This is a genomic window from Paenarthrobacter aromaticivorans, from assembly GCF_019038615.1.
Classification (GTDB): Bacteria; Actinomycetota; Actinomycetes; order Actinomycetales; family Micrococcaceae; genus Arthrobacter; species Arthrobacter aromaticivorans.
This window is the reverse complement of record NZ_JAHOPC010000014.1, coordinates 1-57,671: the sequence shown is the minus strand read 5'-3', so window position 1 is coordinate 57,671 and position 57,671 is coordinate 1. Positions and strand designations below refer to the sequence as shown.

Genomic DNA, 57,671 nt, shown 5'->3' with positions numbered 1-57,671 from the left:
ATTTTCGGCGCCCCTACCTACATGGGCACGGCGCCATCGGCCTTTCATGCGTTCGCCGAGAAGACCGCAGGCCGATGGGCCGTGCAGAAGTGGCACAACAAGCTGGGGGCAGGCTTTACCAATGCCGCTTGCAAGGCCGGTGACAAGAACTCCACGCTGGACTATTTCTCCACTTTCGCAGCCCAGCACGGCATGAACTGGATCAACCTGGGCCTGCTTCCGGGATGGAAGAGCACCAAGGGCAGCGAAAACGATCTCAACCGCTTCGGTTACTTCAATGGCGCCGCGGCCCAAACCTTCTCGGACGTCGGCGTGGAAGGCGTCCACCCCGCAGACATTGCCACCGCCCAGCACCTGGGCAGGCGGGTTGCTGAGATCACCGCCATTTTCACCACGGGCAAGATCGCGATGGACAGGGAACTCGTCAGCGCGGGCGCCTGAAAAACGGATCCACGCTCCGTAAAAGGCCTGACGACACCCAAATTTGGGTGTCGTCAGGCTTTTTCCATGGCAACGGCAGGGCTTGGCTTTCAGACACTGGCCTTGAGGGACAGCGTCCTTCGCACGATTTCCCTTACGTCAGGGTTGCTGAGGTGGAACAGGTGGCCGCCCGTGCCAATATCAAGGAGCCGGGCCTCCTGTGCACACCACTCTACCCAGCGACGGGACTCCGACGCGGGAACAACGGGATCGTCCGAGCTGAAGAGAACCGTGGCCGGTACCGTGAGCTGCATGTTTGCAGGCCGGCCAGGGTACTGTCCCAGCAACGCAAGGTCCTCCAACAAGACCTCGCGGGCCCGCTCGGACAGGGCTTGCCCGCTGACAGCGGCCGCCGCGACAGCACCGACGTCGTGCCTTCCCGACGGCGGTCGCGCGGCGGCGAGGAAAACATGCGCAAGGCGTCCGGTGTCCTGAAGCAGCAGCGCAATCTCGAAAGCAAGAACAGCACCCATGCTGTGCCCGTAAAGAGCGAGCTGCGGAGACGGTGACGTGTCTATCCGTTCGGCGAGTGACTCGGCAGCGGCAGCAATAGACGGAAAATTCCTGCCCCTGTAGCTGAATTTGGTGACCTGGACGTCAGCGAAACGCCAGCCCGCGAAACTCGCCGTGGTTCCGCCCGCATGATGCAGGCAAAACAAATGCACAGTATTAGTTGAAAGTGAGCCGGTGGCGGTCGTGCTCCATGCGGGAGGCCGCGACGTCATCCATGTGTTCCTCGGCCCATTCCTTCATCTCGAAGATGATCCGAAGCAGGGAACGGCCGCGTGGAGTCAGTTCGTAGTCCGTCCGCACGGGTACGGAAACAGTCACATGCCGCAACACCAGGCCGTCACGTTCCAGTGAGCGCAGCGTGGAGGTCAGCATTTTCTGGCTCGCTCCGGGTATCCGCTTGCGGAGATCGCTATGGCGTTGCTGCCCGTCTTCCAGAGCCAGCATCACCAGTGTGACCCACTTGCTGCTGATGGCCTCCAACAGTTGCCGAGCAGGGCAAAGGTCCAGGGAAGCGTTGTAGTGCTTCCGGGCCGTCTGGCGTTTCTGTTCAGCCGTGAGAGTCATATCCCCAATACTTTCCCCATCAAATGGACTGTTGTCCTCAGCATACTTGGGGGCAATGACAGTGACGTAAACGCTGAAACCTAACCGGCAACCACGGCAGGCTGAGGCATCGTGGTAACCAGCAGCGACTGGCCAGCCAAAGCCATGAACTGCAGATCCGAGCTATGGTCGCCATACGCGAAGCTCGCGCTGAGGTCCACGGAATGTTCAGCGGCATGGGCGAGGACCGCCTGGGCTTTGGCTTCGCCCACCAGGGCTCCCTCAATTTCCCCTGTGTAGCTATCTCCGGCAAGGAGTGGCCGTGTACACAGCAACTCAAGGTTCGGCCACCGCCGTCGAACATGTAGCAAAGCAGGTTCGAACGACGCCGTGACCGCCACGAGTCGCCGGCCCGCCGCGGTGTGTTTGTCCAGGAGGGAAGTCACGGGTTCCAGGAAGGACCAGTCGTCGGGTGACCCGGCCTGGACATCGGCCCAGCGCTCGCCGAGTTCCTGGACGTCGCCCACGCGGCGGCCGCGCCACCAGCTGAAGTACCGGGCGTTCGTCACGGATCTTGGTTCGCCGTTCCTGGCTGCCGCCCGCAGGCCCTCAAGGAACTCCTCCGCTTCGGCTTTGCGGGAGTTGCCGGCATCGAAGCGGAGGAACTCGAAGATGGTGTTGTAAGCGGTGACGGTGCCGTCGATGTCGGTGTACACGGCCTGGGACGTGCCGCTGCTGTGGCCCGCTATGGGGCTTTCGGATTCTTCCACAGGAAGAATCCTAGGGACTCCACCAACATTTGGAAGCCTTCCCGGGGAGGGCACTTTGAGGTGCCCTAGGCACAAAAAAGTGCGTTCTTACGCTCTGATGCGATGTCCGTGAGGATCGAATACGGGGCACAAAGCGTCCCCGAAGCAAAGCCTCGAAAGGAAGCCAATGCCTACCATCCTCCACATCAACGCCTCCCCGCGATACGCCAACAGCGACTCCCTGCGGTTGGCCCGGCACTTCATCGATTCCGTCCAGGCTGCCGGTCCGGAGAGCTTTGAACTGGAGACCCTGAACTTGTTCGACGACGGTGCGTTGCCTGTTTTCGGTCGGATCGCGGCTGCTGCAAAGATGGCCGTTTTCACCGGCCAGGACCAGACTCCCGAGCAGGTTGCTGCTTGGGAATCCGCCCGCGCTGTGTTCGACCAGTTCGCTGCAGCCGATGCCTACGTCTTCAACATCCCCATGTGGAACTCGGGCGTCCCCTACGTGCTGAAGCAGTGGATCGACATCATCACCCAGCCCGGTTGGAGCTTCGGCTTTGACCCGGAGCAGGGTTACCGCGGCCTCATGGAAGGCAAGCAGGCCCTCGCGATCCACACCAGCGGTGTCTACGCCCCGGGTGTTCCGGCCGCTTTCGGCTCCGACTTCAGCAGCACCTTCTTCGCTGACTGGCTTAACTTTGTGGGCATCGAGGATGCAACCCACGTCCGCTTCGCTCCCACCGTCCTCAATGGCGACGTCGATGGCACCCGCCAGGTTGCAGAAGCGGACCTGAGTGACGCTGCAATCGAGTTCGCTGGCAAGCTCAGCGCCGCAGGTACTCTCCAGCTCGTCAACGACTAGGAGCTCCCTGTGCGCATCGGCATTTCGGGTACCTATTCCTCGGGCAAGACGTTTACGTCCATGGCCTTGTCCCACTACACGGGGTTGCCCCGCACCAAGGCAAGGACCATGCGCGAAATCCTGCCTGAGGCCGCACCTGGCAAGACCCTCGAGGAATGCACTGCGGCGGAGCTCATCCAGATGATTGTGACCCGTCATGTGGAGCGTGCCGTGTACGAGGACAAGCTCTCGTCCGGTTTCATCTCCGACGGTTCATCGCTGCAGGAATGGATCTACGGGTCCGTGCGGGTTTCCCTCGGACTGAACCCCAGTGCCTCAGCACACCTGGCGGCGGGGGAGAGCGTGGAGAAGACTCCGGAACTCGCATTCTTCGAAGACGTAATGACCAGCCTGGGCAACAGCTTCAAGAGGCACGTCAAGAACTCCTTCGATGTGTTCGTGCACCTGAAGAACGAGCTTCCGCTCTCTGCTGATGGACACCGCCCGGTCAACGATCAATTCCGGAACATGTCGGATGAGATCCTGCAGCGCACCATGGACGAGTTGGGCATCCCCTTCCACGTTGTGTCAGGTTCCGTGGAGGAACGCCTCGAGAAGATTGCTTCCCTGTTCAACCTGGAGCCGCGAATGAGCCCGGAGGACGCCACACGTCTGGCAGCCGAGGAATACGCACAGTTGGACGTGCGCTCCGAACGGGAGCGGGTCCTGCAGTAACCGGCCCCTGCAGCAACAAGGAAACATCCGTTTGGATCCTGCTCACCGGTTCGTCCGGCCGACCCCGCTTCACCGCGAAGGTTGGCCGGACGCTCGTCTTTTACTGGAGACCTCATTGCCTACCGACCAGCCTCTTTCCCATCAACCCCGCTCCAACCACGCCCGCCTTGGCGAGTTCTTCCGCACCCGCCGCGAGCAGACCCGTCCCCAGGATGTCGGGTTACCAGTCAGCCCACGACGCCGGACTCCCGGACTCAGGCGCGAAGAGGTGGCCGTCCTGGCCAATGTTGGCGTCTCCTGGTACACGTGGCTGGAGCAGGGGCGGGCTATTGGCGCCTCGGAGGAAATCCTCGATGCCATTTCGAACGCACTGCGGCTTAGCCCTGAGGATCGGACGTATGTCCGGCGGCTCGCGTCCGGGCGTCGTTCGGGCCTGTCCGGCAACAAGGACAGCGCGGCTAGCGGTCCGGCTTTGGGACAGGCCGCCGGTCACACCTTCGACGTAGGCGATGCCCAACTCGCTCTGCTGCAGCAACTGGTGGATGCCATGGCGAATCCCAGCTACGTCGCTGACCCTTTTTGGACGGTTGTGGCCATGAATTCCACGGCCGCGGAAACCTTTGATACCCGGGTGGGTGAAAGCTGCCTCCAACGATTCTTCACGGATCCGGAGCTCGCCCGGCCCCACGTGCACAAGGAGATGATGGCCCGCTCCATGGTGGCGCAGTTCCGTGCGCAATCAGCCAAGTTCCCAGACGATCACCGCTTCGATGCCATGGCACGGCACCTTTGCGAGGTATCGGAGGCTTTCAAAGAGTTGTGGCAACGCCAAGTGGTAAGCGATTCGTACCATGTGGATGTCGTATACGACCACCCAGCTGTGGGCCGCCTCAGTTTCGCTCCCATGGTTTTGGGCGTCCCGCAGTTCCCCGCGCTTCGCCTTTTCACGTACCTGCCCAAGAGCGGAACCGGGACCCAGGCAGCCCTGCTGGGTCTGGGTAGGAAAGCAGTCGTATGACCCCTAGTTGCCCACAGCAACCAGACGTAAACTGGCCTTCGGTTCACTACCTTGGTTCGGAGTCCCCATGCTTTGGAAGGTTCTCGTTCGGTTCCTGAAGCCGCACCAGCGGTTGCTCGTTGCCGTCGTCGTTTTTCAGTTGGCGCAGTCCATAGCATCGCTGTACCTCCCTACGCTCAACGCGGACATCATCGATAACGGCGTTGCCACGGGCGATACAGATTACATTCTGCGCATGGGTGGCCTCATGCTGCTGATCACGCTGCTGCAGATCGCCTGTGCCGTGGTGGCCGTGTATTTCGGTGCGAAGGCAGCCATGGGAATGGGTCGCGACCTGCGGGATGCCATCTTTGCCAGGGTGGGCGAGTTCTCCGAGCAGGAAGTCACCAAATTCGGGGCGCCGTCCTTGATCACACGGTCCACCAACGACGTCCAGCAGGTGCAGCAACTGGTCCTCATGTCCTGCACGCTCATGGTTGCGGCGCCCATGTTGAGCATCGGCGGCGTCATCATGGCAGTGCGACAGGACGCCCAACTGTCCTGGCTGATCGCGGTCTGCGTTCCGGTATTGCTGGTGGCCGTCGGGTTGATCGTGACCCGGATGGTGCCGCTGTTCCGCAAAATGCAGGTCCGGATCGACGCCGTCAACCGTGTCCTGCGGGAGCAACTCACCGGCATCCGCGTGGTCCGGGCATTCGTGCGTGAGGACATGGAGACTTCCCGGTTCGGCAGGGCGAACGACGACGTCACTGACGTAGCGCTGCGGGCCGGCCGTTTAATGGCGCTCATGTTCCCCGTGGTCATGTTGGTGATGAACATTTCCAGTGTGGCGGTGATCTGGTTCGGCTCCTTCCGGATCGAGGACGGTTCCATGCAGGTGGGCACGCTGATCGCCTTCCTCAGCTACCTCATGCAGATCCTCATGTCCGTCATGATGGCCACGTTCATGGCCGTGATGATCCCGCGCGCGTCCGTTTCTGCCGACAGGATCGGGGAGGTGCTGGAAACCGCCTCAAGTGTCCAGCCGCCGTCGAATCCTGTTACCGGTGGCATCCGCCGTGGCGAACTCGAAATGCGCGACGTCGAATTCGCCTACCCTGGTGCCGAGCAGCCGGTGCTCAGCGGCGTCACCTTCACCGCCCTGGCCGGCCAGACCACGGCAATCATTGGCAGCACGGGTGCCGGGAAGACAACCTTGGTGAACCTCATGCCGCGCCTGTTCGACGCCACTGCAGGAGCGGTCCGGATGGACGGCGTGGACATCCGCGACCTGCATCCGGACCTGCTGTGGGGCCACATCGGCTTGGTGCCGCAGCGGCCATATCTGTTCTCAGGCACAGTCCGCAGCAACCTTCAGTATGGCAAACCCGACGCCAGCGACGACGAACTGTGGCAGGCCCTTTCAGTGGCCCAGGCGCGGGACTTTGTTGAAGAGATGGAAGGCGGATTGGATGCACCCATCTCCCAGGGCGGCACCAACGTTTCCGGTGGGCAACGGCAACGCCTGGCCATTGCGCGGGCACTGGTGAAACAGCCGGAGCTCTACATTTTCGACGATTCATTCTCGTCGCTGGACACCGCTACCGACGCCCGCCTGCGGCAAGCCCTCAAACACCACACCAACGGTGCCACGCTGGTGATCATCGCCCAGCGCGTCTCCAGCATCGCGGACGCGGACCAGATATTAGTGCTCGACGACGGCAGGATCGTTGGGCAGGGAACGCATGACGAGCTGTTGGAGATTTCCGAAACGTACAGGGAAATCGTGTCCTCCCAGCTAGCGGCGGAGGAGGCGGCATGAGCGCCATGACAGCTGGTCAACGCGGGCCGCAGCGCCCACCGATGGGGCCTGGACGTGGTGGTCCTTTCGCTGGAATGAGCATTCCGGCGGAGAAGGCCTCCAACTTTGGTGCCTCGGCCCGGCGGCTCCTGGGCACGTTGCGGCCTGAGCGGTTCTGGCTGACGCTGGTCCTGGTTTTCGCGGTGTTCAGTGTGACCTTGTCCGTCATCGGGCCCAGGCTGCTCGGCGAAGGAACCAACCTCATCTTTGCCGGCGTCGTGTCCAAACAACTGCCCTCAGGGGTTTCCAAAGCCCAAGTGATTGCTGGCCTGCGCGCCGCCGGCGAGAACAACAAAGCCGACATGCTGAGCGCCATGAACCTGACACCCGGCGTCGGCATCGACTTCGGTGCCCTTTCCTCCGTGCTGCTCTGGGTGCTGGCGCTGTATGTCCTGGCCTCAGCGTTCGGTTGGATGCAGGCGTACGTGCTCAACGGCGTCGTCCAGCGGACCGTGTATCGCCTCCGCGAGCGGATCGAAGCGAAAATCCATCGGCTTCCCTTGCGGTATTTCGATTCCATCCAGCGTGGTGAGCTGCTCAGCCGGGTGACGAACGACGTCGACAATATCTCCCAAAGCCTGCAGCAATCCATCAGCCAGGTGGTGTCCTCGCTGCTGACCGTGCTGGGCGTGCTCGTGATGATGTTCCTGCTCTCGCCCCTGCTGGCCATCATCGCGTTGGTCACCATACCGCTCACCTTGGGAACCACCCTGGTGATTGCCAAGCGCTCGCAGAAACTGTTCGTCGCGCAATGGAAAAACACCGGGGAGCTCAACGGGCAGATTGAGGAAACGTACACCGGCCACGCACTCGTGAAGGTCTTCGGGCGGCAAAACGAAGTCCAAGCGAAGTTCCGCGCCAAGAACAGTGAGCTGTACCAGGCAAGCTTCGGGGCACAGTTCGTGAGTGGGCTGATCATGCCGGCCATGACGTTCATCGGAAACCTGGTGTACGTGGGCATCGCTGTGGTGGGCGGTCTGCAAGTGGCGTCTGGAGCGATGCAATTGGGTGACGTGCAGGCCTTCATCCAATACTCACGGCAATTCACCATGCCCTTGGCGCAACTGGGATCCATGGCCAACATGCTCCAATCCGGCGTTGCCTCGGCCGAACGCGTGTTCGACCTCCTGGATGAGGAAGAAGAATCCCCGGAACCCATTTCCGGCGAGGCCAGGGGCGCAGCACGTGGGCGGCTCGTGTTCGAGAATGTGTCCTTCCGGTACCTGCCCGACAAACCACTCATCACGGACCTCAGCCTGGTGGCCGAGCCCGGTCAAAGCATTGCAATCGTTGGGCCAACAGGTGCCGGCAAGACCACCCTGGTGAACCTCATGATGCGCTTCTACGAGCTGGACGCAGGGCGCATAACCCTCGACGGCGTGGACATCGCAACCATGTCACGGCAGGAACTGCGCTCGCGGATGGGCATGGTCCTGCAGGATACGTGGCTGTTCGGCGGGACCATCCGCGACAACATCGCCTATGGTCGGCCCACCGCTTCCGAACCCGAGATCCTTGAAGCTGCCCAGGCCACCTATGTGGACCGGTTCGTCCGGTCCCTTCCCGAGGGCTACGACACCGTGCTCGACGACGAAGGCGGCAACGTCTCTGCCGGTGAGAAGCAGCTGCTCACCATCGCCCGCGCCTTCTTGTCCCGCCCGTCTGTGCTGATCCTCGATGAAGCTACCAGCTCGGTGGATACCCGTACCGAGGTTCTGGTGCAGAAAGCCATGAACGCACTGCGCTCGGACCGCACCAGCTTCGTCATCGCGCACCGGCTGTCCACTATCCGCGACGCCGATCTCATCCTGGTCATGGAATCCGGGCAGATAGTGGAACAGGGGACACACGCTGAGCTGCTAGCTACTGGCGGGGCGTATTCGAGGCTGTATGAGGCGCAGTTTGCGGCGCCGGCGGCCGAAGAGGTGTGAGCCTTTGGTTTTGGGCTGTTGCTTCCTGACCTTGTTTGGCGTGCCGGCGGGCGTTTTTCAACCTGACGGGGTTGTATTTGGGCTTCCTGCCTTCCAAAGAGGGTCGGGAAGTCACGCTTAAGGTAGCCGCGATGGCCGCAGCACCGTTGCCTCGCCCGCCCGGGAAGGGTCCAGCGGCACGGGACTCACCAAGACAGCCGGCCCCCGGTTCAGCAATCCTCCGGAGATCACCTGGCAACGCACCCCACCTCTGCCTCGCATTGCTTTGTGTGCACCCGGTGCCAGCATCTGGTCCATCCAGGCGCAGGGGTGGGCGGGCCTCCCTGCTTTCAGGCGCACGGAGTCGCCGCTGGACTCCAGAGTGAACTCATGCCCCAGCAAAGGAGCCAGCTCGGCCCCACGGAGCACCACATTTCGCCGGGTTAGCAACGGATCGAACGGCCCCGCATCCAGCTCGGAGGCAATCGATTCCAGCGCCTCCACCGCGAACACAGTCACTGCGGCGTCCATGTGCGCGGCTTTGCCGAAGAACCTGTCGCCAACAATGCCCTTGCCGGCTACAAGCTCGGCCTGTTCAGCATCGGTGGTTGGAACGTCCGCGGCGCCTTCCCGGGCACGGCCAAAATAGGCGTGCGCCGGCGAAACCAAGAGATGCAGCACCTCGACGTCGTACCTGTACTCAGGGGTCATTATTCAACGCTAATGCCTCTACGCTTCGAACGGCAGCTCCTTATGCCGTAGGCCACAGCGCTAACGCCGCCCCGAAGATACAGTGGCACGGTGAACTTTGCCGTGGCCCCTGATGGCGCTGAACTCGCCTGGTCATCCGAAGGCGACGGCGAACCAATGCTGTTGATTGCCGGCCAAGCGACCGCCATGGACGGTTGGGGCCCGACGGCGAAGCTTCTGTCCCGCTCCTACCGCGTCATCCGCTTCGATCACCGGGGCATTGGCCGCAGCAGCAAGGGTGACGCCGCGCGTTACACCACCAGGCTGATGGCGGGGGATGCTGTCGAGGTTCTCAAGGCAGCGGGCGTTGATTTAGCACACGTGTACGGCCACTCCATGGGCGGACGTGTGGCGCAGTGGTTGGCCATTGATTACCCGGAGAAAGTACGGACGCTGGTGTTGGCCGCCACTAGTGGAGGCAAGTGGCCAGGTGAGGGTACGGAGGCCGACAAGGTTGCCATGCAGGCCCTCGTCAGCGGAGATAGGGACCGCTTGGTACCGCTCTTCTTTGATGAGGACTGGGCTCACAACAATCCAGAGGCCACGCACACGTTCTTCACTTCCCACGCTTCCGCTTGGGCCAAGGCGCGGCATTTCAAGGCCAGTCGTGAGCACGATGCATGGAGCCGGCTCGGCGATATCAATGCCCCAACTCTGATAATTCATGGCACCGAGGATGCCCTCACGCCGTTACCCAACGCTGCCCTGCTCCGTGAGCACATCCGCCGTTCGGTGCTTGTAAAGGTTCCCGGCGCGGGACATGGCCTGCACCTGGACCACCCGGAGACCATTGACTGGATTCGGCAGTTCGTTACCAAAAAGGGCGCCTAATTCCCACCCGGCCGGAGGTTCTAAAGGTCTTTCCCGCTTAGGTGCCGGACCAAAGCGTCCACAATGGGCAGTTGTCCTTTGACGAGCTTGGTCCGGGCTGTGGCTTCTTCAAACCAACGGGCATCGTCTATCTCCGGAAATTCTTTGATGGCGCCCGAACCCTTGGGCCATTCCATGGGAAAGGTGTTGCTGACAATCTCATCGGGCTGGAAGGAATCCGCTTCTGCAGCGAAGGCAGTGATGAGTTTGCCGGAGGGCTGTTTGAAAATCCCCAGGAGCTCGTAGGTGCCAGGCGGCGGTGGAGTCCCGATTTCCTCGGTGAATTCGCGGCGGGCAGCAATCAGTGGGTCTTCGTCCTCAAGGAATTCACCCTTGGGAATTGACCATGCGTGCTCGTCCTTATGCGCCCAAAAAGGTCCACCCATATGGGCAATCCAAAGTTCCAACTCTCCAGTGGAACCTTGCCGGTAAAGCAGGATTCCAGCGCTGCGAATCATGATGTGACCTCCCCACGTCATAATTTGAACGCGAAATGAACGGACAAAGCCAAGATTACTCCCGGGCAGGCCACCGTTATCCAATTGATGGCATATCGCCCATTTTGGTTCTTCAATTCCCTTCCTAAGGACCCACGTCTACTTGATAATCGAGGAACTGCACGTTCCTCGTGGGGGTGGAACGTCTTTGCGGTCGCCGGTTTTTGCCGGCGACGAGTCTGGGCGCATCAATGGAGGCACGGCTATGGCATGGTCAAGAGGGCTCATTCCGCATGGGCGAATTAAGGCAGCAGGTTTGGCCGTCGTGTTGGCGGTGGGTTTCTCAATGCTCACTGGAGCAGGCTCATCACAGGCGGCCGATACAACTCCCATGGCCGAGGATCCTGGCCCTGTGGGCAGCTTCGCCTGGAAGGGTTTCAACTGGCAGAAGCGCTTCTGGGGTGGGGCCCCGATGTACAACGCGAGCTGGGACGCCAACAACGTGAGCAACCCGGACGCCAACGGGTACGTCAAACTGTCCATCACCAACCCAACCGGCTCGGCTCCCAAGGGTGCAGAGTTCCAGTCCACGCGTGAGGGATTCGGCTACGGAACGTACAGCACCACTGTGGAAAAGGACGTGAGCGCGCTACAGAAGGAAGTAGTCTGGGGTTGCCTCTTCACCTATGACCCGGCGGCCGAACCTGGTTACACGGAGATCGACCTCTGCGAGGCTTCCGCTTGGGGAGGCGGAGCTGCCTATGGCCAGAGCTGGCCTGTCACCCAAGGCCATGGCTATTGGTTTGACGCCACACTGCCTCCTGGGCAGGGCAACAACACTGTCACGTTCGGTGTCACCAACGCCCCGATCCTCACACACCGGATGGTCTGGGAACCGGGCAAGCTCACCTTCGAGACGTTTGCCGGCGAAGGCTATGGAGGAACGTTACTGAAGCGGACGGTCCTGCAGGGCTCAACAGTTCCACTTCCGGCCAAGGAACAGATCCACTTCAACCTCTGGGTTACCGAAGGTGGTGGCGGTGATGCTGCCCATGTGGCACCTGAATCCGTCACCATCCGTGATTTCTCATTTGTCCCGGGCATCCCGTTGACGGCCCCAACACCCACTATCACCGGAACGGCGGCAGTTGGATCAACACTGACTGCCAATCCAGGCGCCTGGACCACCGGAACTGCATTGACTTATCAGTGGTTCAAGAACGGCACGGCAATCGCTGGCGCAACGGCCGCCACGCGGGTACTTGCAGCGGCGGATCAAGGTGCCAAGTTGACCGTCAGGGTTACCGGCACCAAAGCCGGCTACGCAACTACCACCAAGGAATCGGTGCCCACAGCTGCCGTGGTGGCCGGTACGCTGCTTGCACCTACTCCCACGATCACGGGCACTCTCACTGTTGGTTCCACGCTGACGGTCAATCCGGGCACGTGGACCTCAGGAACAACCCTGACGTACCAGTGGTACCGCTCCGGTGTGGCGATCACGGGCGCAACAGCCAAGACCTACGTTCTTGTGGGCGCCGATCAAGGCGACACCATGCGGGTGCGGGTTACAGGAACGAAGGCCGGATACACCTCGGTATCCAAGTATTCCGCCAACACGGCACTCGTAAGTTAAGGGAACGGTGGGTTAAGACAACAAACCCGCGGTTGTGTCGCGCTGGGGGCGTGATCCGACACAACTGCGGGTTTGCTGGTTTCTCTTACGCGCTAGTTACCCTGCGCGCGGACCGGGACGATCCTCTTGATGGCCAGGCCTAGGGCCAGCATCGCGAAAGCGGCCAGTGCGAACCAGAAGAGGTCCCCGGCACCGGTCATGGCAAGAGTGCCGGAGCCGGCCCCTCCTACGATTGCTGCGCCTACGGATCCTGCCGGGTTGTTGTACATGAGTCGTTTACCAAACTTTCTTTCTGTTGAGTGCGGCGTCCAGGTAGGCCTTGGCATGGACTGCCTGGAGGAAAACGTCGATGACGGTTTCGTACATGGTTGCGGCAAGCAACATGTACCTCCAGCCCCGGAAACGCAGGGTTACTATGCGTTCCAGGACGAAGATGCAGGTGACGGCAAGCCAGAATGGGTGGAGATTCAGCCCCATTCCGGTGGTCAGGGCAAAGACGATGGATCCGAGATAGGCCAGGGTCACCAGGACGCCGAGCATGGAGAGGAACTGACGTCCCCAGTAAGCCCTGGTTACTTTGGTCCACCCGTACTGCACGCAGTTCTCCACGGCTCCGCGCTTCCAGCGGAGCCGCTGGGACCATAGTTCCCGCCACGTGGGCATGACTTCGGTGACCAGCGTGCAGTTTGATGGAGAAGCTATGCGGTATCCGAGGGTGAGGAGTGCGAAGGACAATTCGTTGTCTTCGGTCAGCACCGAGGTATCGTAAACGCCGCCCTCGCCGTTTCCGGGAGGAAGCGTACCCTTCAATCGTGCTGCGACGACGTCCCCAAGGGTTTTAACGCGGAATAGCGCGGCAGTCCCTGTGACTACAAGGCACCTGCCGTGGAGGCGCTTTATATCCCGCGCGTAGCGGGCGTACTCATTTCGCTGGAGGTGACCTACGAATCCGCCTCCGGGTCCACCGCTGAACACTCCGCCCACGGCGCCCAGCAGTTCGTCCTTGAGGAGGTTGTTGGTGGCATTTTCGATGAAGTCCGGGGCCAGCTGCGAATCGGCGTCCTGCACCAGAACCAGGTCTTCGGGATCCGCTCCGGGAAGAAGCTGCCCCAGGGCGAAGTTCAGGGCACCGGCCTTCTTATCCTTGTTGCCAACTGTGCGGAAGACTTCGACGCCCTGGGCCAAGGCGAGTTGTTCAGTATCGTCAGTGCAGTTATCGGCCACCACGATCACACGATCCGGACGTTTGGTCTGGATGTTCAGCGAGATAAGGGTTTGGGTAATGCCAGCGGATTCGTTGTGTGCCGGGACCAGAACCGTGACCACACCACCGGGGGCGCGGTGGGATCCTCGTGGTGGAGCAGTTGTCTCTGAATTGACGCCCCTTTGCATGCTGGGATCCCTCCGTTCGAACCTTGAAGTGGTGTTTCACTTAGAGTTCCAACGCAAACGCAAGAAACCTGCGCGCAAAGCATCAAGGAAGTCTCAAGGTTTGATCAGGAGTTCCCTGACGGCGTCACGACGCAGAAAACGCAAGAGGACAACGCCGGGAGGTCCCGGCGTCGTCCTCTTGCGTTGAGTTTGAGCTGCTTAGCGGCTCAGGCTAACGGTGAAGGTTTTCGGTCCGCTGAGCGTTACTGCGATGCCGCAGTTTTCTGCAGCGGCGCGGGGGGAAAGATCCCGGATGGCGGCGTCGATGGTGTGGTCGATTGCCGACTTGTCCCAGATTTTCAGCGTGATGGAGTCAGTATGTGTCGTCATTGTCAGTACTTTCACTCAGGCCGTTAACAGCCCCAAGCTTCTTCGCAGGGGCCGCATCCTCGTCGGTGAGGATTGCTGATTCAGCTTGTATGGGAACGAATTCCCTCATTCATGGTTCATGCTGCCTACCGCGATTGACAAGCTAATCCGGCCAAGTGTGACCGATTACACGTTGGACGTTACTCCGTGTAACCCGTGCTGACGCTCTGCTCGCGCCAATGATCCACCTCGGCCCGCTGGGCTTCCTCCACCGCACCGTAAGCGTAGGCGGCATCTGCACCCAGCAGCAGGAAGGCGGGCGTCTCGGCTGCTTCGACGGCGGCGATGATCACCTCTGCTGCTTTGCCCGGGTCGCCGGGCTGAGTGCCGTGCATGGTGTCATTTTCCTTGCGGCGCTTGCCGGCCGTCTCGGCGTAGTCCTCAATTGCCTGCGCCGACTGGGTGAGGGAACGCCCCGCAAAGTCGGTCCGGAAAGCGCCGGGCTCCACTACTGTCACGGAGATCCCCAGGGGCTTCAGTTCCTTCTGCAACGAGCCGGACAGGCCCTCCAGTGCAGCCTTCGACGCTGAGTAATACCCGGAACCGGGCGGGCAGATCCGGGCGCCGATGGAGGAAATATTCACGATCGCACCGGACCGGCGGGAGCGCATGCCTGGCAGGACGGCCTTGATCATGGCGACCGGACCAAAAACGTTGGTGTCGAACAACGCCCGGACGTCGCCGTCGTCGCCTTCTTCAATGGCTGCGCGGTAACCATAACCGGCATTGTTGACCAGGACGTCCACCGCGCCAAACCGGTCCTCGGCCTGCTGCACGGCGGTGTCTACCTGCGTCTGTTCGGTGACATCCAGGGCCAAGGCAAGGGCCGTCGTCGGAAATTCAGTGGTTAGGTCCTGCAGCTTCGAGACGTCGCGCGCGGTGACGACGGCGTTATCGCCCTGCGCGAGCACGGCTTGGGCCAGCGCGCGGCCGAGTCCGGTGGAGCAGCCAGTGATGAGCCAGGTAGTCATGATGTTCCTTTCGAGGGTGGACCACTCCATTGGAACGCTACTCCTTGCTGCTGTGGGAGTGCCGCTGTTTCGGGGTACCCGCAGTGCCTCCCACATCGTCATGCATACGAAGGGCGTATGGCCGTGACCATCTTCGAAGCTCGATGGCCGCAAAAACAACTCCAATACGTTGGATTCGGTGCCTGTGAGCGGCGAAGAAGGTCAGGAACCAACGGGACGCTGGACAATTCAACTTCTGTCAAACTCTTGACTGATCTGTTTTGCCACTGGTAAACCTTTAGGCGGAAAGCGTTTTCTCACCCCACTTCAATTAGGAAGACAGGCGCTTTGCCAGTGAGTGAAACGTTCCAAAAATCTAGGGCGGCAGATCCACTGACGCCCAGCATCAAAGGAGATGTCCTTGGTTTACCCCATGAAGTGTTCCTTTCGCAGTGCCAGTGCCCGTCGGGCCGTCCCATTGGCGGCCTCGGCTTCCCTGCTCGCTGCAGCCATCGCCTTGACCGGAGTCCCGTTGGCGCAAGCAGCTCCCGCCCAAGCAACCCCTGCCCAAGCCGACGTGTCGACGCAAGCCGGCCTCCCCGGCGTCGTGCCTGCCGAAAAGGCTACCCAGACGCTTAAGCGGCAGGTCGAAAAGCTGGACCGCGCACCTGTTGCGGTCTTGACCGACCAAGGCGTAACCGTGAGCTGGCGCATGCTAGGCCTGGACGAGGACAGCATCGGTTTTCAGGTGCTGCGTGACGGCGTTAATATCACCGAGGAGCCCATCCGGAACGCCACCATGTTTGTGGATCCGGACGGAACGGCGGCGTCCAGCTACGTCATCAAGACGGTAGGAAATGGCCAAGGTCAGGACAAGTTGACTGAAGCGGTCACGCCGCTGGCGCAGAACTACCTGGCCATCAAGCTCGATAAGCCCGCCGACGGCGTGACTCCGGACGGCAAGGCCTACACATACTCGGCCAACGATGCAACGGTGGCCGACCTTGACGGCGACGGCAAGTATGAGGTCATCCAGACGTGGGCGCCGTCCAACGCCAAGGACAACTCGCAGTCAGGCTACACGGGCAACGTTTACGTCGACGCCTACAAGCTGGACGGAACCAAGCTGTGGCGCATCGACCTCGGACGCAACATCCGCGCCGGCGCCCACTACACACAGGTGCTGGCCTACGATTTCGATGGCGACGGCAAGGCCGAGGTCTCGTTCAAAACAGCAGACGGCACCCGCGACGCGGCCGGCACCGTGATCGGAAACGCCGACGCCGACTTCCGCAACAGCGCTGGATATGTTCTGTCCGGTCCGGAATTCCTGACGGTCTTCAGGGGTGAGACGGGAACCATCATGGATACGGTCGCTTACGAGCCTGAGCGCGGCACTGTTTCCAGCTGGGGCGACAACTACGGCAACCGCGTGGACCGGTTCCTTGCTGGCGTGGCGTATCTCGACGGCGAACACCCCTCCATGATGTTTAGCCGCGGCTACTACACCCGCACTGTCCTGGTGACGTACGACCTTGTGGCTGGGAAGCTTGTGAAACGGTGGACCTTCGATTCCAACCTGGCCGGTGACGAGTACAAGGGGCAGGGCAACCACAACCTCTCCGTGGCTGACGTGGACCAGGATGGCAAGGATGAGTTCGTCTTTGGCTCCATGACCATCGATGACAACGGTCAGCCGCTCTACAACACCAAACTGGGTCACGGCGATGCGATCCATACCGGCGACCTTGATCCCTCGCGCCCCGGACTGGAGACATTCGCAGTTCACGAGAGCATGAGCCAGAGCGGAAACCGGGGTGCCACTTTCCGTGACGCTGCCACGGGTGAAGTCCTCTGGAGCATCCCGGCCATCAAGGACACTGGACGGGGTGCGGCTGGAGACATCGATCCCCGCTACGCCGGTGCCGAGGGCTGGGCGATCGGCGGCACTGCTGCGTGGGATTCACCCGTGGGCCAGCTGATGTCCGCCAAGGGACAGCTGATCGCGGAGAAAATTCCTGCCGCGAACTTCCTGGCCTGGTGGGACGGCGATCTCCTCAGGGAGATTGTGGACCACGACTACGACGCAACTGTATCCCGTGGCGTTCCCACCATCTCTAAATGGAATTGGGAAACCGAGCAGAGCGACCGGCTGCTGACGGCCGACGGCGCCCGCAGCAACAACACCACCAAGGGAAACCCGTCCATCCAGGCGGACATCCTGGGAGACTGGCGTGAAGAGATCGCCTGGCCGTCTACGGACAGCACCGAACTGCGCATCTACACCACCACGGCTCCAACCGAGGTCCGCTTGCGGACGCTGATGCACGACACCATGTACCGCACTGCCGTTGCCCGGGAAAACGTGGCGTACAACCAGCCGCCGCACCCGAGCTTCTACATCGGCGAGGGTATGCAGACTCCGGCGTTGCCCGCCGTCGTCTATTCCGGCCAGAAGTAGCGGCGCGAATTCAGAGGAGCGTCGCCTTAACAGGAGTGCCGCCCGGATCGTGGTGATCCGGGCGGCACTGGTTGTTTGTTTCGTGTGAGTGGCTACTACCGCTGGCCGGGCAGTCCTCCCATCGGGGGGATGTAGCCCGGGCCGAAGCCCTTATCGTCCTTCCGTTCCTCGGCACTGTGCGTATCGCTGTCCGCGGTCTCGTCGGAATCGCCGTCCAGATCTGCCAGGCCATTGGTCTGATCGAAGGGGTGCGTAATGGGGTCTACGATCGGGACGTCGCCGGGCTTATCAGTGCTAGCCGCGGATGGTGTACCGCTTGTGGTCGTGGTCGCCGTGGTGCTCGTTGTCGCCGTCGTGCCCATGGCAGCATCCCGTTCGGGCGCCTTGTGCTCGATGTATTCCTTGAACTTCTTCAAGTCTGACTCCGCCTGCCTTTCAACCACATGCAATTTGTCGCCGAGGAATTCAAGGACGCCGTGCGGTTCGTATTCCAGGGACAGATGCAAGGAGGTCTGGCTTGGTCCGGCTTCCTTGAAGTCCACCCAGCCGGCATTCTTGGCACCTTCCACAGCGGCCCATGCCACAGCCCGATCCATGTCCTGCTGAACGATCTTCGCTTCCCAGCGGCGATGGACGCCAGCGATTTCGGCTACCCATTCCAGGCGATCATCGCTCAGGCGCGTCACGCGTTCCACCCCACCCATGAAACGGGGGAACTCCTCGAACTGCGTCCACTGTCTGTAGGCCATACTCACCGGAACGTTGACCATGATGGTTTTGTCGACTTTCGTGGTCATGATGTCCTCCTCTGACTCGCTACCGTATTTGTCAGCATACTTACAGTATCGAGCTTTGAGCGTGGTCACCAGAGGTTCCCGATAGCTTGTTGATGTGGTGGCTTCCTGACCCTCTTTGGGCAGCTAGGAGAGCGGAATCAACCCCTTTGGGTTGTTTTCCGCTGGCCGCGGCGGCAAAGAAGGTCAGGAGCCAACAGGACTTACGACGCCGGGCCCCCTCGCCGGGCAACCCTCCGCCTAAGGCCGTGGCTTCCTGACCCTCTTTGGGTCGCTAGGGGAGAGAAATCAACCCCTTTGGGTTACTTTCCGCTAGCCGCGGCGGCAAAGAAGGTCAGGACCCAACAGGACTTACGACGCCGGGACCTCCTCACCGGGTAGCGCGCCTCCGATGAGAGCGAGGTTTTGGATGAGGGCCAGTCCGAACTGGGCGGTGTCGTTGGTGGAAACAGTGGGGGCCTCGTCCACTGGTTGAAGGACGTAGGGCGGGAGGATCTTCTTCAAGGTGAAGGCCTCGGCATGGTTCAGGTTCTCCCCGCCCTCGGCAAAGCCTGCCCAAGCCAACTCCGCCAGGTCCGGCGACTCGAGTCGGGCTGCCGCGTAGGCCGTGAGCCGGCTGTGTGCCTGCGTCAGGTAGATGCCCGCCAAGGGCTGTCCCACTTCCGCTGCCTGCTGCTCAGGCGAAGCCAGGAACAGCCGGCAATACTGCAGCCACGCGTTCTCAAAGGATTCATCGGGCACCAAGCTGATGAGTTCGCTGCAGATTTCGACCAAACCGAACACGGCACTCAGGTGCGAGACGCTGATGGCTTCCCTGCCGGCGTCGAACCTTCCCTTGTCCAGGTCGTAGAGCGCCTCGCCCGTGAGGAAGCCGTATTTCAGGGCGCCGATATCGGCCATAGTGCCCAAGAGCCGGTCGCGTGAGCGGGGGTTTCCGGTGCGTTCCCAGTCGGTGAGCCAGGTGGCTGCGAGCGAGCCCCAGTCCGTACCGAGCCCGACGCCCAAGGCGCCGCGGTCCGGGCGGTAGGTATCGGCGTCGGGCCTGACTTTGCGGACGGGGTCCAACCCGAGGAAGTTCTGGTCGCTGTCCACGAGTTCGGTGAGGAGGTCGCCGGTTCGTTCGTCGGCGGTCAGGTAGTAGTAGAAGCGACGGTAGGCCGGGGTGCTGATGCGCAGTTGCTTGGCGCTGCATCCCCAGTGCTGCACATTGTGCCGCGAGCCCAGACCGCGCCATGGGCCTAGGTGGTACACATCCACTTCGCCGGTATGGCGGGTCATGGCCTCGGCGAAGCGGAAGACGTCGGCGCGGCCCGAGCGGAGGTACATGTACCAAAGCCAGAGGTCCGGCGAGAGTTCCGAGTTGTCCCAGGCGTAACCGCCGACGTCGTACCGCCAGACATGCCGGTCGGAGTCGTAGGTGTGCATGACGTCTCCGTAGTTCCAGAACCCGTACCAGCGGCGTTGCTCGGTTTGGCCCTGGTAGAAGTCGAACAGGAAATCCAGTTTGTCTTCCAACTCTGCCCGGGTCGGGGTACTGCGGTCCACGGGTGACCAGTCACCGAAGACTCCGGCGGCGTGCAGGTACTCGGGCGATGGCTGCAGAAGCGCGGGAGTGGACGCCGAGAGGGCATCGGCCGCGAGGCTTTCCGTGGAGGGTGTGGCGTCATAGGCGAACAGGGTCAGCTCATGGGTACGTCCGATGCCGGTGGGATTGCCGAAGCCGGGCTCGTAATCCTCGTACGTGATCTCCAGGCCCTCGAGTTGTTCCTCAAAGGTGTCCTGCCCCAAGCCGTCATGGTAGAAGCGGAGGTCCATGGGCTGCGCTTCGGGGGAGAAGAGCCACGCCGTCATTGTGGCTTCTGCAGTTGCGGCGCCGCGGATGTCCAGTTGGCCCGGGTGCGACTGCCAGAAATCTCGCACGCCAACCCCGAATCCGCCCCGGAGGTCACTCAGCGAGCAGAAGCCTGAGGACCGCGTTCCGCCGGAAATGCCCACCCAACCGTGGCCCGGAGCGGTACGTTTCCGCAGCTCAAAACCGTCTGCGCTCAGCTGCGTGAGCGTGTAGTCATTCCACGAGGGGATGAGGTGCAACCGCTGGGAAACCAGCGGGCTCCATTCGGTGGGCGGGGGAGTGGGTTCGCCGGCAATTTGGGCTTGGCGTACGGCCTCTCCCGGATCCCTCCGCAGGCCCGTCAACCCGCGGACCGCTTCCACGAGAAAGCCTCCGTCCGCGCCGGCGATCCGGACGTGGCGATCGTGCAATTCGCTCTCCAGCGGGACGCTGAACTGGACTCCCAGCCCGGCGAGGAAGTCCGTATCCGCCTCGCCATCCCAAATGAAGGAATGCATCATCCGGATGCTCCGCGCGCCGGCGTAAAGGTAGAAGCGGATGGTGAACGGAAGCCATTCCCTTTCGCCCAGGTCCGCCCGGTGACGGCCCTCCAACCGCACGACCGCCCGAACAGGGCCGTGCTGCTCCACCGTTACGGACATGACGTGGCCGGTGAAACCTTGGCGGGTTGTGCTGCCGGCTCCCTCACTTAGCCCGGTCTGGAGAAGACTCACGAGTCTGCCATCCTTCGCTACCACCGAACCGTCGCGGGTCAGCGGACTGAAGCGGGTCAACGTACTGAACAGCGTGGGGCCTGATCGGGGGAGCACCATCTCCAAGGTGCCGGTAGAGACCGTTACAGACTCTTCCGTTTCGGTGACCGTCACCTCAGGTGAGCGTTCGACGGCGGCTGCCGGGCCGCCGTCGTGCTCTGACGGTGGGTGCGCGGTGCCTTTGTTGGTGGTGACGCTGTATGCCGCCGATGGCTGATCCGTGGCGCCGACCGCTAGGCCCGCCCACTTGAGGGAGCCGTCGGGCCAGGTAGCGAGCGGCCAGGTTTGGGCGTTGATGGCCTCGCCGCTGGCATCGAGGACGGACAACTCTTCCGCGCCCCGTACGGTACCCCGTGGAAAGGGCATCCCCCACGTCGTGCCGCCGCTAAGCCTGGCGGGCGGTTCGTCGTCGAGCCACGTGATTGGGGCGTGCTGAGTCATGTTCGATTCCACCTAAAGTTCCGGAAAGCGCTTTCTTTGGTACGTTTCAAAAACCTACCTCCGGGCGTTGCGGGCCGCAAGAGGTGACCGCGGAATGATCCCAAAAACCGTCCCTGGCGACTAAGGAGAAGCGTGGGGGAGCAGATCGTGCGGGGGAATCGCGATGGACTGCGAACGCCTGATGCCATTAACGGCCGGCAGAAAAACCGGCGACGGCGGGAGTGTCGCGCCGTCGTCGGCGTATCGTTTAAGTCCCGGCCGCCTCTTGAAACGGACTTGTGTCATGGCGCGATTGATCATCATGGGCCCTCCAGGTTCCGGCAAAGGCACGCAAGCGGAAGTGATCGCCCGGCATTTCTCGATCCCCGCGATCTCTACGGGAGACCTCTTCCGTGCACATGTTCGGGACAAGACGGAACTCGGCGCAGAGGCCGGCGAGTACATGGACCGGGGTGAGTTTGTTCCTGACCATGTCACCACGGCTATGCTCCGCCAACGCCTGGAAGACGCCGATACAGGGAACGGGTTCCTCCTGGACGGCTACCCGCGCAATGTCATCCAAATTGGCGCCCTTGATGAGATTCTGGCCGCAAAACAACAGGCACTTGAAGTGGTTCTCGTGCTGACAGTGGAAGATGCCGAGCTCGTTGCCCGCATGCTTCAACGGGCTCAGGAACAGGGCCGCAGCGACGATACTGAACCTGTGATTCAGCGCCGGCTGGAGCTGTACCGGGACGAGACGCAACCTGTGGTGACTGCGTACAGCCAACGCGGAATCCTGTTGATGGTGGACGGCTCCGGCGATCGCGAATCGATCACGGCTGCTGCGATCGCTGCGGTGGAGAAGGCCTTGGCGGCTTAGCGCGCCACGGACGAAAGGCCGGAGCCAAGGGCCCGGAGATAGGCCGCGAATCCTTCGGGTGCCCGGGCCTGCAGCCGCCCGGAGGTTATCACCTTGGTGGTGTCAGTGGCGATGACCGCCAGCCCGAGCCGCCGAAGGCGTTCAACCAGGACCCGGTCCTCGTGGGACCTTAGCCTCGGAAAGCCGCCCGCGGCCAGATACGCAGAAGCACGGACGCCAAGGTTTGCCCCGTAAATATGGGGATGGTCCTCCCGGGAGGGGTGCAGTTCCCGCCAGCGTTCCAGGACTGCCTCGTCCATGTCCCGGGAATCCGGCTCCACGGATCCCAAGATGGCGTCGGCACCGGCGTTGGCAAGTTCCACCTGTCGCACCAGCCAGTGCCCCGGGACGGTGGAGTCGGCGTCGGTGGTAGCCAACCACGTACCTGCGCCTGCGCCTGCGGCGAAGGGCAGGCGTTCCAAGGCTGCACGGATGCCGGCGTCGCGGCTGGCGCCCGTGCTGCGAAATCCGACCTCCACCGGGAGGAAACGGAGATCAGCCAAAGTGTACGCAGCCGTGATGCTGGAGGATCGGTCCGTGCAGGCGTCCAGGACCACAGCGATTGAAACCCCGATTCCGGCGTGCTCGCGCTGAAGGGCATCCGCCGCGGTCTGCAACGCCGCCAATGCTGAGCCGATGTGCCTTTCCTCGTTGTGGGCCGGCATGACCACCGCGACGCTCCGGATTTTTTGCCTCTCCGCGGCGGTCACAGCGTTTCACTCGGGGCAACAAGGATCTCCAGCATGAAGTCCCTTTCCCGGTAGATTCCATGCGCGGGCCACGCAAGATGGCTGCGGGCCATTGCGTGCACCGCTTCCGCGTCCAGTTGCCAGCCCGAGATCGGGTGCCGCCAATGGCAAAGAAGCAGGGTGCCGCCGGGCCGGGTGGAAGCTCGAATCCGGTCCAGCAGTTCGCTCAGTTCTTCCGGCGAAAGGTAATAGCCCGTCTCGGACAACACCACCAGGTCGAAGGTCCCTTCTGGCCACTCGTCCGGCACAGTGAGGTGGCGGGCTTCGGCCGATGGGTATCCGGAGAGCCGCTGTCTTGCCTGGAGCAATGCCGTGCTGCTGGCGTCCACTCCAAGGAACTGCCGGCAGCGCCTTGCGAGTTCCTCGCTGAGGGTGCCGATGGAACAGCCCAGTTCCAAGCCGGAATCATACGACTCCTTGGGCAAGGCCCCCAACGTCAGGGCCCGCTTGCGGCGTTCGTACCAACTGGAGGAGTAGTCCCACGGATCCTCTTCACGGGAGTGAACCTCGTCGAAGATCCGCTCTGCGTCTGCTGCTGTGTTGCTCCCCGCTGTGAATGGGTGCCAGGCGAAGGTCTCGAAGTGACGGGAAAAGTGCTCCAGGAAAGTCCCGGACAGCAGCGTCTCATCACCCGGCTGCTCGGACAATGGTTCCACTTGCGAGGCATGGGCGCCCATTGCCTTGTTCTTGGCTTCCCGCTCCGCCGCGGTTAACGGGACCCGTACCCATGACTGCCACGCGGCATCGCCGGGTCCTGCCCAGAGCCAATACCAAATGGGGTACTCCAGCAGGCCATGGCCTCCGGCGCCGGCAACCCTGGCTGCGATCGAGCCCAAGGTGTCGTGGTCTGTGTGCCCGTCCGAGCGGTAGGGCGCCACGATCACCACGTTGTCCGCCGGATGGCCTGACGTTGCTTCGCGAACCGCGTCTTCGATTCGATCTTCATGGGCGGCCAGCCGCCCGTCCGGCAGCTCCAGGAATTGCCACGCCGCGCTGGGAGCCAGCCCGGACACAGCCGTGTCGAACTCATTGAGCCTGACGGCGGCAAGCTGTTCCGGCGTCGTGGTTTGCGACTCCGGGTGCGAGGCTTCGCCGGCTGTGCAGAGCAGGAGCTTCACGCTTGCCCCGCCGTGGTGGAGCTTGGCAAGGAGGCCGCCGGCGCCGAGTGTTTCGTCGTCCGGATGCGCGGCGAGCACCACAAAGGCCATGCTTGTGAGCCTGCTTGCGTCGAGCGGCAATTCCGGCAAGGCAGCGACGCCGCTGGCCGCCCATTCCGCCTCGGTTGTTCCCGTGTCTGCGTGCGAGAAGCTCACCATCCGGCGTCCCCATCCAGAGTCAAGGCGCCCAACTGCGCGTCGTCGCGCAGGGCGTGGTGCTGGCGAATGTATAAGGACAGGTCCGCTATTCGTTTTCCGTACGCCTCGTTGAAAGCCAGCGGGCCCGGTCCGAGGTTCTGGCTCACAACCGTTAGGACACGTTCGACGGCGGCGGCAACAGTCCCGCGGACGCGCAAGGCTTCGCTCCAGGCGCTGGAGCCGTCCGCACCTGAATCGGCCAGGCCGCCGGCGTCGATCCGTTCGGCTGTTTCGGCCAGGTATCCGCCGACGGAGGTGAGGATCCGGTCCACCTCGCCCAGGGAAGCGAGGGCGATCTGGTCCGGGTTCCGGCCGTTTCCTACGCCCGCGGCCAGGGCTGCCCTGAAGTCACGGGCCATTGCCACGGCTCCGCCGAACCAGCACGAGGCCACTCCCATGCCACCCCAGGCGAAGCCGGGACGTTTGAAATACCAGCCCTCGTCGCCCACCGGTGCTGCCTTCACATGCTCGAACTGGACGGTGCCGCTGGGGATTTCCTGCAGGCCGCGGCTGGTCCACTTCGGGGTTTCGCACGATACTCCAGGGTCCTTCAGGCTGACGGCGAAGGCCGTCCTGCCGTTGCCTTCCGTGTGGGCTGTGATGATGGCATTGTCCAGTTGGGCGGCCAGCGAGCACCAGGGTTTGGCGCCGTTGAGTACGTAGTTTCCGGCAGGGCCGGTCTTGGCCTCGAGTTTCATGCCGGGGCCTTCGGCCGCGAAGACCCCCCACGTGCCTGTCTCGATTGCTTCGGAACCGGACTGGGCCAGGATTGCGAGGGCGTCCAGATGGGGTTCAAGGACGCGTCCGGCGGCCACGTCCACAGCCGTTACGGACGCCAGGAGTTCCCAGAGCTTGGCTGTGTTGCCCTCGCCAGGTTTCGGGGCAGTGTGTCCTATCTCCCCGGCAATAGCCAACAGTTCAGGGATGTTACCCACGGCCGACCGGATCTCTTCGAGTACGGGTTCCAGGGCTTGAAGTTGAACGGACTCGGAACTGATGCGTACGGGATGGGCTTCGGGGTCGCTCATGGAGTCAAGCCTAAACTAAGGAGCCTTAGGTTATGGGCTGGGAGAAGCAAGAACGACGGCGGGAGGGGCCGATGCTTGGCATCGCGCCGAGGTGCGACGGAGGTGAGCAGTGCGCTGGGTTTCCAACGAGTTCCGCCAGCTGAAAAGTTCCCATTGGTCTCCACATGACGCAGGCTATTCACAAGTTTTGTCACATGAATCACATCATCTTGTCATTTCACGTGACAAGATTCCTACGCTGGAAAGGTCAATGTTCCCGAGCCTTAGGAATTCCAGTGCCACAACCAAACGACTCCGCTTCCATCTCCACCGACTCCCACAGTCCGCCCGGAAAGAACCCGCCTGGCAAGAACCCGCCCGGCAACCCCTGCAAAGCCGGAAGTTTCCTCAGCAACCTTGGAGCGGACCTCCCCGCATCCCTCGTAGTCTTCCTCGTTGCACTTCCACTCTCACTCGGCATCGCCGCCGCCTCCGGAGCGCCCGTCATGGCCGGGCTCATCGCAGCCGCCATCGGAGGAATCGTCGCCGGCAGCCTAGGCGGCTCCCCACTTCAGGTGAGTGGTCCCGCCGCCGGGCTGACCGTCGTCGTCGCCGGTCTGGTTGATGAGTTCGGTTGGCAGGTGACGTGCGCTATTACTGCGGGCGCCGGCGTCGTGCAGTTACTGCTGGGCATTAGCCGCGTAGGCAGGGCGGCACTCGCCGTTTCGCCGGTGGTGGTCAAAGCGATGCTGGCCGGCATCGGCATCACGATCATCCTGCAGCAGTTGCATGTGCTTCTCGGTGGCCAGGCGGCTGGGTCCGCCGTCGAAAACCTGACCGCACTTCCGGTGGCCATCACCAATGTCGAGCTGCACTCCGCCCTTCTGGGCCTGGCAGTCGTGGCCATCCTCCTCGCCTGGAAATACCTGCCCACCGCAGTGCGGAAGATTCCCGGCCCGCTGGCGGCGGTCGTCGCTGTCACCGCTTTGTCTGCAGCAGTTGCGCCCAGCGTCGAGCGCATCAGCTTCAGCGGTTCGCTGTTCGACGCCGTTGCCCTGCCAAGCTTGCCCGACGGCAACTGGCGTGCCGCGGTCATGGCAGTCATCACGGTAGCCCTGATCGCAAGCATCGAGTCGCTGCTGTCCGCGGTCGCGGTGGACAAGATGCACGCGGGCACCCGGACCAATCTCAACCGGGAGCTCGTCGGCCAAGGCTCCGCCAACGTGGTCTCCGGAATGCTCGGCGGCCTCCCCGTGACGGGCGTGATCGTCCGCAGCGCCACCAACGTTGAGGCAGGCGCCGCGAGCCGTACATCCGCCATCCTGCACGGCGTGTGGGTCCTGGTGTTCTCGGCACTGTTCGCCGGTCTCATCCAGCTGATCCCGTTGTCCGTGCTCGCAGGCCTGTTGCTCGTCATCGGCGCCAAGCTCATCAAGGTCGCCGACATCAAGACCAGCCTCCGAACCGGCGACCTCCTGGTCTACGTGGTCACGCTGGCATGCGTTGTTGTACTGAACCTGCTCGAAGGCGTCATTATCGGCCTCGCGCTCGCGGCCCTCTGCGTGTTGTGGCGGGTGCTCCGTGCTCAGATCCACGCCCAGGCTCCCGCGGGTGAACAGCTACCGTGGCGTGTGACGATCGCCGGGTCCTGCAGCTTTTTCGCCCTCCCTCGACTAAACCGCGTGCTGCACTCCGTGCCCGAAGGGCAGGACGCAGTGGTTGAACTCAACGCCGATTACCTCGATCACGCCTTCCGGGAGGCTCTGGTCGCCTGGCAGACGCAACACCGCTCGAGCGGCGCCTCGGTGGTGTTGGAGGAACACGGAACCACCGCTTTCACCGACGCCGCGGACAACACTCCCCAGCGCCAGGATCCACGCGAATTCCCGCTGCCGCCCAGGACTTCCTGGCAGTCGTCGCCTCTGGATGGTGCCCACCAGGAAGCGCACGACGACGGCGGGCAGCTTCCGCTGCGGTCGATCCTCCTTGGCATCGACAAATACCATCGACGCTACGCAGACAAGGTTCGTCCGCTGGTGCAGGATCTGACCGAGGGGCAGAACCCGGACACATTGTTTGTGGCCTGCGTCGACTCCCGGGTCAATCCGAACCTCATCACCAGCAGCGGCCCGGGCGACCTTCTGACACTGCGGAATATTGGCAACGTCGTGTGCCCTGACGGCAGGGATGCCTCGATCGACTCCGCACTGGCATTCGCGGTCAAGGGCTTGTCCGTGGACTCGATCGTGATCTGCGGCCACTCCAACTGTGGCGCGATGAAGGCTGTAATAGCCGACGCCGAGGGTGCGGCCGCGGCCTTGGGCCGGGGATTCGATGCCTGGTTGGAGCACGCCCGGCCGAGCTACCGCTCGCTGTTGGACGGTCATCCTGTCGCCCTTGCTGCCGAAGCTGAAGGCTACAGCCGGCTGGACCAGCTAAGCATGGTGAACGTCGCTGTCCAGCTCCAGAAACTCGAAGAGCACCCGGTTACCGGGCCCGCTTTAACAACTGGGCAAGTGCAGGCCACGGGCTTGTTCTACGACATCTGCACCGCCCGGGTGGTCCTGGTCACGCCGCAGGGCATCGAGCAACTGGATCCGAGCATGGCCGTTCACTAGCCTGCCAGCTGGCGTGCGTTGCTTGCTTGCGTTGGCCTCCGTTGCTTCGTGACCTGCTTTGAGCCGACACTGGCCCCGACACGCCGATACCTGCGGCGTGTCGGTGCCGTCCGGCTGCCAAAGGGGGTCGTGAAGCAACAGGGCTCCTTCCTGTGGGGATCTTTGGCTCGAGAGTAGCCCTCGGCCCTCCCCGAGGCCCAGCAAAGTGCGGAATACTGGAGCCGGAACCACGATTTGCGTCAGGAGCGGACTGCCGTGCGAGGAGGTGGCGAAAACGTGAACGCGGAGAACAACGCCTTCAGGCGGAAGCTCGAGCGGGGCGCGGAATTGCGGGCCGTCCGCTCGTGGGGCGGCAATGCCGAGGAAGACGCAGAGCTAGAGGCGGCCGACGCAGAAGACCGGGAGAAACGCCGGAAGGTGGACGATGCCGCGCGGGTCGAATATTTGATCCGGGATGCCATGAACCAGGGCAAGTTCGACAACCTCAAGTACGCCGGCAAACCGATCCCGGGCTTGGGCGAGCACTATGACCCGGACTGGTGGGTCAAGGGCCTCATTCAGCGTGAACAACTCAGCGGGATCGGGCCGCCAGCCATCCTGCTACGAATCGAGGACGCTGAACTCGACGCAAAGCTGGATCAGCAGTACACGGAAAAGCAGGTCCGCGACATCCTGGAGGACTTCAACAAGCGGGTCGTCGAGGCCCGTCGCCAGCTTCAGGGCGGCCCGCCTGTGATCACCAAGCTGCGGGATGTTGACGCCGAGCTGGAACGTTGGCGCGAGCGTCGGACTGCGGCGTCTCCACCTGAGCCGGAGCCGGAGGAACCAGTCAAGCGAACGTGGTGGCAGCGGCTCTGGAACGGCTCCGGCTGAGCTGTACTTCTGCTGGATCATCCAGCAAAGATTCGCCCCCACCAAGCAGCGGACGACGACGGCACTCAAGTGCCGCCGTCGTACGCCTGTTGCGTCCGTCGAATCCGTTAGGCGAAGCTGTCTTCCTTTGCCTGTTCCGACTCTTTTCGTCCACCCTTGATCAGCGACGACAGGTGCGCCTGCTGTTGGCGGAAATGCCCATGTGCCGTGAGGCCGAACTCGTAGGCCGATTCTGCGTGCTGGGTGAGGTCCACTCCGGTGATTTCGTGTTCGTGGGCCACACGGAATCCGATGGTCTTGTGAATAGCGCGGCCGATCACAAGGGTGCCCAGGCCCGAGATGGCGATGGTGAGCAGCACGGCTACTGTCTGCGCCACGAGTTGCTGCACGCCGCCGCCGTAAAGGAGGCCACCGGCCACGCCTTCCTGGGGGAAGGCAACGAAGCCAAGTGAAAGCGTGCCGATCACACCGGCGCCGAAGTGCACGCCCACGACGTCAAGGGAGTCGTCGAAACCGAACTTGTACTTCAGGTCCACAAACACGGCACAGGCGGCGCCGGCAACGAGTCCCAGGCCAAGGGCTGCGAGCGGGGTGATGTTGGCGCAGGAAGGGGTGATGGCCACCAGGCCGGCGACAACGCCGGAGGCTGCGCCCAACGATGTCGGGTGTCCGTGGCGGATCTTTTCCGTGACCAACCAGCTCAGCATCGCAGCGGCAGGAGCCACCAGGGTGTTGACCCAGATCAGGCCTGCCTGTTCAACAGTGGTTGCAGCACCGCCGTTGAAGCCAAACCACCCGAACCAGAGGATTGCTGCGCCGATCATGATGAACGGAACGTTGTGGGGGCGGTGGTTGGGGTCCTTGGCGAATCCGTGACGCTTTCCCACGATCAATGCGAGGACGAAAGCGGCGGTACCTGAACTGACCTCAACCACGGCACCGCCGGCGAAGTCGATCACCTGGCCGAAGATCTGCGTGACGGCTCCACCCGCGCTCATCAGGCCACCGCCCCAGATCATGTAAGCCAGCGGGCAGTAAACCACGGTGACCCAGATGGGTACGAAGAGCGCCCAAGCGCCGAACTTGGCGCGGTCGGCGATGGCACCGCTGATGAGTGCCACGGTGATGATGGCGAAGGTGGCTGCGAAGACTACCTTGAGGAGATCGGGCGAACCGATGAGGTCCTGGAGGCCGAAGTGGGCGAAGGGGTTGCCGAACAGGCCCAGGAAGCCGTCGCCGGTGGTCATCGAGTATCCCCACAGGACCCAGACCACGCCAACAATGCCCGCAGAGATAAAGCTCATCATGATCATGTTGAGCGCTGCTTTGGCGCGGGTCATGCCGCCGTAGAACAGGCCGAGGCCCGGAGTCATGAAAAGCACCATTGCCGATGACAACATCAGCCAGACGTGTTGCGCAGAGATCTCCACTGCGTTCCCTTCTGATCAAGCCTGTCCGAAACGGGCCCCGTGTTGCACGGCCCTCACTACCCCCGGATCAATATTCGGTGAGCTATGTTTCCGACTCAGAAGAGCTAAGTTGCAGGTAAGTTACAGAAACCCCACGTTCGTGAAGATCACGTGACTGGCATGTTTCGGGGATGTTACCGGCGCTTCTCGCTTGGTCATTTTCGCGGCCCTGTTTCGCCCGGTCATTTTTCGCGCGGCCCTGCTGGGTATCCGTCGCGCCTGCTGAAGATGATGATCGCCAAGGCAGTGGCCGTTGGCAGCGCTGCGGCCAGCGGCACCAACTGAGCCCCAACCGTGGTCAGTGCCAAAGCACCGTAGCCGGCACCGACGGCGATCCCTAGCTGGATGGTCACTACCGTGAGGCCGTTGGCCGCATCCTTGTGCTCCCCGCCGGCTCGAAGGATTGCGGCCTGGTTGTAGATGCCGATCGCTCCGAAGGAAACGCCCCAGGCAACCATCAGCGCGAAAACCCCCACCCACGTGCCGCCCAGAACCGGCAGCAGCGCGAAGGCAAGGAAAAGAAGCCCGACGGCGGTAATCACCGAACGCCGGGGATGGGAATCGGCGGTCAGGCCAGCAATCCAGATCCCGACCAATCCTGAGATCCCCACCACAGACAGGGAAATGCCAGTGAGGGCCTCGGGCAATCCGGAGGCGAGCAGGAAAGGGGCAACATAGGTAAAGAGTGTGAAGTGTGCCAGCAGCAAGAGTGGCCAAGCGGTGGCCACGGCGATCACGCCCGGTAGCTTGAGCGCTGCCCGGATCGACGGCGTCTTGTGGGTGCCCGGATCATGCGCAGCAGGCAGGAGCCAGAACGCCAAAACTGCCAATAGGACGCCAACCCCGGCCAGGACCACGAAAGAAACCCGCCATGTCATGAGCGTGCCCATCAGTGTGCCAATCGGAGCACCGACAGCCAACGCGATGCTGGTCCCGCTGAAGACGACGGCCATGGACTTGCCCACCGAGTGGGCAGGAACGATGCGCGCCACATACGGCGCCATGCTCGACCACAACATGCCATGGGCAATTCCGCCCAGAAGCCTTGCGACGATGGCCACTTCGAGATTTGGGCTCAAGGCCAGCACGACGTTGCTAAGGGCGAAGGCAAGCACGGTCCCGATCAACAGGGTCTTCCGTGGGACGCGCCCGCCCAGAAGCCGGGACAAGGGAAGGGCCGTGAAAACGATGATTGCTGCATATGCTGCGGTCAGGGAACCCACAGCCGATTCCTCCACCCCAAGATCCCGGCTGATCTGGGGAAGCAGCCCGGACGGAAGCAGCTCTGTGGTGACAGCCGTAAAGCCCGCGGCAGCAAGCACCAAAAGGCCACCCCAAGGGATCTTGCTCGCTGCCCGGGTTTTCGCTGGGGTTGGCTTGGTCTTTCCTTTATTGGGTGTTGCGTGCATCTGGGTTTCGACCGCCAAAGGGTCCTGCTTCAAAGATTGCTCCTCAGGATGAATCACGTTGTGGGGCATGTTCGTGAATAGTCCTCTCAACGCTACCCAGCCAGTGGGGCGCGAGGGAGGCTCTGACAGAAACCCCTTTCTTGGGGCGCAGAGCAGGCCCCGCAAGAAACCTAGCGAGCGTAGAGTTCCGTGAAATTCCTCAGGACCCGCATGGGTTCCGTCACGGAGGCATGCTTGGCGGTTTCGATGAGCTCGTCGGCAGCGTCCGGCGGAAAATAGCCTGCGTCCTTGTAGATGTTAATCCTGGTGACGAGGCCATCCACGTCCAATTCCGGGTGGAACTGCGTGGCGTAGAGATTCTTCTTGATGCGGAACATGTGCACAGGGCAGGCCGCGGAACTCGCGAGCAACACAGCGCTTTCCGGCAGTTGGCTGCAGGCTTCCTTATGCCCAACGAACGCTTCGAAAGTGTGAGGCAGGCCTTTGAGCAGGGGATCGCGTTCCCCGTCTGCGGTCAGTTTGATCTCCGTAGCACCGACCGGTTCGCCGTAGCGGCGGTCAATGATGGCTCCCTGATGAACACCCAACGTGCCAACGCCGTAGCAGGCACCCAAGAAGGGGAAGTCCTCGGCCACGATGCGATCCAGGAGGGCTGAAAGTTCTGCTTCGACGCGAAGCTGGGTCTGACTCTTCTCCTCCACAGGGTCGCTGGAGGTGTAAGGACTGCCGCCCACGATCACGCCGGAGTAATCGGCCAAGTCAACGGCTGGCAATGGTTCCGCCTCCAATCTGAAGCGGACCAATTCCTCAGCCCGCAGCCCGCAGTACCGGAGGTAGGCCTGGTACTCGTCATCCGCTGCTGCGTCTTCAGCACGGGTGGCCAACAAAAGGAAGGGCTTCACAGGCCCAGTCTGCGGGAGGAATGACAGGCTTTCAAAGTCTTTCTGCCTGTTAGGCGCGCTTTGCGCCCAAGACCCGGGATTACCGCGCAGACCGGGCCCCGCAACGCAGTCCCACTCAGCGAGGTGCGGCGGGCGACGTGCTCGGGCCAGGGGAAGGCGGGGGAGGCGGCGGGTTGAAGGCACCGCTCGGATAGAGGGCGGTGGCCTGCATCATGTAGTTGGCCCATTGCGGCCCGGCAATCATGTAGCCGTCAAGTGACTTGTAGAACTTGCCGTTGATGGTGACGTTTTGTCCTGCCCGCTGTTGTCCGGCGGACGTGTCGCCAAAGAATGAGGCTGTGGCGAGCCGGGTGGTGAATCCGGCCACCCAGGTTGCGCCGTTGTTGTTCGAGGTGCCGGTCTTTGCCGCCACCGGGACCTGGTTCTGGACTTTGGGTTCGATGTAGACGCCGGATCCGAGCTTGAGTACGTCCTGCAGGACCGCTGTGACTCCCCGGGCCACAGCCGGTTTCACAGTCTCCTTGCATTGAGGGGTTTGTGCTGGGTACTTCCTGCCTTGTGAGTCGCTGATGTCGGTGATGGCGATTGGTTTGCAATAGGTCCCATCGTTGGCGAATGTTGCGTAGGCGCTCGCCAGTACAACGGGAGCGACGCCGATGGACCCCAAGAGGTTGCCGATCTGGTGCATGTTGATGGGGGCGTTGTCCAGTCCGCTATGCAAACCGACCGCGTCTACCATTTTTTGGATGCCGCAGAAATCCAACTGGGCCGCAGTAGCGAATGTGGCGGTGTTAATGGAGTTGTAAAGGCCGTAGTTGATGGGCATTGGGCGGTAGTAGCCCTCGTCGTTGTTCTGCAGGTCATCATCTGCGCCGAGGTTTTGTGCCTTCTGCGCAGTGCTGTATCCACCCAGCACCTTTCCGCAGCTGGATCGCCAGGGGAAGCCAACAGGGTAGACACGCCGGGAAGCATCCACCACGGCAGTGGGCGATTTGCCCTCGTTGAGCCACTCCGCGAAGATGAATGGCTTCATGGTGGAACCGGGTTGGAAGCCGCCTGCACCGTTGAGGTCAAGGCCGTTTTCGTCCTTCGCATCCACGCTGAAGTTCAGCTGGGTATCAAACTTCCCGTCCTGGGGAACGAACACCGTGTTTTGGGCCATGGACAGGATCTTGCCTGTGCCCGGTTGCACGGTTGTCATGGCAGCTCCCCACTTGTCCGGGTTTGCGCCAGCGGAGGCATCCACTTGTACTTGGGCCGCTGCCTGCAACCGGCTGTCCAAGGTGGTGGTGATCGTGAGCCCGCCCCGGTAGAGGAGACGTTCGCGATCCTCCATGGTTGCACCGTAGGCCTCATTGTTCATGATCAGGTGGGACACGTAATCGCAGAAGTAGATGGCAATGGAGGCGCCCGCGCAGCCTTGCAGGGACGGGGTAATTTTCAGCTCGACTGGTGAAGCTACTGCCGTGTCATGGTCTGCTTGCGTGATCTTCCCCTGTTCGAGCATCCTGTCCAGTACCAGGTTTCGTCGATTGAATGCTGATTCCGGCGCTGTTGTGGGGTCGTAGACGCTGGGTCCATTCACCAAGCCGGCCAGAAGAGCGGCCTGCGGCAAAGTGAGGTCCTTCGCTGACGTGCTGAAGAAGTATCGCGAAGCAGCTTCGATGCCATACGCGTTCCGGTTGAAGAACACAATGTTGAGGTACCCCTCAAGGATTTGGTCTTTGCTGAAGCGTTTTTCAAGCTCCAGGGCGAGCTTGATCTCACGGAGCTTGTCGCCCAAGGACTTGTCCCCGCTGAGCACCACGTCCTCTGGCCGGCCCTGCGAGAGCCGGGACTCGTTCAGCACGTTCGTGACGTATTGCTGCGTCAGGGTGGACGCGCCTTGCCTGGTTCCCTTGGTCACGTTGGATGTCAGTGCGCGGATGATGCCCTGGGCATCAACTCCCGGATGCTCGTAAAAGCGACTGTCTTCGATGGCAATGATCGCCTGGCGAATGAAGGGGGACATCTGGTCCAGCGGAACCTTCACCCGGTTTTCTGCATAAAACGTGGCGATGTGCTGCCCATCGGCAGTGACTATGTTGCTGGAAAGGGATGGCGAATTAACATCCAACTGGCTGGGCAGGCTTTCGTAAAAGCCGATGGAACCGCCCATGGTTGTGCTGGTGAACTGAACCACCGGCACCATGAAGCCGCAGATCAGCACCCCGCAGAGGGCGCTCACGAAGAAAAACCCGAAGATCCTCAAAAGGACCTTGCCAAGACCTAACCGTGGACCCTTGTTCCGCGCCATTTCGTGCCATTCCGTCGAGATGTCAGGCTGAAAAGTAGCTACAGAATACGTCTGCGGACGCCACCGATCCATGGTTTTGGGGCCTGAAAAAGGTCCCAAATTGGACTCAATCCAGTGGCAGTGTGACCCTCACAGTGGTGCCCCGCCCAAGCTGGGAGTCGATCTCAACTGTCCCTCCGGCGTCGTGGACGGCAATGGACATGAGCAGCAGGCCGAAGCCATGGCGGCGGCCGCTGGGGGCGGCGTGGATTTCGAAACCTTTGCCGTTGTCCATGATCGTCAGTTGGATTCCGTGGTAGACGGCGTTGAGGCGGATGGTCAGTTCACTTGCGTCGGCGTAGTTGAGGGTGTTGCTGAAAGTCTCCTGGGCTACGTGGTACAGCAGTGCGGCGGATGCGGACGAGATTTCGATGCCGTGGTGGGGTGTGCTCCAGTGGACGGTCACGCCGGAGCGTCGAAGCGGTGCAGCAAGCCTGTCGATGCATCCCGCGACACCCAGGGCGTGGAAATCCACGGGGTGCTGGTCCTGGATGATGCCCTTGACGGTGATCACCTCTGTTAGCGCTGCTGCCTGTTCCATTGGTCCCCCACATCATTGTGATTCTTGCTGGTTTGTTCGTTGCCGAAACCCTGATGGATTGATGGAATGAGGGCTCCGTCTGCTTCCAGCGTGGCGCGGCATCATCAAGGACTCTGTTTGTTTGGCTCAATTTCCGATCAAGTTTGTGCGGCGGCCTTGCGGAGGCGGCACACTTCATGCGGGGGCCCGACGACGGCACGTACGCACCGCCGTCGGGCCCTGTTTGTGGGGGTCTAACTTTCCTGTGGAAGCTCCGCGAGCAGGTCCTCGTCGCCGTCCCTGGGGTCGCCGCCGCTGAGTTCGCCGGAAACGCGCGAAATCGCCGGAAACCTCCAGACGAACTGGCAGCTTTCCGGCGATCTCGGCGCAGGGCGCAGACTAGGTGAGCTTCACCTGGCGGTTCATGTCCTTGTACAGCAGGTAGCGGAACTCGCCCGGCCCGCCGGCATAGCAAGCCTGCGGGCAGAACGCGCGGAGCCACATGAAGTCGCCGGCTTCCACTTCCACCCAGTCGTTGTTGAGCAGGTACATGGCCTTGCCCTCAAGGACGTACAGGCCGTGCTCCATGACGTGGGTCTCCGGGAAGGGAATCACGCCGCCGGGTTGGAAAGTGACGATGTTGACCTGCATGTCGTGGGCGAGGTCGCTGGAGTCCGTGAAGCGCGTGGTCTTCCAGACGTCGTTCGTGTCAGGCATGGAGGTGGGCTCCACGTCCTTCTCGTTGGTGACGAAGGACTTTGCTTCGAAACCCTTCAGGCGTTCGTAGGCTTTGCGGATCCAGTGGAAGGAGACGATGTCGTCGGAGACGTTCTCCAGGCCCCACTCGGAACCGGCCGCGAGGTAGGCGTAGCCGCCCTCCTCGAGGTGGTGCAGTTCGCCGTCGAGCGTCAGGTTCACCTGGCCCTTGGTCACGAAGATGACGCCTTCAACGCCTGCTTCGAACTCGGCCTTGGGAGCCCCTCCGCCGGGGGCGATCTCCACGATCAACTGCGAGAACGTGGTGGCAAAGCCGGAGATCGGCCGCGCAATGATCCAAGAGCGTGTGTTGGAGAATCCAGGCAGGTTGCTGGTGACGATGTCCGTCATCACGCCCTTGGGGATCACGGTGTAGGCCTCGGTGACGATCGCCCGCTCCGTGGTGAGGTGGGTCTGCGGCGGCAGGCCGCCCTGGGGGTAGTAGTACTTACCCATGCGAAAAGCTCCTATCAGTGGGAAGTCGGTTGTGCGAGCCGCGGGTGCGCCAGTGCGGTCAGCTGTGAAAGTTCGACGCCGGCAAGCGCCTTGACCTCGTCGGTCCCCACTGCGCCGCACTGGACGCCCCGAAGAACGAAACCAGCGAGTGCACGGGCGGTGGCGGGCTCATCCATGACGCCGCCTTCGGTGCGCTCCACATAGTTCCGGAGGCGCAGCGCTGCGGCAGGCAGGCCTTCGCGGTAGAAAGCGTACGACGCCGAGAAACGGCTGGGGAGTTGGGCGGCGTGGAGATCCCAGCCCTGGTAGTAGCCGTTTTCCAGGGAGCGGCGGACCAGCCGGCCGTGGAGCTTCCAGGCGTCTTCAACTGCGTCGCCTACGGGAATGATGTTGGTGGAACCGTCAGAGAGGCGGATACCCGTTCCGGCGACAGCCAGCTGCATGACTTCCTTGGCGAAATCAGCAACCGGGTGCTCCATGGACTGGTACTCGGCCGAGATTCCCAATGAAGCGCTGTAGTCGTACGTCCCGTAGTGCAGGGCACTGATGCGGCCCGGGACAACGTGGGGGAGCTGCGCCACAGGGGAGGTTCCGTCGGCGCCCAGAATGAGCTGCGGGGTTTCCACCTGCACCTCGAAACGGAGCCTGCCGGCGGGGAGTCCGTGGACTTCCTCGAGGCGCGAGACCGCGAAGTCCATGGCCTGCACCTGGGCCACCGTGGTGACTTTCGGCAGGGTGAGGATCAGCCCGGCGGGGAGTTCCCCTGCAGCAGCCAATGTGGACACGAACAGATCCAAGGTGCGAAGGCCACGGGCACGTGTGGCTGCTTCGAAGCACTTGAAGCGTATGCCGATGAACGGCGGAGCAGTTCCCGCTGCAACCGCAGCAGCAACAGCGTTGGCGGCAGCAACGGCGTCGGCGTCTTCTGCCTCGTCACCGCGGTCTCCGTAGCCGTCTTCGAAGTCCAAACGAAGGTCTTCGATCGGCTCAGCGGAAAGTTTCGCAGCGACCCGTGACGCAACAGCAGCAGCCAAATGAGGCTCCTGGCCCAACAGCTGGCCGAGCTTTTCCAGGCCACCGTGAGCTTCCGCCGTCGCGAGCGCCTGGGTACCCCAATCGGCCGCAAATGACGGTGTGAAGCGGTCCGCCGGGATGTAGACGGTGTGGATGGGCTGGCGTGAGCCGTCGTCGCCGGGGTAATTGCGGTCAAGCAACGTATCCGTGGCGGCGAGCTGGGACTCGATATGAGCCAGATCTGAGGAAGAGAATGAGCCCATCTCAGCCCACCAGTTCGTAGGCGGGTGTTGTCAGGAAGTCCGTGTAATCGTCGGAAAGACAGATGTCCTCGATCAGCTTGGAAGCCGGTTCGTAGTACTTGGTGAAGTTCTCGTCGCCGAACTCGATGCGCAGGCGCTCGGTTTCTTCGCCGAGGATTCGTGTGACGAGTTCGCGGGTAACGGTGTTGCCCGTGTCTGCGAGCACCGACTTGTTGCGAATCTGCTGCCACACCTGCGAGCGGGAGATTTCCGCGGTCGCGGCATCTTCCATGAGGTTGTGGATGGCAACTGCACCGCTGCCGGAGATCCAGACACCTGTATATGCGACGGCGACGTAGAGGTTCAGCCGAAGCCCGGCTTCCGTGACGGTGCCGCCAGCAGAGGCGACGTCGATCAGCTGCTCAGCCGTGACGTTCACCTCGGGGCGCTGTTTGTCCAGCTGGTTGGGCTTTCCGCCGTTGGCGGGGTCACCGAGGACCGAATCGAACACTTCGCGGCAGGTGGAAACGAGGTCCGGGTGCGCAACCCAGGAGCCGTCGAAGCCATCGTTTGCCTCGCGCGTCTTGTCGGCGCGGACCTTGTCGAAGGCCGCAGCGGTGACGTCGGGCTGCTTCCGGTTCGGGATGACGGCGGCCATGCCGCCCATGGCGAAGGCGCCACGCTTGTGGCAGGTCTTGACCAGGAGTTCGGTGTAGGCGCGCATGAACGGAGCCGTCATGGCAACGGTTGCGCGGTCCGGGAGGACGAACTCTTCGCCGGCATCACGGAAGTACTTGATGATGCTGAACAGGTAATCCCAGCGTCCGGCGTTCAGCCCCGAAGCGTGGTCGCGCAGCTCGTAAAGGATCTCGTCCATTTCAAACGCGGCTGGAATGGTCTCGATGAGCACGGTGGCGCGGATGCTGCCCTGCGGGATGCCGAGGAAGTCCTGGGCGAAGACGAAGACATCGTTCCAGAGGCGGGCCTCCAGGTGGCTCTCCATCTTGGGCAGGTAATAGTAAGGGCCGTGGCCATTCAGGAGCAGCTGCTTGGCGATGTGGAAGAAGTGCAAACCAAAGTCCACCAGCGCGCCCACAGCAGGTTCGCCGTCGATCAGCAGGTGGTTTTCTTCCATGTGCCAGCCGCGGGGACGGGCAACAACAACAGCCAAAGGTGCGTCCGTGCGGAGACGGTACTCCTTGCCTTCCGGCGAGCTGTAGCTCAGGGTGCCCTGTGCTGCGTCGCGGAGGTTGAGGATCGCGTCAATGACGTTGGGCCAGGTTGGCGTGCTGGCATCTTCGAGGTCCGCGAGCCAGACCTTGGCGCCGGAATTGAGCGCGTTGATGGCCATCTTGGCCGGGGTTGCCGGGCCGGTCATCTCAACGCGACGGTCCTGCAACGCCGCCGGTGCATCGGCAACCTTCCAGTCGCCGTCGCGGATTTCCTGGGTCTCCGGGAGGAAGTCCAAGCGGCTGGTGTCCGCAACCTTCTGGCGCTTTACCTTCCGCGCTTCAAGGAGCTCGTTGCGGGTGCCGGCGAAACGCTTGTGCAGTTCCTCGATGAAACCCAGTGCCTTGGGGGTGAGGATTTCCTCGGCGCGATCAATCGGCCGGGGATCGGTGACTGTGATAGCCATGTGAGCGGATTCCTTTGTTCTAGAGTGCGCTGGCGGCGTTGGCGTGCGCAGCGTTAGCTACGGCAGTCGCTACATCGGCGGCAACATGGGGATCGAAGACGCTGGGGATAATGTAACTCGCGTTCAGCTCATCGTCAGCCACCCGGTTGGCAATTGCCTCGGCGGCGGCCACCAGCATGTTCGGCGTGATGTCGGATGCTCCAGCATCCAGCAGTCCGCGGAAGAAGCCGGGGAAGGCCAGCACGTTGTTGATCTGGTTCGGGAAGTCGCTGCGTCCCGTGGCGACAACGGCCGCGTGCTTGGAAGCGATGACGGGGTCGATTTCCGGCGTCGGGTTGGCCATGGCGAACACAATTGCGTTCTCGGCCATGGAAGCAACCTGCTCCTCGCCGATCACGTGCGGGGCGCTGACTCCGATGAAGACGTCTGCTCCCTTGAGGGCGTCGTGCAGGGTTCCGGAGAAGCCTTCTTCATTCGTGTTCGCGGCAATCCAGCTGCGGTGCTCGTCGTCGTACTTCTCGCCGGAGTGGATGGCGCCCGAGCGGCCAGCAGCGATGATGTGCTGCGCGCCCTGGGCCTTGAGGAGCTGGATGATGGCGGAACCGGCAGCGCCAACCCCTGAGACGACGATCTTGACCTCGGACAGCTTCTTGTCCACCACGCGCAGGGCGTTGACCAGCGCGGCCAGGGTCACGATCGCCGTGCCGTGCTGGTCGTCGTGGAACACCGGGATGTCCAGTTCTTCGCGAAGGCGGTTCTCGATCTCGAAGCAGCGCGGTGCGGCGATGTCTTCCAGGTTGATGCCGCCGTAGACCGGGGCCATGGCCTTGGCGATCATGATGATTTCTTCGGTGTCCTGCGTGTCCAGGCAGACCGGCCAGGCGTCCACGTTGGCGAACTGCTTGAACAGTGCGGCCTTGCCTTCCATGACGGGGAGGGCGGCGGCGGGGCCAATGTTGCCCAGGCCCAGAACCGCAGAACCATCCGTGAGGACGGCGATGGTGTTGCGCTTGACCGTCAGGTTGCGGGCAGCGGCCGGGTCTTCTGCAATGGCCAGGCAAACACGCGCGACGCCGGGAGTGTAGGCGCGTGACAGATCGTCACGGTTGCGCAGGGCTACTTTGGGGACCACCTCGAGCTTGCCGCCGAGGTGCATGAGGAAGGTGCGGTCCGAGACGTGCTGGACGGTGACGCCGTCGAGGGCATTCAGGGCATCTTTGACACGTGCCGCGTGGGCGTCATCAGTGGTGTTGCAGGTGACGTCCACGACGATCGTCTCGTGGTGGGATTCCGTGACGTCCAGCGCGGTGATCGCTGCACCGGCTGCGCCGACGGCTGCTGCCAGTTCACTGGTAGCGGTGAAGCTCGACGGTGCGGCGACGCGCAGGGTGATCGAGTTTCCGGGGCTCGGATTCGCCATTGAAATTCCTCCTGTTAGGCCCGTTCCCGGGCCGCCGTTCCAAACTGAATGTTTTCGTATTATGGATATTATTATCTGCCAAGTGGAAATACAACCCCCTGCTCGGTCATCTTGCGTCTCGTCGCGCTCTCGGCTGGCGTGCTGTATCTTGGGTGTTCTAAGCAATTCTTTTCACGATGCGGATAAGAGTTGTCGGAATCTGAGTCATTGGAGACAAGGGAATGGCTGAAAAAGCCTCCGGAGGCGTGCAGTCCGTTGAGCGCGTCTTTGAACTGCTGGAACTGATCACGGATGCCGGTGGCGACGTCACTCTGAGCGAGCTGTCGTCGTCCACGGACCTGCCCTTGCCCACCATCCACCGCCTGCTGCGCACGCTCGTGGCATTGGGCTACATCCGCCAACTGCCCAACCGGCGCTACGCTTTGGGCCCGCGGCTCATCCGGCTTGGCGAAGGTGCCAGCAAGCAGCTCGGCGCCGTGGCGCGTCCGCAGCTGAAGACCCTCGTGGAACGACTCGGCGAAACTTCCAACATGGCGGTCTTGGACTCGGACATGGTCATTTACGTGGCCCAGGTCCCCTCCATGCACTCCATGCGGATGTTCACCGAAGTCGGCCGGCGCGCCCACACCCATGACACGGGCGTTGGCAAAGCGATCCTGGCGCAGCTCGACGACGAACAGGTCCGTGGCATTGTTGCCCGAACCGGCATGCCTACGCCCACGGCCAAGAGCATCGGCGATATCGACTCCCTGCTCGCGGACCTGAAGCTGATCCGCGAACGCGGCTACTCCATTGATGAGGAAGAGCAGGAGCTCGGCGTCCGTTGCTTCGCGATGGCCGTGCCCAACGCTCCCACTCCCACGGCTATCTCCGTTTCCGGGCCCATCACGCGTGTGGACCAGAGCTTTGCCGACCGCGCTGTGCCGATGCTGCGCGAGGCCGCGCTTGCGATCTCCGCGGAGCTCAACCAGAACTAGGCTTTCTTCTCCACGCCTCGCGCCGAGTTGGCATTTGATGGCAGTGTTCCCTGCGAACACTGCCATCTTTTGTCATCTCGGCGCAGGTTTTGAGCGGGTTGCCTTCTTCAGCATCGAGTCCACCACGATTGGGTGAACCGGGCGCACTACGCTGAAGTACAGCTTGCCACGCCACCCTTTAAGCTCGACGGCGGTTGTCACCCTGATCAGCCGGGTCACCGCATCGATTCCAACGGCCACCGCGAAGTCCAAGTGCCTGTCACGGACAAAGATCAGGGCTTCCTCGCCCGACTGTTCGCTCACCGTGAAGGTGTTCTTAGGTGCTCTGGGTATGCCGATCAAGGGCACCAGCGCCTGCCTCAAGCCCATGGCCCAAGCAACCCATCGCGGAATCGACTCGATGGAGAACACGCGCTCCGCCCATTCCCTGGGATCCGTGCCGGCACCTTCAGGCAGGGTGGCCAGGCAGACATCCGCGTAGTCCGGCTCCGGTATCTTGCGGATTGCGAGGGAACGGAAACAGGGGAGCTGTTCAGTCATGGGCTGATCCTACGGTGAGTGTCGCCCGGTGGTGAGCGCCGCCGTCGTACATTCTGCGCGGAGGCTTCTGCGTGAGGAGGCTTCCAAACGGGGAGGGCTTCTGCGCGAGGCGACAAATGACGGCAGCGTCCCCCAAGGAAACGCTGCCGTCATCTGCCAACTTGAATGGGATCGGGAGCTAGTGCTCCGAGGCGCTGGAGGTCTTGAGCGGGACTTCCTTGCCGTCGGCGTCGATCAGCTTGCCGTTCTCGAAGCGGTCGCCCTCGCTCAGGCACTTGATGTCTTCCTCGCTGACGATGCGGTCCGTGCCAGCGACGAACACTGACTGGTTGTCCGTGTTGCCTGCCTTGAAGTGGTTGAACAGGACATTCAGCAAGATCGCCATGACCGCGGCGGAGCTGATGCCGGAGTGGAAGATCGTGGAGAACCAGGACGGGAACTGGTCGTAGAACTTCGGAGCGGCAATGGGGATCATGCCGAAACCGATCGAGGCGGCCACGATGATCAGGTTCATGTTGTTCTTGTACTCAACCTTGGCCAGTGTGCGGATACCGCTGGCTGCCACCGTGCCGAAAAGCACGACGCCGGCACCGCCCAGGACGGGCGTCGGAACCGCTGCGACCACTCGGCCCAGAACTGGCAGGAGACCGAGGACAACCAGAATGAGTCCACCAGCGCTCACCACGAAACGGCTCTTGATGCCCGTGATGGCCACGAGCCCAACGTTCTGGGCGAAGGCGCTCTGCGTGAAGGAGTTGAACAGCGGTGAGATGGCGCTGGAGAGCATGTCCGCGCGGAGGCCATCGCCGATGCGGCGGGAGTCAACCTTGGTATCGACGATCTCGCCCACTGCAATGATGTCTGCGGAGGTCTCGGTCAGTGTCACCAGGATGACGATGAGCATGGAAATGATTGCTGCGATTTCGAAGGTTGGCGCACCGAAAGCGAAGGGCGTGGGGAACGCGACGATGTCGCCCTGGCCAACCTTTGAGAAGTCTGCCATTCCTGCAATGAACGCGATGATGGTGCCGATGACCATGGCCAGCAGGATGGAGAGCCGGGAGATGGCAGCATTGCCCACCTTGCTCAGAAGCAGGACGACGCCCATGGTTGCTGCGGCGAGGCCGATGTTTGCCATGCTGCCGTAGTTATCGGCCTTGGCGTTTCCACCCATGGCCCAGTTGGCTGCAACCGGCATGAGCGTCAGGCCAATGGTGGTGATGACAGTGCCCGTGACCACTGGCGGGAAGAACTTGATGATCTTGGAGAACAGGGGAGTGATGGCCAGGCCGATCAGGGAAGCCACGATGACCGAACCGAATACGGCTTGGATCCCCCCGCCGCCTTGGACGATCGCAACCATGGTTGAGACGCCGGCGAAGGAGACGCCCTGAACAAGCGGTAGCTGTGAGCCGAAGAACGGGATGCCCACCGTCTGGAGGATGGTGGCCAGGCCGCCAACGAACAGGCAGGCTGCGATGAGGAGGCCGATATCCTGCGAGGACATGCCTGCGGCGGCGCCGATGATCAGTGGCGGGGCAATGATTCCGCCGTACATGGTGAGGACGTGCTGGAAGCCATACGCGAACGTGCTTCCGATGGAGAGGCGCTTGTCTTCGGGCCGTTCCGGCTTATGCGCCTGGGAGGGGGTGCTATCCGCGGAGCGGGATTTCTTCTTCGTGTTCATGGCAGACTTTCTGGGTTCATGGCAGACGTCTTCGTCTGGCTAACTGTGTCTGGCTAACAAAATCCGGGGTTTTTGGGGTTGGGGTTTGTGTGCAGGTCCGGCCTTGACTGGGCGCCGTTGGGGGACCTGCACACAAACTCCTGGTGGTGCGTTGTTAGGGGTGGTGCAGTGTTAGGGCGGTGCTTAGCAGAAGCCGGCGATGCCGCTCCATGCAACAGGCGCGGCTGTTGTGTTGTCGCGCTGGACGGTTGCTTCGATGAGGCCGTACGGGCGGTCCGCGGCGAAGAAGACCTCGTTGGGGTTGTCCAGTCCGAACGGGCTCAGGTCAACCAGGAAGTGGTGCTTGTTGGGCATGGAGAACTTGATCTCGTCAACCTCGCTGTGTGCTTCGAGGACCTTCTTGCCCATGTCGAAGAGGGTCTGCTGCAGAGCGTGCGAGTAGTTCTCGGTGAAGCCTTCCAGAAGGAGGGCCTTGATGTCCTCGTAGCTCTTGTTGAAGTCGGTGGCTCCGGCGTCGAGGTTGGTGTTGTAGCGCCAGCGGGCCGAGACATCCGTTGCGAGGATGCGGTCCGTGGTTTCGGGCAGGGTGGTGTACTTGTCGCGCGGGTAGCCGACGAAGCCCGACTGGGTGGTCTTCAGGACGGTCAGGTCCTTGAGGCCGGAGATGATGTGCGTGGTTGCGCCATCACGGACGACGACGGCGGTACGAACCTCTTGTCCGTTGCGGACGAAGCTGTGATCGTGTCCCTCGCCGTGTGCCTGGATACGATCCCAGCTGTAGGCCTCGGCTTCCCAACGGCCACCGGTTACCCATTCGAACTCGCCGGTGAAGTGATCGGCGAGACGCAGCAGGAAGGACTCCGGTGAGCCGATGCCGTCACGGGCAAAAGCGTAGACAGTGTTCTTCTGGGTATCGGTGGCGACCACGTGGCCGTTGTCGCCTTCGAGGTGCGCAGCCTGGAAATCGCCGCGCAGTTGCGAGGTGACATTCAAATCTTCGATGTGGTGGCGGTCAGTATCCCGAGTGACCTTGACGACGCGGACTTCCGCTTTGCCGTACTGGTTTTCGCCGAGGACGATGTTGTTGCTCATGGTCATATCCCAACTTCTGTGAGGTGGAACCTACGTTCCATCAATGAAATTAAGCGCGTGTTTCCACCGCGTTTCTGGTGGAGCCGACCCAACAAAAAAGAGCCGGCATCCATTGATGCCAGCTCATTACGACCCTGCCTGCTGCTCTCAGGTTACGTGACGTACGCCACGAACTCATTCGAGAGTAGCGCATGATTTCGGCTTGTGTATATGGGTTTCCGGAGATCGTTATGAAGCAGCCAAATGTGACCGGAGCAACCGTTCTTCCCTTCTGGGCGGGTCTTGACGCCTGCTTCGGGGGTTGCTTATCCTTTTCACATAGCAAAAATCATTTTCCGAAATACGGAAACTTGCTTGCACTGGAAAGAGGAGGAACAGATGGACTCGAAGGATACGAACAACGTCGTGGAATTCCCGGCACCGGGTCAGGAGCTGTACCTGCCCTTCGGTGCAACAGATCCGGACTTCTACATTCCGGCCGACTGCGACCGCAATGCCGGCGGATTCTCCCGTTGGCTCCGAGCGCTCCCGGTCTTCGGCCGCCAGCGTCCCTAGGGCCCCTGCATCCACGGGGCCCCGCCCGCCCGGCCCCGCCCCGGCAGGCCCACATAGACGGCTCGCTGCAGACAAGACGGTAGGAGTCGTCTTGTCTGCAGCGAGCCCTCGAAACGGACTTTTTCCACATACGACCTGGCACCCCTGTCGCGAGGTCTAAGGCCTTGTCAATGCTTGTGTCATGGCGAAAATGGCTGATCTCCCGGCGGGCATGGATCTGTGGCGAACATCCGAACTCAATGAAGCGGGGATTAACGCCCGGGACATAGCGGCCCTGGTGCGAACGGGTGAACTCGTAAGGCTCCGACGAGGGTGCTACATCCGTGGCAGCACCTGGTCGGCCCAGAAGCCCTGGGTACGCAGCCGTCAGTTGATTGCTTCCCACGCCCATGGAACGCTCACGACGTCGGGTGGTGGCTTGGTCTATAGCCACACCTCCGCTGCCCGTCTCCATCGGTTGTTCCTGTGGAATGTTGACGACCGCGTGCATATCACCCAGAAGGCGCCACCATCGCCTGTTTCGCATGGCCGTGATGTTGTTCCCCATACTCGTGGGCTCGACGTTCAAGATGTAGTCGACGTGGACGGCATGCCCTGTACGTCCTTGGAGAGAACTGTCGTGGACTGCTGCCTCATGCTGAACTACCGGCAATCGTTGGTCCTCATGGATCATGCTCTCCGAAAAGGCGTGGACGTGGGCAAGCTGAGGGACATGTGCGCATCGCTAGCCGGGAGGAATGGAGTCCTCGCTTTGCGCCGCGCCCTTGAAAATGCCGACGCGCGCTCGGAGTCTCCAGGCGAAACGTTGACCCGGGAGCTACTCGCACGGTTGAAGATCGAACCACCCGAACTCCAAGTCGAAGTGTGGACGCGTGAGGGCCGCCATCGTCTTGACCTTGCCTGGCGCAATCAGAAGCTCGCCCTGGAGTTCGATGGCCGGATGAAGTACTTCGACTATGAGCCCACCGGTGAGGTCATCTTCCAGGAGCGGCAGCGCGAGAAAGCCCTTACGGAGGAGGGTTGGACGTTCATTCGCATCAAGTGGCGGGATTTGTTTCAAGAGCAGGAGTTCAAGATTCGTGTGCTCCGAGCGCTCCGGCGATCCGACTCATCGCCGACTAGACGACTCCCTGCACGCTAGACGACTCCTACCGTCTAACGTGCGGGGGAGCATCGAAACGGGCGCTACCCCAACGGGCGCACACACACCAACGAAGCCAGAACCTACCCCGCCACGAGCTTCCGCGCCGCAGCCGAGTGCTCAGCCATGAGGCCGGCGACGTCCAAACCGGGAATAGCTCCATCAATCACGCGCCAGGAACCACCCACCATGACCCGGTCTGCCCGGTCCGCCCCGCAGAGCAGCAGGGCGGCGACGGGGTCGTGGCTTCCGGAAAACCTCAACGAGTCAAGCTTGAACAGGGCAAGGTCTGCCTGAAGGCCCGGAGCCAACTGCCCGATGTCCGAGCGGCCAAGAACAGCGGCGGATCCACGCGTCGCCCAGCCGAGCGCACGGGAAACAGGAACCGAAGCACCGTATCGGAGTCGTTGCAGATATAGCGCCTGGCGGGCCTCGAGGATCATGTTCGAAGCATCGTTCGACGCCGAGCCGTCCACTCCCAGGCCTACAGGAACGCCCGCGGCTTCAAGTTCCAGCACTCGCGCTGTCCCGGATGCGAGGCGCATGTTGGAGGTTGGGCAATGCGCGACGGCGGTGCCAGCGGCTCCCAGCCTGGCGATCTCGTCGTCGTTGAAGTGGATGCCATGTCCAAGCCACGTGCGGGATCCCAACCAGCCAACTGACTCCAGGTAATCCACGGTCCGCAGCCCAAACATGGAGCGGCAGAAGTCTTCCTCGTCGATCGTCTCTGCAAGGTGTGTGTGCAGCCGGACGTCGTAGCGTTCAGCGAGGGCTGCGCTCTCGGCCATGATCTCCTTGGTCACTGAGAAGGGGGAGCAAGGCGCCAATGCGATCTGCACTGATGCCCCATCCCCGGCCTCGTGGTACTCACGAATCAGCCGTTCGCTGTCCGCAAGGATCACCTCGGGTGACTGGACCGTGGTCCGGGGCGGCAGCCCGCCGTCGTCCTCTCCCAACGTCATTGATCCGCGGGTCAAGGTTGCCCGCATGCCCATGGAGCGCACCGCGGCTACTTCGATATCGATGGCGTCTTCCATGCCGTCCGGGAAGAGATAGTGGTGGTCGGCGGCGGTGGTGCAGCCGGAAAGCAGCAGCTCGGCCAGTGCAACCTGCACCGCAAGTTCAAGGCTGCGAGGCGTCAACCGCGCCCACACGGGGTACAGGTTCTGCAGCCATGGGAAAAGCGGAGCGTTGGCCACCGGACCCCAGGCGCGGGTCAGCGTTTGGTAGAAGTGGTGGTGGGTGTTGATGAGCCCAGGCAGAACCACGTGGTCGGAGGCATCAAAGACGGAACACGGCAACGAAGGCTGCCCGCCCGCTGGCACGAGCTCCACAATTTTCCCGTCGGAGACCACCAGGCCGTTACCGGCGTCGAGGTCGTTTGCGGTGAAGATTCCCAGCGGGTTCTTGATCCAAAGAGGGGTCATGACAGGTTCCTTGTCTGGTCGGCGTGTACGCGTTCCAGCTCAGTTAGGCCCTGTCTGCTGATCCAGGAACCGGAAGCCAATAAAGTGCGTCCGGTCCGAAAAGCCTAAAATGCCCGACGCCCGCCGTCAACGTTCGCGGGCGTCCCTCGGTCACATACGGCTGCCAACAAAAAATCTCGTATGACGAAATTAAATTTTCAAAAAACTATGGCGCGGCTCACAAACCTGGTGCTACGCTCTAACTGCCAAAGGCGGGCACCCGGACCTCGGGAAGCTATCTACCAGGCGCAACTTAACCTTCATCGCACATGCTGAAGCCTGGTAACCAAGCTAACTGAGCTCCGCTCCGTAGCGCCCCCAACAGGTCACCTGGCTTCCTCAGCACTAAGGAAGTCGCAACATGAGTACAACCGTCACGGCCGAGCAATTCCTGGCCACATCCATTGAGCTGGCAACAGCCAATGTCCTCAACAGTGGAGGCCCCTTCGGCGCCGTCATTGTTACCGCGGATGGACAAACCTTCCAAGGCGTCAACCGCGTCACCGCCACGAACGATCCCACCGCACACGCGGAAGTCACGGCCATCCGTAACGCCTGCCGCGAGCTGGGGACCTTCGATCTGAGCGGAGCAACCCTCTACACCAGTTGCGAGCCATGCCCCATGTGCCTGGCCTCCGCACTCTGGGCACGCATTGACCGCGTGTTCTTTGCCGCAGACCGTCATGACGCCGCGTCCGTGGGCTTCGATGATGCCGTCTTCTACGAGTACTTCGAGAACGACAACCGGGACGCGCTGATGCCGGTAGCCAAGCTGGAACTGGGCGACCCCCAGGCTCCGGCGGCCCTCCAGCCGTTCACCACATGGAACACGCTTGATTCCAGGATCGACTACTAGGGCCCGGTGGCTGACATGACAATCCTGGATCCCGCAGAAATGCAGACCGCAGCTGAAAAGCAGGCTGCGCTCCTCCCCAACGGAGGCAAGAGCGCAGAGCCCACAGCGGCAAACGCAAAGCACACGGCAACCGGCAACGGCAAGCCGCCGGTGTCGAACTCCTTCCTGGATAAGTTCTTCCAGATCACCAAGCGTGGTTCCACGCTCGCCCGGGAATTCCGCGGCGGCCTGGTCACGTTCTTCACCATGGCGTACATCGTCATCCTCAACCCGCTCATCCTGGGCGGCTTCTCGGCAGACAACGCCCCGGTGGACGTGGCGGGCGGCTGGCTCTCGGCAGCACAGGTGGGCGCGGTGACTGGCCTGACGGCTGGTGTCATGACCATCGTCTTCGGACTCGTTGCCAACCTTCCCTTCGGCCTCGCAGCCGGCCTGGGCATCAATTCCTTCCTCGCCGTCGCTGTCATCCAGGAAGTCACATGGCCAGAAGCCATGGGCCTGGTGGTCATCAACGGCATCCTGATCGTCCTTTTCGGCGCCACCGGTGCCCGGACGGCGATCTTCAAGGCAGTCCCCAAGGAACTCAAGGCCGCCATCACCGTTGGCATCGGCCTGTTCATTGCCTTCATCGGCTTCGTCGACTCCGGCTTTGTCCGCCCCACCAAGGGCGGCCCGCCGGTCCAGCTCGGCTCGGATGGTTCCATCACCTCCATCCCAACCCTCGTCTTCATCATCGGGTTGCTGGTCATGGGCATCCTCGTGGCACGCAAGATCCAAGGCGGCCTGTTGATTGGCATCGTCGCCACAACAGTCCTCGCCGCTGTAGCCGAGGCCGTGTTCCACATTGGTCCAGGCAGCGCCGACAACCCCGGCGGTTGGCACCTCAACGTGCCAATCCTGTCCAGCCAGTTGATGTCCGTTCCGGATCTCAGCCTGGTAGGCCAGTTCGACCTCTTTGGTTCGTTCGCCAGGATCGGCGGGTTGGCTGCGACCATGTTGGTCTTCACCCTGGTGTTCACCAATTTCTTCGACGCCATGGGAACCATGACTGGCCTGGCCAAGAGCGCAGGCGTGGCACATAAGGACGGTACGTTCCCCAAGCTGAAGTCGGCCTTCATTGTTGAAGGCATGGGCGCAGTGGTAGGTGGCGCAACGTCCGGTTCTTCCAACACCGTGTACATCGACTCCGCAGCAGGAATCGGCGAGGGCGCCCGGACGGGGCTGGCCTCCGTTGTCACCGGCTTGCTGTTCCTGGGTTCAATGTTCTTCACGCCGCTAACCTCGGTTGTCCCGCTGGAAGTGGCTGCATCAGCACTGGTGGTGGTGGGCGCGATGATGATGGCCCAGATCCGCGAGATCAAGTTCACCAAGTTCGCCATCGCGTTGCCAGCGTTCCTCACCATTGTGACGATGCCGCTGACCTACTCCATTGCCAACGGCATCGGAGTCGGCTTCATCTCCTTCGCGGTGATCAGCGCGGCGTCGGGCAAGGCCAAGAAGGTCCATCCGCTCATGTGGGTGGTCACCGCGGGCTTCATTATCTACTTCGCCCGTGGCCCGATCAACGCCTTGATGGGCGTCTAGCCCGGTGCCCCACCCCGCGCCGGCGGGTCCATATCCGGCACTTCGAACGGCGGTCCATCCGCACCCACCGCACGAATAGGCGCCCATCGTCGTGGTCCTTTGGGAACAGGCACGACGGCGGGCGGCGGTCCTGTTGATTCAGGAACGGGTGCTGTTGCCCCGCTACGGAGTGGGGCAGGGAGATGAAGCCCTGCCCCACTCCTATGAACTCTTATTCAATAGCCGCGACTCCCTCCGCATCCTCCGGAAAATGAGATTATGAGGGCAAGATCGCGCACTGCTCCGGCCGGGCCACCTGGCCGGGACACCTGGAAAAAGGACGTGTTGCCATGCTGGATCTGATGCCTTCACTGGGCAGCTGGCGGCCTGCGGTCTCTGGCCAACGATGCGCTGTGGCCACGATTGTAGGGACCGGCGGCTCAGTGCCGCGACCCATGGGGACTTCCATGATGGTCTCCGAAAACGGCGAAATCCTGGGCAGCTTGTCCGGCGGTTGCGTGGAAGGGGCCGTCGTTGAGGCAGCCCTGGAAGCAATGCGCGACGGCGGCCCACGCCTTGAGTCTTTTGGCTACAGTGCCGAGGACGCGTTCGCCGTCGGACTCACCTGTGGAGGAGAACTGGAAGTCCATATCCAGCCACTGGGTAGCGAGTCCGGCGAAATGGCCCTCTTCGATATCGCTATATCAAACGAACCCACGGCCCGGGCGCTCATCCGCAGGCTCGGTGGCGGCGGGGGAGTGGTGGTCGTTGATGATCCTGTTCGGTTCCGCGCCATGGAATCAACCCAACTGGCCCGGTTGGTGGACGATCATCCCGCCACCCTGATGGCTGCCGCGGCCCAGATTGAGCCGCTGCTCCAAGGCGGACGCACGGGTTTGGTCCGCCTGGCAGCACCCGAGGGCTGCATCGATGGCTGGGTGACCGCCGAGAGGTTGGCGGCTCCTCCCCGTGAAGAGGAAGAACCGCAGCCCATCACCTTGTTCGTGGAAAGCCGCTTGCCAGCCGCGCGGATGCTCATTTTCGGGGCCAACGACTTCGGTGCCGCGTTGCTCCCCGCCGGACAGTTGCTTGGCTACAACGTCACCCTGTGCGATGCACGCGCTGCGTTCGCCCAGCAGACCCGCTTCGCCGGTGCGGACCAAGTGGTCACCGACTGGCCGCACCGCTACCTGGAAGCCGAAGCAGCGGCCGGACGGATCGACGCCCGGACCGTGGTGTGCGTCCTGACCCACGATCCAAAGTTCGACATTCCCCTGCTTGAAACAGCTCTTCGCCTAAACCTGGCTTACGTCGGCGCAATGGGCTCGCGTCGTAGCCACCGGCAACGGGTTGAGGCCCTGCTCGAAGCAGGCACGCCTGCCGAAGCACTGGGACGGCTCCATTCCCCGATCGGATTGGACCTTGGTGCAGTGACACCAGCCGAAGTCGCAGTCTCCATCACGGCAGAGATTATCGCCGAACGCGGAGCTCGCGACCACAAAGTCACCATCCACAAAGCCACCGGTCACAAAACCACCAGTCGCGCAGCCACAGGCTTCCCCTCGCTGAAGGACAGCACGGGCCCGATTCACCCAGCACCTCAACACCTCACTCAGGAGGACCCATGGACATGAACACCATCGAGGCCGTGGTTCCCACCACGGATCCCTCTCAATGGCGCGATGGCGATGCCTGGCTCGCCGGAGGAACCGTCCTCTTCTCCTACGGAAGCACCGTGCTCAAGCGTCTCCTTGATTTGGGCCAGGCGGGTTGGCCGGCCGTTACCGTGACCGATGAAGGCATTGAGCTAGCCGCAACCTGCACCGTTGCAGAGCTCTACGCATTACCGGCGTCCGCGGAATTAGCCAACCACGAGTGGCCCGCCTTGGCATTGATTCGTCCTTGCTGCGACTCCTTCGTGGCATCCTTCAAGATCTGGAACATGTCCACGGTGGGCGGCAACCTCTGCACGTCCTTGCCCGCTGGCCCCATGATTTCGTTGTGTGCCGGACTCGATGCCATGGCATCCATCCAGAGCCCGGATGGCAGCAGCCGCAGCCTGCCTGTGTCCGACTTCGTTACGGGGGATATGCAGAATGTCCTGGCCCCCGGGGAATTGCTCCGCAGCATTCACCTCCCCGCAGAGGCGCTCTCGGCACGGGTGGCTTTCAGGCGCTTGTCGTTGAGCAATCTGGGACGCTCCGGCGTGCTGCTCATCGGACGCCTCGACGCCGACGGCGGCTTGGTCATCACCGTTACCGCCTCCACCAAAAGGCCCGTCCAACTACGGTTCCCCGCCGGGCAGGTTCCCGACGCCGGGATGCTGGCTGACGCCGTCGGGGATTCCATTCCCTGGCCGCTGTACCACGATGACATCCATGGGCTTCCCGCGTGGCGCCGCGATATGACGTTCAAGCTGGCCGAGGAAATCAGGGCGGAGCTACTGGGCGAATCGATGGTCGTGTCAGGCGATTTCTGGCCGCCGCACGCCACCTCACCGCAACCATCCACGCAACCCGCAAACAACAACCCGCAGAAGGAGGCCCCCCATGGCAATTGAGATCAACGGCGCTGCCTCCGAGGCCACACCCCGCCCCGGCCAATGCCTGCGCACTTTCCTACGGGAACAGGGAAACTTCGGCGTTAAGAAGGGCTGCGACGGCGGTGACTGCGGCGCGTGCACTGTGCACGTCGACGGCACCCCCGTCCACAGCTGCATCTATCCGGCGGTTCGCGCCGATGGCAAAGCGGTCACCACGATCGAAGGCCTCTCCAGCGGAGAAAACCTTCACCCTGTGCAGGAGCAGTTCCTTGAAGCCCAGGGGTTCCAATGCGGTTTCTGCACCGCTGGAATGGTCATGACGGCAGCCACTTTTGACGACGAGCAACGTGCCAACCTGCCCCGCAACCTCAAGGGCAATCTGTGCCGTTGCACCGGCTACCGCTCCATCGCTGACGCTGTTTGCGGTCATGATGGCGGGCACGCGCACGACGCCGGAGCCGACGTTTCCGGGGCCAAGTCGCCTGCCGCTGTGGAAGCCACGCCCGGCCAGCTTGGGGACAATGTGCCCGCACCCGCAGGCCAAGCCGTGGTTACCGGAACTGCCCGGTACACCCTGGATGTCCCGGGCGAGCAGCTTCCCGGACTACTGCACCTCAAGCTCCTCCGTTCGCCGCATCCACACGCCCGGATCGTGTCCATTGACAAGACTGCGGCTCTGGCAGTTCCTGGCGTCGTCGCCGTATTCACGCACGAAGATGCACCAGCGCAGTTGTTCTCCACTGCCCAGCACGAACACTTCACGGACGATCCCGACGACACGCGCGTGCTGGACAACGTGGTGCGCTTCATCGGCCAGCGCGTTGCCGCAGTCGTGGCGGAGTCCGTTGGCGCTGCCGAGGCCGGAACCCGGGCGCTTGCTGTGGAGTACGAGCTTCTGGAGCCAGTATTCACGCCTCAGGAGGCAATTCTTCCGGGTGCCCCGGCGATCCATGGCGACAAGGACGGGGCCTACTCCCGGATTTCCCGGCCATTGGAAAATGTGGTGGCCGAGGTCCACGCCGAGCTGGGCAGCGTGGCCGACGGCTTCGCGGCAGCCGACTTCATCCATGAGCACACGTACAAGACCCAGAGGGTTCAGCACGTTGCAATGGAAACGCACGCGTCCATCGCGTGGCTGGATGAGGAAGGCAGACTGGTTGTCCGTTCCTCCACGCAGGTTCCCTTCCTGGTAAAGCGCACATTGGCGAGGTTGTTCAATCTGCCGGAGGAGACGGTCCGCGTGGTGGCTGGCCGCGTTGGGGGTGGTTTCGGAGGAAAACAGGAGGTCCTCACCGAGGATCTGGTCGCCTTGGCGGCCCTCACACTCAAGCGGCCGGTCCAGGTGGAGTTCACCCGGACCGAACAGTTCACGTCCGCCACGACGCGCCACCCCTTCACCATTAATCTCAAGGCGGGTGCCAGCCGGGACGGATACCTGACCGCCCTTCAGCTGGATGTCATCACCAACACCGGCGCTTACGGAAACCATGCGCCCGGCGTTATGTTCCATGGTTGTGGGGAATCGTTGGCTGTCTATAAGTGCCGCAACAAGAAAGTGGACGCCCAGGCCGTCTACACCAACACCGTTCCCGCCGGAGCCTTCCGCGGGTATGGGCTGAGCCAGATGATCTTCGCGATCGAGTCTGCCATCGACGAACTTGCCATCGGTATTGGCATGGATCCCTTGGAGTTCCGGCTCAGGAACATGGTCCGGCCGGGTGACCATATGTTGTCTACTACGCCCGAGCCCGAGGAAGACGTCCACTACGGCAGCTATGGCCTGGACCAGTGTGTGGCCTTGATTCGGGATGCCCTGGACCGGGGCAAGGAGCGCTACCGTGCCGCAGGACTGGACGACCTCGGACCTGATTGGGTGGTCGGAGAAGGTTCTGCCCTGTCCATGATCGATACCGTCCCGCCGCGAGGCCACTTCGCCCACACCAGGGTGAGCCTGGAAGCGGACGGAAGGTTCGCCGTCGACGTCGGTACTGCGGAGTTCGGGAACGGCACCACAACCGTTCATGCGCAACTGGCTGCGACCGCGCTGGCAACGGCCGCCTCAAAAATTACCGTCCGTCAGTCAGATACGGACCTCGTGGAGCACGATACGGGCGCGTTCGGTTCGGCCGGTACCGTGGTGGCCGGCAAGGCCACGCTCGGTGCGGCCCTTGAGCTCGCAACAAGGATCCAGACCGTTGCGGCTTCATTGACGGGAGCTGCATTAACGGATTGCCGTTTGGTGGACGGAGCTGTCGAGTGCGGTGATCGTGTGGTTCCGCTCAAGGAAACTTTCGACGCCGCCCGTCTCCAAGGCGTTCGCCTCGCCACTGATGGCAACTGGGGAGGAACGCCGCGGTCAGTGGCATTCAATGTCCATGGTTTCCGGGTTGCCGTTAATACGGGAACGGGTGAGCTGCGGATCCTGCAGAGCGTGCAGGCAGCAGATGCCGGCGTTGTGGTGAACCCGCGGCAGTGCCGTGGGCAGATCGAAGGCGGCATCGCACAGGCGCTTGGTGCGGTGCTTTATGAGGAAGTCAAAGTGGACGACGCCGGACACGTCACCACCGATATCCTCCGGCAGTATCACATTCCGTCATTCGCGGACGTGCCGCGGAGCGAGGTCTATTTCGCAACAACGAATGACAGCACCGGGCCCCTCGGCGCCAAGTCCATGAGCGAGAGCCCGTTCAACCCCGTGGCACCCGCGTTGGCCAATGCCATCCGCAACGCCACCGGAATCCGTTTCGGCGAACTGCCCATCGCCCGCGACAAGATCTACTTGGCCCTCCGTGACCGCACGCTTATACCCAACTGAGTCGCATTTGTGCGCGTTTTGAGCCGTCTAAACGCGCACAAATGCGACCTACTTGGGTGAAAGGGCGAGTGGGGTTCTCAGTCCTCCAGAAGGTGCAGCTGGTCCTTCGTATCCAGGTCTTCGCCGGAGCAAAGGTCACTGCAATCCACCAGATCCACCAAACCTGGATGCGCCTTGAGGAAAGATCGCGCCCCCGTGTCACCATTCGCGGCTTCCGCCGCTTGGGATCGGAGTCCGACGTCGATAATCACCGGGTGCCGACGCTTAAGGCGGCCTGACTCGTCCGGGTATGCGGCCGCCGTGACCCGACCCGGACGGTGGCTGCCCAGCAACCTGCTGACCGCCGTCGGGGTTAACCCGGGCTGATCCACCAGAGCCACCATGATGCTGTGTCCCGGTGAGGCTGCCTCGATTCCTGCACGGAAAGAGCCGGCCATGCCCTTAGCCCAATTTTCGTTCTCGACCACCTTGTACGTCCGTAGATCTGTGGTGCTTCGAACGCGGTCCGCCTCGGCCCCAACCACCACCACGACCTCCCGGCAGCCGCCGTCGAACAGCGTATCGGCGAGCACCTCAACCAGCGTGCGGCCGCGGTAGGGGAGCAGCGCTTTGGGCCCGCGGCCCAAGCGAGTGCCAGCCCCCGCAGCAAGCAGGACACCCGTGGTGGGCGCCACGCCGGATCCAGTCATATCCTCACGATACGCGCGGGCATGCACGCGGTCTGTAGCCTCCTCCCAGCTTTCCGTGACATCTACCAAAATCGGTTGCAAACTACTCCTCAGTAGGTCTGTTGGTAGGTTCCGACGGCCATTATTGTCGGTAGGGAATTGTTGAAATCAGCTCTGATGCAATGATGCGTGGAGGAAAAGGGGAAGATGGCGGGCAGTTTCGAAATACTCAACGCCGGGACGAATACGTTCAGGTTTCGACTCACGGCCGATGACGGCACAGTTGTGGCAGTGTCGCCACAGTTTCCCAATTTGAAGGCCGTCGTGGCCGGTATCAACGCAGTCCGCGAAAACGCGGCAACCGGATTCGTAGTAGACCGCAGGAATCTGGGCACCTGAGGCTTCCCGGTAACACCGCAAATACAGTTGGCGGCAGTGTTCATCATGAACACTGCCGCCAACTGTTTTTCTGCCCTGTTATTCCTGGGTCGTTAGGCGTCTCCACCTGCTCCGCCGGTGGTGCCCGCGTTCACATCGAGCAGCTTGTAGCGGTCAATAGCGTACGACGGCGCACCCTCCTCGACTTCACCCCTCGCCGCCAGCATCTGCAGGGTTTTGGCGACGATGGAGTGGGTGTCGTTTTTGAAGTAGCGGCGTGCGGCTTGGCGGGTGTCGGAGAAGCCGAAGCCGTCTGCTCCGAGGGAGGCGAAGTCGTTGGGGATGAATTGGCGG

The 57,671-nt window shown here is 62.1% G+C and carries 50 protein-coding genes (1 of these 50 running past the window's edge); 21 read left to right on the top strand and 29 right to left on the bottom strand.

The features are described 5' to 3' along the window. Positions 1-441, top strand: partial view of a flavodoxin family protein gene (locus tag KSW38_RS19065; RefSeq protein ID WP_216926515.1) — the 3' portion only. It extends 171 nt beyond the left edge of the window; 441 of the gene's 612 nt are visible here — the last part of the coding sequence; the start codon falls outside the window, past its left edge; its stop codon occupies positions 439-441. Between the two features lie 89 nt (positions 442-530). Here the strand turns inward: KSW38_RS19065 and KSW38_RS19060 are convergent, their stop codons facing one another. The 3 genes from KSW38_RS19060 to KSW38_RS19050 form a co-directional block, all read right to left on the bottom strand. Continuing rightward, positions 531-1,145 carry a thioesterase II family protein gene (locus tag KSW38_RS19060; RefSeq protein WP_216926514.1) on the bottom strand — a complete coding sequence of 205 codons (615 nt, stop codon included), beginning with the start codon at positions 1,143-1,145 and terminating at the stop codon, positions 531-533. Positions 1,146-1,149: 4 nt separating this feature from the next. Beyond that, positions 1,150-1,557 (bottom strand): winged helix-turn-helix transcriptional regulator, encoded by a 408-nt coding sequence (locus tag KSW38_RS19055; protein ID WP_216926513.1) that lies wholly within the window; start codon positions 1,555-1,557, stop codon positions 1,150-1,152. An 80-nt stretch (positions 1,558-1,637) separates the two neighbouring features. Beyond that, positions 1,638-2,306, bottom strand: coding sequence for an HAD family hydrolase (locus tag KSW38_RS19050; protein WP_216926512.1), 669 nt, complete (start codon positions 2,304-2,306; stop codon positions 1,638-1,640). 166 nt (positions 2,307-2,472) lie between these two features. Between KSW38_RS19050 and KSW38_RS19045 the strand changes: the two genes are divergently transcribed. The 5 genes from KSW38_RS19045 (at position 2,473) to KSW38_RS19025 (ending at position 8,653) form a co-directional block, all read left to right on the top strand. After that, on the top strand, positions 2,473-3,150 hold the full coding sequence (locus KSW38_RS19045) for an FMN-dependent NADH-azoreductase (protein ID WP_216926511.1): 678 nt from the start codon (positions 2,473-2,475) through the stop codon (positions 3,148-3,150). 9 nt (positions 3,151-3,159) lie between these two features. Then, complete coding sequence (locus KSW38_RS19040; RefSeq protein ID WP_216926510.1) at positions 3,160-3,864, top strand: AAA family ATPase; 705 nt, start codon at positions 3,160-3,162, stop codon at positions 3,862-3,864. A gap of 115 nt (positions 3,865-3,979) precedes the next feature. Further along, entirely contained in the window at positions 3,980-4,882 is a 903-nt protein-coding gene (locus KSW38_RS19035) for a helix-turn-helix transcriptional regulator (RefSeq protein ID WP_216926509.1), read from the top strand. A 67-nt stretch (positions 4,883-4,949) separates the two neighbouring features. Continuing rightward, a complete protein-coding gene (locus KSW38_RS19030) occupies positions 4,950-6,683 on the top strand; it encodes an ABC transporter ATP-binding protein (RefSeq protein ID WP_216926508.1) in 1,734 nt (577 codons plus the stop codon). Next, positions 6,680-8,653 (top strand): ABC transporter ATP-binding protein, encoded by a 1,974-nt coding sequence (locus tag KSW38_RS19025; protein ID WP_305799021.1) that lies wholly within the window; start codon positions 6,680-6,682, stop codon positions 8,651-8,653. The genes KSW38_RS19030 and KSW38_RS19025 overlap by 4 nt, the downstream gene beginning before the upstream one ends. A 117-nt stretch (positions 8,654-8,770) precedes the next feature. On the opposite strand, the gene KSW38_RS19020 is transcribed toward KSW38_RS19025, so the two are convergent. Beyond that, the gene (locus KSW38_RS19020) at positions 8,771-9,343 is read right to left on the bottom strand and encodes an MOSC domain-containing protein (RefSeq protein WP_216926507.1); all 573 of its coding nucleotides are present in this window, start codon (positions 9,341-9,343) and stop codon (positions 8,771-8,773) included. Positions 9,344-9,433: 90 nt separating this feature from the next. On the opposite strand from KSW38_RS19020, the gene KSW38_RS19015 reads away from it, so the two are divergent. Beyond that, positions 9,434-10,213, top strand: a complete 780-nt coding sequence (locus KSW38_RS19015) for an alpha/beta fold hydrolase (RefSeq protein ID WP_308169449.1) — start codon at positions 9,434-9,436, stop codon at positions 10,211-10,213. Positions 10,214-10,233: 20 nt separating this feature from the next. Here the strand turns inward: KSW38_RS19015 and KSW38_RS19010 are convergent, their stop codons facing one another. Beyond that, a complete protein-coding gene (locus tag KSW38_RS19010; protein ID WP_308169452.1) occupies positions 10,234-10,713 on the bottom strand; it encodes an NUDIX hydrolase in 480 nt (159 codons plus the stop codon). Between the two features lie 241 nt (positions 10,714-10,954). Here KSW38_RS19010 and KSW38_RS19005 point away from each other — a divergent pair, with 241 nt between their 5' ends. After that, positions 10,955-12,325, top strand: coding sequence for a hypothetical protein (locus tag KSW38_RS19005; RefSeq protein WP_254186708.1), 1,371 nt, complete (start codon positions 10,955-10,957; stop codon positions 12,323-12,325). Positions 12,326-12,417: 92 nt separating this feature from the next. On the opposite strand, the gene KSW38_RS19000 is transcribed toward KSW38_RS19005, so the two are convergent. The 4 genes from KSW38_RS19000 to KSW38_RS18985 all read right to left on the bottom strand — a co-directional run bounded on the left by KSW38_RS19000 (position 12,418) and on the right by KSW38_RS18985 (position 15,096). Further along, complete coding sequence (locus KSW38_RS19000; RefSeq protein ID WP_216926505.1) at positions 12,418-12,594, bottom strand: hypothetical protein; 177 nt, start codon at positions 12,592-12,594, stop codon at positions 12,418-12,420. A 7-nt stretch (positions 12,595-12,601) separates the two neighbouring features. After that, positions 12,602-13,717 carry a glycosyltransferase family 2 protein gene (locus KSW38_RS18995; protein ID WP_216926504.1) on the bottom strand — a complete coding sequence of 372 codons (1,116 nt, stop codon included), beginning with the start codon at positions 13,715-13,717 and terminating at the stop codon, positions 12,602-12,604. Positions 13,718-13,915: 198 nt separating this feature from the next. Then, positions 13,916-14,086 carry a hypothetical protein gene (locus tag KSW38_RS18990; RefSeq protein WP_216926503.1) on the bottom strand — a complete coding sequence of 57 codons (171 nt, stop codon included), beginning with the start codon at positions 14,084-14,086 and terminating at the stop codon, positions 13,916-13,918. 179 nt (positions 14,087-14,265) lie between these two features. Further along, on the bottom strand, positions 14,266-15,096 hold the full coding sequence (locus KSW38_RS18985) for an oxidoreductase (RefSeq protein WP_216926502.1): 831 nt from the start codon (positions 15,094-15,096) through the stop codon (positions 14,266-14,268). A gap of 412 nt (positions 15,097-15,508) precedes the next feature. Here KSW38_RS18985 and KSW38_RS18980 point away from each other — a divergent pair, with 412 nt between their 5' ends. Then, a complete protein-coding gene (locus KSW38_RS18980; RefSeq protein ID WP_254186707.1) occupies positions 15,509-17,536 on the top strand; it encodes a rhamnogalacturonan lyase in 2,028 nt (675 codons plus the stop codon). A 95-nt stretch (positions 17,537-17,631) separates the two neighbouring features. Here the strand turns inward: KSW38_RS18980 and KSW38_RS18975 are convergent, their stop codons facing one another. Further along, complete coding sequence (locus KSW38_RS18975) at positions 17,632-18,333, bottom strand: SRPBCC family protein (protein WP_216926501.1); 702 nt, start codon at positions 18,331-18,333, stop codon at positions 17,632-17,634. A 348-nt stretch (positions 18,334-18,681) separates the two neighbouring features. Next, positions 18,682-21,375, bottom strand: coding sequence for an exo-rhamnogalacturonan lyase family protein (locus tag KSW38_RS18970; RefSeq protein ID WP_216926500.1), 2,694 nt, complete (start codon positions 21,373-21,375; stop codon positions 18,682-18,684). Positions 21,376-21,658: 283 nt separating this feature from the next. On the opposite strand from KSW38_RS18970, the gene KSW38_RS18965 reads away from it, so the two are divergent. Then, complete coding sequence (locus tag KSW38_RS18965) at positions 21,659-22,237, top strand: adenylate kinase (RefSeq protein ID WP_216926499.1); 579 nt, start codon at positions 21,659-21,661, stop codon at positions 22,235-22,237. Here KSW38_RS18965 and KSW38_RS18960 read toward each other — a convergent pair. Genes KSW38_RS18960 through KSW38_RS18950 form a run of 3 tightly spaced genes read right to left on the bottom strand, consistent with a single transcriptional unit; the run spans position 22,234 to position 25,408 of the window. Beyond that, positions 22,234-22,941 (bottom strand): glycosyltransferase family 2 protein, encoded by a 708-nt coding sequence (locus tag KSW38_RS18960; protein WP_216926604.1) that lies wholly within the window; start codon positions 22,939-22,941, stop codon positions 22,234-22,236. The two genes, KSW38_RS18965 and KSW38_RS18960, sit on opposite strands and share 4 nt — an antisense overlap. A 41-nt stretch (positions 22,942-22,982) precedes the next feature. Next, positions 22,983-24,341 (bottom strand): bifunctional PIG-L family deacetylase/class I SAM-dependent methyltransferase, encoded by a 1,359-nt coding sequence (locus KSW38_RS18955; protein ID WP_216926498.1) that lies wholly within the window; start codon positions 24,339-24,341, stop codon positions 22,983-22,985. Further along, the gene (locus tag KSW38_RS18950; RefSeq protein WP_216926497.1) at positions 24,335-25,408 is read right to left on the bottom strand and encodes an acyl-CoA dehydrogenase family protein; all 1,074 of its coding nucleotides are present in this window, start codon (positions 25,406-25,408) and stop codon (positions 24,335-24,337) included. Before KSW38_RS18950 ends, KSW38_RS18955 begins: the two co-directional genes overlap by 7 nt. A gap of 275 nt (positions 25,409-25,683) precedes the next feature. On the opposite strand from KSW38_RS18950, the gene KSW38_RS18945 reads away from it, so the two are divergent. Continuing rightward, entirely contained in the window at positions 25,684-28,005 is a 2,322-nt protein-coding gene (locus KSW38_RS18945; protein ID WP_216926496.1) for a SulP family inorganic anion transporter, read from the top strand. A 276-nt stretch (positions 28,006-28,281) separates the two neighbouring features. Beyond that, positions 28,282-28,878: a DnaJ family domain-containing protein gene (locus KSW38_RS18940; protein WP_216926495.1), complete on the top strand. Its 597-nt coding sequence runs from the start codon at positions 28,282-28,284 to the stop codon at positions 28,876-28,878. Between the two features lie 107 nt (positions 28,879-28,985). Here the strand turns inward: KSW38_RS18940 and KSW38_RS18935 are convergent, their stop codons facing one another. The 9 genes from KSW38_RS18935 to KSW38_RS18895 form a co-directional block, all read right to left on the bottom strand. Further along, positions 28,986-30,308 (bottom strand): ammonium transporter, encoded by a 1,323-nt coding sequence (locus KSW38_RS18935; RefSeq protein WP_216926494.1) that lies wholly within the window; start codon positions 30,306-30,308, stop codon positions 28,986-28,988. Positions 30,309-30,529: 221 nt separating this feature from the next. Next, on the bottom strand, positions 30,530-31,756 hold the full coding sequence (locus KSW38_RS18930; RefSeq protein WP_216926603.1) for an MFS transporter: 1,227 nt from the start codon (positions 31,754-31,756) through the stop codon (positions 30,530-30,532). 170 nt (positions 31,757-31,926) lie between these two features. Next, positions 31,927-32,658, bottom strand: a complete 732-nt coding sequence (locus KSW38_RS18925; RefSeq protein WP_216926493.1) for a glutamine amidotransferase — start codon at positions 32,656-32,658, stop codon at positions 31,927-31,929. Positions 32,659-32,773: 115 nt separating this feature from the next. Continuing rightward, positions 32,774-34,954, bottom strand: coding sequence for a transglycosylase domain-containing protein (locus KSW38_RS18920; protein WP_216926492.1), 2,181 nt, complete (start codon positions 34,952-34,954; stop codon positions 32,774-32,776). A gap of 106 nt (positions 34,955-35,060) precedes the next feature. Then, a complete protein-coding gene (locus KSW38_RS18915) occupies positions 35,061-35,534 on the bottom strand; it encodes a sensor histidine kinase (RefSeq protein ID WP_216926491.1) in 474 nt (157 codons plus the stop codon). A 378-nt stretch (positions 35,535-35,912) separates the two neighbouring features. Continuing rightward, complete coding sequence (locus tag KSW38_RS18910; protein ID WP_216926490.1) at positions 35,913-36,725, bottom strand: bifunctional allantoicase/(S)-ureidoglycine aminohydrolase; 813 nt, start codon at positions 36,723-36,725, stop codon at positions 35,913-35,915. Positions 36,726-36,739: 14 nt separating this feature from the next. Further along, positions 36,740-38,002, bottom strand: coding sequence for a DUF6986 family protein (locus KSW38_RS18905; RefSeq protein ID WP_216926489.1), 1,263 nt, complete (start codon positions 38,000-38,002; stop codon positions 36,740-36,742). Between the two features lies 1 nt (position 38,003). Beyond that, positions 38,004-39,617 (bottom strand): malate synthase A, encoded by a 1,614-nt coding sequence (gene aceB, locus KSW38_RS18900; protein WP_216926488.1) that lies wholly within the window; start codon positions 39,615-39,617, stop codon positions 38,004-38,006. Between the two features lie 19 nt (positions 39,618-39,636). After that, entirely contained in the window at positions 39,637-41,037 is a 1,401-nt protein-coding gene (locus KSW38_RS18895) for an NAD-dependent malic enzyme (RefSeq protein ID WP_216926487.1), read from the bottom strand. A gap of 221 nt (positions 41,038-41,258) precedes the next feature. Between KSW38_RS18895 and KSW38_RS18890 the strand changes: the two genes are divergently transcribed. Continuing rightward, a complete protein-coding gene (locus tag KSW38_RS18890; protein WP_216926486.1) occupies positions 41,259-42,014 on the top strand; it encodes an IclR family transcriptional regulator in 756 nt (251 codons plus the stop codon). Positions 42,015-42,086: 72 nt separating this feature from the next. Here KSW38_RS18890 and KSW38_RS18885 read toward each other — a convergent pair whose 3' ends face one another. The 3 genes from KSW38_RS18885 to pucL form a co-directional block, all read right to left on the bottom strand. Next, a complete protein-coding gene (locus KSW38_RS18885) occupies positions 42,087-42,554 on the bottom strand; it encodes a DUF2867 domain-containing protein (protein ID WP_216926485.1) in 468 nt (155 codons plus the stop codon). A 178-nt stretch (positions 42,555-42,732) separates the two neighbouring features. Continuing rightward, positions 42,733-44,241, bottom strand: a complete 1,509-nt coding sequence (locus tag KSW38_RS18880; RefSeq protein WP_216926484.1) for a nucleobase:cation symporter-2 family protein — start codon at positions 44,239-44,241, stop codon at positions 42,733-42,735. Positions 44,242-44,424: 183 nt separating this feature from the next. Then, positions 44,425-45,339: a factor-independent urate hydroxylase gene (gene pucL / locus KSW38_RS18875; RefSeq protein ID WP_216926483.1), complete on the bottom strand. Its 915-nt coding sequence runs from the start codon at positions 45,337-45,339 to the stop codon at positions 44,425-44,427. Between the two features lie 372 nt (positions 45,340-45,711). Between pucL and KSW38_RS18870 the strand changes: the two genes are divergently transcribed. Next, positions 45,712-45,888 carry a hypothetical protein gene (locus KSW38_RS18870; protein WP_216926482.1) on the top strand — a complete coding sequence of 59 codons (177 nt, stop codon included), beginning with the start codon at positions 45,712-45,714 and terminating at the stop codon, positions 45,886-45,888. A 181-nt stretch (positions 45,889-46,069) separates the two neighbouring features. Beyond that, positions 46,070-47,029, top strand: coding sequence for a type IV toxin-antitoxin system AbiEi family antitoxin domain-containing protein (locus KSW38_RS18865; protein ID WP_216926481.1), 960 nt, complete (start codon positions 46,070-46,072; stop codon positions 47,027-47,029). Positions 47,030-47,112: 83 nt separating this feature from the next. On the opposite strand, the gene KSW38_RS18860 is transcribed toward KSW38_RS18865, so the two are convergent. After that, positions 47,113-48,456, bottom strand: coding sequence for an 8-oxoguanine deaminase (locus KSW38_RS18860; RefSeq protein ID WP_216926480.1), 1,344 nt, complete (start codon positions 48,454-48,456; stop codon positions 47,113-47,115). A gap of 400 nt (positions 48,457-48,856) precedes the next feature. Between KSW38_RS18860 and KSW38_RS18855 the strand changes: the two genes are divergently transcribed. The 5 genes from KSW38_RS18855 (at position 48,857) to KSW38_RS18835 (ending at position 56,271) form a co-directional block, all read left to right on the top strand. Continuing rightward, positions 48,857-49,351: a nucleoside deaminase gene (locus KSW38_RS18855; RefSeq protein WP_216926479.1), complete on the top strand. Its 495-nt coding sequence runs from the start codon at positions 48,857-48,859 to the stop codon at positions 49,349-49,351. A gap of 6 nt (positions 49,352-49,357) precedes the next feature. Continuing rightward, complete coding sequence (locus tag KSW38_RS18850) at positions 49,358-50,935, top strand: NCS2 family permease (RefSeq protein ID WP_216926478.1); 1,578 nt, start codon at positions 49,358-49,360, stop codon at positions 50,933-50,935. Between the two features lie 329 nt (positions 50,936-51,264). Next, positions 51,265-52,548, top strand: a complete 1,284-nt coding sequence (locus KSW38_RS18845) for an XdhC family protein (RefSeq protein ID WP_216926477.1) — start codon at positions 51,265-51,267, stop codon at positions 52,546-52,548. After that, positions 52,539-53,474 carry an FAD binding domain-containing protein gene (locus KSW38_RS18840; protein ID WP_216926476.1) on the top strand — a complete coding sequence of 312 codons (936 nt, stop codon included), beginning with the start codon at positions 52,539-52,541 and terminating at the stop codon, positions 53,472-53,474. Before KSW38_RS18845 ends, KSW38_RS18840 begins: the two co-directional genes overlap by 10 nt. Further along, positions 53,464-56,271 carry a molybdopterin-dependent oxidoreductase gene (locus tag KSW38_RS18835; protein ID WP_216926475.1) on the top strand — a complete coding sequence of 936 codons (2,808 nt, stop codon included), beginning with the start codon at positions 53,464-53,466 and terminating at the stop codon, positions 56,269-56,271. Before KSW38_RS18840 ends, KSW38_RS18835 begins: the two co-directional genes overlap by 11 nt. A gap of 77 nt (positions 56,272-56,348) precedes the next feature. Here the strand turns inward: KSW38_RS18835 and nboR are convergent, their stop codons facing one another. After that, the gene (gene nboR / locus KSW38_RS18830; RefSeq protein ID WP_216926602.1) at positions 56,349-56,987 is read right to left on the bottom strand and encodes a nicotine blue oxidoreductase; all 639 of its coding nucleotides are present in this window, start codon (positions 56,985-56,987) and stop codon (positions 56,349-56,351) included. 159 nt (positions 56,988-57,146) lie between these two features. On the opposite strand from nboR, the gene KSW38_RS18825 reads away from it, so the two are divergent. Beyond that, positions 57,147-57,338 (top strand): YegP family protein, encoded by a 192-nt coding sequence (locus KSW38_RS18825; RefSeq protein WP_216926474.1) that lies wholly within the window; start codon positions 57,147-57,149, stop codon positions 57,336-57,338. A 92-nt stretch (positions 57,339-57,430) separates the two neighbouring features. On the opposite strand, the gene KSW38_RS18820 is transcribed toward KSW38_RS18825, so the two are convergent. Then, a partial coding sequence (locus KSW38_RS18820; protein WP_216926473.1) for a hypothetical protein occupies positions 57,431-57,671 on the bottom strand: 241 nt, incomplete at its 5' end.

Excerpts from the sequence above, each read along its gene's own strand:
- KSW38_RS19055 (WP_216926513.1), bottom strand. The coding sequence starts at position 1,557 with ATGACTCTCACGGCTGAACAGAAACGCCAGACGGCCCGGAAGCACTAC.
- KSW38_RS19045 (WP_216926511.1), top strand. The coding sequence starts at position 2,473 with ATGCCTACCATCCTCCACATCAACGCCTCCCCGCGATACGCCAACAGC.
- KSW38_RS19030 (WP_216926508.1), top strand. The coding sequence starts at position 4,950 with ATGCTTTGGAAGGTTCTCGTTCGGTTCCTGAAGCCGCACCAGCGGTTG.
- KSW38_RS19025 (WP_305799021.1), top strand. The coding sequence starts at position 6,680 with ATGAGCGCCATGACAGCTGGTCAACGCGGGCCGCAGCGCCCACCGATG.
- KSW38_RS19020 (WP_216926507.1), bottom strand. The coding sequence starts at position 9,343 with ATGACCCCTGAGTACAGGTACGACGTCGAGGTGCTGCATCTCTTGGTT.
- KSW38_RS19005 (WP_254186708.1), top strand. The coding sequence starts at position 10,955 with ATGGCATGGTCAAGAGGGCTCATTCCGCATGGGCGAATTAAGGCAGCA.
- KSW38_RS19000 (WP_216926505.1), bottom strand. The coding sequence starts at position 12,594 with ATGTACAACAACCCGGCAGGATCCGTAGGCGCAGCAATCGTAGGAGGG.
- KSW38_RS18995 (WP_216926504.1), bottom strand. The coding sequence starts at position 13,717 with ATGCAAAGGGGCGTCAATTCAGAGACAACTGCTCCACCACGAGGATCC.
- KSW38_RS18990 (WP_216926503.1), bottom strand. The coding sequence starts at position 14,086 with ATGACGACACATACTGACTCCATCACGCTGAAAATCTGGGACAAGTCG.
- KSW38_RS18985 (WP_216926502.1), bottom strand. The coding sequence starts at position 15,096 with ATGACTACCTGGCTCATCACTGGCTGCTCCACCGGACTCGGCCGCGCG.
- KSW38_RS18980 (WP_254186707.1), top strand. The coding sequence starts at position 15,509 with ATGAAGTGTTCCTTTCGCAGTGCCAGTGCCCGTCGGGCCGTCCCATTG.
- KSW38_RS18975 (WP_216926501.1), bottom strand. The coding sequence starts at position 18,333 with ATGACCACGAAAGTCGACAAAACCATCATGGTCAACGTTCCGGTGAGT.
- KSW38_RS18970 (WP_216926500.1), bottom strand. The coding sequence starts at position 21,375 with ATGACTCAGCACGCCCCAATCACGTGGCTCGACGACGAACCGCCCGCC.
- KSW38_RS18965 (WP_216926499.1), top strand. The coding sequence starts at position 21,659 with ATGGCGCGATTGATCATCATGGGCCCTCCAGGTTCCGGCAAAGGCACG.
- KSW38_RS18960 (WP_216926604.1), bottom strand. The coding sequence starts at position 22,941 with ATGCCGGCCCACAACGAGGAAAGGCACATCGGCTCAGCATTGGCGGCG.
- KSW38_RS18955 (WP_216926498.1), bottom strand. The coding sequence starts at position 24,341 with ATGGTGAGCTTCTCGCACGCAGACACGGGAACAACCGAGGCGGAATGG.
- KSW38_RS18950 (WP_216926497.1), bottom strand. The coding sequence starts at position 25,408 with ATGAGCGACCCCGAAGCCCATCCCGTACGCATCAGTTCCGAGTCCGTT.
- KSW38_RS18930 (WP_216926603.1), bottom strand. The coding sequence starts at position 31,756 with ATGCACGCAACACCCAATAAAGGAAAGACCAAGCCAACCCCAGCGAAA.
- KSW38_RS18920 (WP_216926492.1), bottom strand. The coding sequence starts at position 34,954 with ATGGCGCGGAACAAGGGTCCACGGTTAGGTCTTGGCAAGGTCCTTTTG.
- KSW38_RS18915 (WP_216926491.1), bottom strand. The coding sequence starts at position 35,534 with ATGGAACAGGCAGCAGCGCTAACAGAGGTGATCACCGTCAAGGGCATC.
- KSW38_RS18910 (WP_216926490.1), bottom strand. The coding sequence starts at position 36,725 with ATGGGTAAGTACTACTACCCCCAGGGCGGCCTGCCGCCGCAGACCCAC.
- KSW38_RS18905 (WP_216926489.1), bottom strand. The coding sequence starts at position 38,002 with ATGGGCTCATTCTCTTCCTCAGATCTGGCTCATATCGAGTCCCAGCTC.
- aceB (WP_216926488.1), bottom strand. The coding sequence starts at position 39,617 with ATGGCTATCACAGTCACCGATCCCCGGCCGATTGATCGCGCCGAGGAA.
- KSW38_RS18895 (WP_216926487.1), bottom strand. The coding sequence starts at position 41,037 with ATGGCGAATCCGAGCCCCGGAAACTCGATCACCCTGCGCGTCGCCGCA.
- KSW38_RS18890 (WP_216926486.1), top strand. The coding sequence starts at position 41,259 with ATGGCTGAAAAAGCCTCCGGAGGCGTGCAGTCCGTTGAGCGCGTCTTT.
- KSW38_RS18885 (WP_216926485.1), bottom strand. The coding sequence starts at position 42,554 with ATGACTGAACAGCTCCCCTGTTTCCGTTCCCTCGCAATCCGCAAGATA.
- KSW38_RS18880 (WP_216926484.1), bottom strand. The coding sequence starts at position 44,241 with ATGAACACGAAGAAGAAATCCCGCTCCGCGGATAGCACCCCCTCCCAG.
- pucL (WP_216926483.1), bottom strand. The coding sequence starts at position 45,339 with ATGACCATGAGCAACAACATCGTCCTCGGCGAAAACCAGTACGGCAAA.
- KSW38_RS18870 (WP_216926482.1), top strand. The coding sequence starts at position 45,712 with ATGGACTCGAAGGATACGAACAACGTCGTGGAATTCCCGGCACCGGGT.
- KSW38_RS18865 (WP_216926481.1), top strand. The coding sequence starts at position 46,070 with ATGGCGAAAATGGCTGATCTCCCGGCGGGCATGGATCTGTGGCGAACA.
- KSW38_RS18860 (WP_216926480.1), bottom strand. The coding sequence starts at position 48,456 with ATGACCCCTCTTTGGATCAAGAACCCGCTGGGAATCTTCACCGCAAAC.
- KSW38_RS18855 (WP_216926479.1), top strand. The coding sequence starts at position 48,857 with ATGAGTACAACCGTCACGGCCGAGCAATTCCTGGCCACATCCATTGAG.
- KSW38_RS18845 (WP_216926477.1), top strand. The coding sequence starts at position 51,265 with ATGCTGGATCTGATGCCTTCACTGGGCAGCTGGCGGCCTGCGGTCTCT.
- KSW38_RS18840 (WP_216926476.1), top strand. The coding sequence starts at position 52,539 with ATGGACATGAACACCATCGAGGCCGTGGTTCCCACCACGGATCCCTCT.
- KSW38_RS18835 (WP_216926475.1), top strand. The coding sequence starts at position 53,464 with ATGGCAATTGAGATCAACGGCGCTGCCTCCGAGGCCACACCCCGCCCC.
- KSW38_RS18825 (WP_216926474.1), top strand. The coding sequence starts at position 57,147 with ATGGCGGGCAGTTTCGAAATACTCAACGCCGGGACGAATACGTTCAGG.